Origin of the sequence: Methanobacterium formicicum (genome assembly GCF_029848115.1) — an archaeon.
Taxonomy (GTDB): Archaea; Methanobacteriota; Methanobacteria; order Methanobacteriales; family Methanobacteriaceae; genus Methanobacterium; species Methanobacterium formicicum.
This window is the reverse complement of record NZ_JARVXG010000055.1, coordinates 1-42,500: the sequence shown is the minus strand read 5'-3', so window position 1 is coordinate 42,500 and position 42,500 is coordinate 1. Positions and strand designations below refer to the sequence as shown.

Annotated in this window: 41 protein-coding genes and 2 tRNA genes (1 of these 43 running past the window's edge); 14 read left to right on the top strand and 29 right to left on the bottom strand. The window is 38.8% G+C overall.

Annotated elements, in window-relative coordinates; translation table 11 throughout:
- From QC759_RS09300 to QC759_RS09265, 8 genes are all read right to left on the bottom strand, one after another.
- Positions 1 to 771, bottom strand: partial view of a B12-binding domain-containing radical SAM protein gene (locus tag QC759_RS09300; RefSeq protein ID WP_048073513.1) — the 5' portion only. The gene continues 669 nt to the left of window position 1, outside the view; 771 of the gene's 1,440 nt are visible here — the first part of the coding sequence; the start codon lies at positions 769 to 771; the stop codon falls past the left edge of the window.
- 4 nt (positions 772 to 775) lie between these two features.
- Complete coding sequence (locus QC759_RS09295) at positions 776 to 2,320, bottom strand: radical SAM/SPASM domain-containing protein (protein ID WP_279845610.1); 1,545 nt, start codon at positions 2,318 to 2,320, stop codon at positions 776 to 778.
- A gap of 199 nt (positions 2,321 to 2,519) precedes the next feature.
- On the bottom strand, positions 2,520 to 2,837 hold the full coding sequence (locus QC759_RS09290) for a hypothetical protein (RefSeq protein WP_048073514.1): 318 nt from the start codon (positions 2,835 to 2,837) through the stop codon (positions 2,520 to 2,522).
- A gap of 45 nt (positions 2,838 to 2,882) precedes the next feature.
- Positions 2,883 to 3,494, bottom strand: a complete 612-nt coding sequence (locus tag QC759_RS09285) for a hypothetical protein (protein WP_048073515.1) — start codon at positions 3,492 to 3,494, stop codon at positions 2,883 to 2,885.
- A 102-nt stretch (positions 3,495 to 3,596) separates the two neighbouring features.
- The gene (locus QC759_RS09280) at positions 3,597 to 4,388 is read right to left on the bottom strand and encodes an EFR1 family ferrodoxin (protein ID WP_048073516.1); all 792 of its coding nucleotides are present in this window, start codon (positions 4,386 to 4,388) and stop codon (positions 3,597 to 3,599) included.
- Between the two features lie 118 nt (positions 4,389 to 4,506).
- On the bottom strand, positions 4,507 to 5,094 hold the full coding sequence (locus QC759_RS09275) for a TetR/AcrR family transcriptional regulator (RefSeq protein WP_048073517.1): 588 nt from the start codon (positions 5,092 to 5,094) through the stop codon (positions 4,507 to 4,509).
- Between the two features lie 228 nt (positions 5,095 to 5,322).
- Positions 5,323 to 5,658 (bottom strand): DUF2098 domain-containing protein, encoded by a 336-nt coding sequence (locus QC759_RS09270; RefSeq protein ID WP_048073518.1) that lies wholly within the window; start codon positions 5,656 to 5,658, stop codon positions 5,323 to 5,325.
- A 78-nt stretch (positions 5,659 to 5,736) separates the two neighbouring features.
- The gene (locus tag QC759_RS09265) at positions 5,737 to 6,018 is read right to left on the bottom strand and encodes a PRC-barrel domain-containing protein (RefSeq protein WP_048073519.1); all 282 of its coding nucleotides are present in this window, start codon (positions 6,016 to 6,018) and stop codon (positions 5,737 to 5,739) included.
- Positions 6,019 to 6,341: 323 nt separating this feature from the next.
- Between QC759_RS09265 and QC759_RS09260 the strand changes: the two genes are divergently transcribed.
- From QC759_RS09260 to QC759_RS09250, 3 genes are all read left to right on the top strand, one after another.
- Positions 6,342 to 7,967 carry a tRNA uridine(34) 5-carboxymethylaminomethyl modification radical SAM/GNAT enzyme Elp3 gene (locus tag QC759_RS09260; RefSeq protein ID WP_048073520.1) on the top strand — a complete coding sequence of 542 codons (1,626 nt, stop codon included), beginning with the start codon at positions 6,342 to 6,344 and terminating at the stop codon, positions 7,965 to 7,967.
- Positions 7,968 to 8,040: 73 nt separating this feature from the next.
- Positions 8,041 to 8,739: a deoxyribose-phosphate aldolase gene (gene deoC, locus QC759_RS09255; protein WP_048073521.1), complete on the top strand. Its 699-nt coding sequence runs from the start codon at positions 8,041 to 8,043 to the stop codon at positions 8,737 to 8,739.
- Positions 8,740 to 8,881: 142 nt separating this feature from the next.
- Positions 8,882 to 9,241: a cyclophilin-like fold protein gene (locus QC759_RS09250; protein WP_048073522.1), complete on the top strand. Its 360-nt coding sequence runs from the start codon at positions 8,882 to 8,884 to the stop codon at positions 9,239 to 9,241.
- A 48-nt stretch (positions 9,242 to 9,289) separates the two neighbouring features.
- On the opposite strand, the gene cofH is transcribed toward QC759_RS09250, so the two are convergent.
- Positions 9,290 to 10,405 carry a 5-amino-6-(D-ribitylamino)uracil--L-tyrosine 4-hydroxyphenyl transferase CofH gene (cofH, locus tag QC759_RS09245; RefSeq protein WP_048073523.1) on the bottom strand — a complete coding sequence of 372 codons (1,116 nt, stop codon included), beginning with the start codon at positions 10,403 to 10,405 and terminating at the stop codon, positions 9,290 to 9,292.
- Between the two features lie 153 nt (positions 10,406 to 10,558).
- Between cofH and hfoA2 the strand changes: the two genes are divergently transcribed.
- Together hfoA2 and QC759_RS09235 are read left to right on the top strand one after the other, a co-directional pair.
- The gene (gene hfoA2 / locus QC759_RS09240; protein ID WP_004031856.1) at positions 10,559 to 10,765 is read left to right on the top strand and encodes a histone HfoA2; all 207 of its coding nucleotides are present in this window, start codon (positions 10,559 to 10,561) and stop codon (positions 10,763 to 10,765) included.
- 210 nt (positions 10,766 to 10,975) lie between these two features.
- Positions 10,976 to 11,467, top strand: a complete 492-nt coding sequence (locus QC759_RS09235; RefSeq protein ID WP_048073524.1) for a rubrerythrin family protein — start codon at positions 10,976 to 10,978, stop codon at positions 11,465 to 11,467.
- A gap of 98 nt (positions 11,468 to 11,565) precedes the next feature.
- On the opposite strand, the gene QC759_RS09230 is transcribed toward QC759_RS09235, so the two are convergent.
- The 4 genes from QC759_RS09230 to QC759_RS09215 form a co-directional block, all read right to left on the bottom strand.
- A complete protein-coding gene (locus QC759_RS09230; protein WP_048073525.1) occupies positions 11,566 to 14,037 on the bottom strand; it encodes a PAS domain S-box protein in 2,472 nt (823 codons plus the stop codon).
- 189 nt (positions 14,038 to 14,226) lie between these two features.
- Positions 14,227 to 14,457, bottom strand: coding sequence for a hypothetical protein (locus QC759_RS09225; protein ID WP_048073526.1), 231 nt, complete (start codon positions 14,455 to 14,457; stop codon positions 14,227 to 14,229).
- A 5-nt stretch (positions 14,458 to 14,462) separates the two neighbouring features.
- A complete protein-coding gene (locus tag QC759_RS09220; protein ID WP_279845602.1) occupies positions 14,463 to 15,011 on the bottom strand; it encodes a DUF2953 domain-containing protein in 549 nt (182 codons plus the stop codon).
- A gap of 136 nt (positions 15,012 to 15,147) precedes the next feature.
- Positions 15,148 to 15,585, bottom strand: coding sequence for a GerW family sporulation protein (locus QC759_RS09215; RefSeq protein WP_279845600.1), 438 nt, complete (start codon positions 15,583 to 15,585; stop codon positions 15,148 to 15,150).
- A gap of 181 nt (positions 15,586 to 15,766) precedes the next feature.
- Between QC759_RS09215 and QC759_RS09210 the strand changes: the two genes are divergently transcribed.
- Positions 15,767 to 15,838, top strand: a tRNA-Val gene (locus tag QC759_RS09210).
- Positions 15,839 to 15,842: 4 nt separating this feature from the next.
- Positions 15,843 to 15,915 (top strand) — tRNA-Phe (locus QC759_RS09205).
- Between the two features lie 283 nt (positions 15,916 to 16,198).
- Here the strand turns inward: QC759_RS09205 and QC759_RS09200 are convergent.
- The 7 genes from QC759_RS09200 to tes all read right to left on the bottom strand — a co-directional run bounded on the left by QC759_RS09200 (position 16,199) and on the right by tes (position 23,079).
- Positions 16,199 to 16,531 carry a zinc-ribbon domain-containing protein gene (locus QC759_RS09200; protein ID WP_048073529.1) on the bottom strand — a complete coding sequence of 111 codons (333 nt, stop codon included), beginning with the start codon at positions 16,529 to 16,531 and terminating at the stop codon, positions 16,199 to 16,201.
- Positions 16,532 to 16,900: 369 nt separating this feature from the next.
- Positions 16,901 to 18,175: a tRNA (N(6)-L-threonylcarbamoyladenosine(37)-C(2))-methylthiotransferase gene (locus QC759_RS09195; RefSeq protein WP_048073530.1), complete on the bottom strand. Its 1,275-nt coding sequence runs from the start codon at positions 18,173 to 18,175 to the stop codon at positions 16,901 to 16,903.
- 226 nt (positions 18,176 to 18,401) lie between these two features.
- Complete coding sequence (locus QC759_RS09190) at positions 18,402 to 19,055, bottom strand: protein-L-isoaspartate O-methyltransferase (RefSeq protein WP_048073531.1); 654 nt, start codon at positions 19,053 to 19,055, stop codon at positions 18,402 to 18,404.
- 94 nt (positions 19,056 to 19,149) lie between these two features.
- Positions 19,150 to 19,776 (bottom strand): HVO_0476 family zinc finger protein, encoded by a 627-nt coding sequence (locus QC759_RS09185; RefSeq protein WP_048073532.1) that lies wholly within the window; start codon positions 19,774 to 19,776, stop codon positions 19,150 to 19,152.
- 180 nt (positions 19,777 to 19,956) lie between these two features.
- Positions 19,957 to 20,448: a homoaconitase small subunit gene (hacB, locus tag QC759_RS09180; RefSeq protein ID WP_048073533.1), complete on the bottom strand. Its 492-nt coding sequence runs from the start codon at positions 20,446 to 20,448 to the stop codon at positions 19,957 to 19,959.
- 76 nt (positions 20,449 to 20,524) lie between these two features.
- A complete protein-coding gene (locus QC759_RS09175) occupies positions 20,525 to 21,514 on the bottom strand; it encodes a beta-ribofuranosylaminobenzene 5'-phosphate synthase (protein WP_048073534.1) in 990 nt (329 codons plus the stop codon).
- An 89-nt stretch (positions 21,515 to 21,603) separates the two neighbouring features.
- Positions 21,604 to 23,079, bottom strand: coding sequence for a tetraether lipid synthase Tes (gene tes, locus QC759_RS09170; protein ID WP_048073535.1), 1,476 nt, complete (start codon positions 23,077 to 23,079; stop codon positions 21,604 to 21,606).
- 135 nt (positions 23,080 to 23,214) lie between these two features.
- Here tes and QC759_RS09165 point away from each other — a divergent pair, with 135 nt between their 5' ends.
- Positions 23,215 to 23,805, top strand: a complete 591-nt coding sequence (locus QC759_RS09165) for a CDP-2,3-bis-(O-geranylgeranyl)-sn-glycerol synthase (protein WP_048073536.1) — start codon at positions 23,215 to 23,217, stop codon at positions 23,803 to 23,805.
- A 213-nt stretch (positions 23,806 to 24,018) separates the two neighbouring features.
- Here the strand turns inward: QC759_RS09165 and QC759_RS09160 are convergent, their stop codons facing one another.
- The 7 genes from QC759_RS09160 to truA all read right to left on the bottom strand — a co-directional run bounded on the left by QC759_RS09160 (position 24,019) and on the right by truA (position 32,641).
- Complete coding sequence (locus tag QC759_RS09160; protein ID WP_048073537.1) at positions 24,019 to 24,702, bottom strand: hypothetical protein; 684 nt, start codon at positions 24,700 to 24,702, stop codon at positions 24,019 to 24,021.
- Positions 24,703 to 24,805: 103 nt separating this feature from the next.
- On the bottom strand, positions 24,806 to 25,834 hold the full coding sequence (locus QC759_RS09155) for a hydantoinase/oxoprolinase family protein (RefSeq protein WP_048073538.1): 1,029 nt from the start codon (positions 25,832 to 25,834) through the stop codon (positions 24,806 to 24,808).
- Complete coding sequence (locus tag QC759_RS09150; RefSeq protein WP_048073539.1) at positions 25,831 to 26,844, bottom strand: ATP-grasp domain-containing protein; 1,014 nt, start codon at positions 26,842 to 26,844, stop codon at positions 25,831 to 25,833. The genes QC759_RS09155 and QC759_RS09150 overlap by 4 nt, the downstream gene beginning before the upstream one ends.
- A complete protein-coding gene (locus tag QC759_RS09145; protein ID WP_048073540.1) occupies positions 26,841 to 28,142 on the bottom strand; it encodes a nucleotide sugar dehydrogenase in 1,302 nt (433 codons plus the stop codon). Before QC759_RS09145 ends, QC759_RS09150 begins: the two co-directional genes overlap by 4 nt.
- Before the next feature lie 429 nt (positions 28,143 to 28,571).
- Complete coding sequence (gene wecB, locus QC759_RS09140; RefSeq protein ID WP_048073541.1) at positions 28,572 to 29,894, bottom strand: non-hydrolyzing UDP-N-acetylglucosamine 2-epimerase; 1,323 nt, start codon at positions 29,892 to 29,894, stop codon at positions 28,572 to 28,574.
- Positions 29,895 to 30,223: 329 nt separating this feature from the next.
- Positions 30,224 to 31,597, bottom strand: a complete 1,374-nt coding sequence (locus QC759_RS09135) for a DUF460 domain-containing protein (RefSeq protein WP_082055731.1) — start codon at positions 31,595 to 31,597, stop codon at positions 30,224 to 30,226.
- A gap of 231 nt (positions 31,598 to 31,828) precedes the next feature.
- Positions 31,829 to 32,641, bottom strand: coding sequence for a tRNA pseudouridine(38-40) synthase TruA (gene truA, locus QC759_RS09130; RefSeq protein WP_048073543.1), 813 nt, complete (start codon positions 32,639 to 32,641; stop codon positions 31,829 to 31,831).
- 294 nt (positions 32,642 to 32,935) lie between these two features.
- Here truA and QC759_RS09125 point away from each other — a divergent pair, with 294 nt between their 5' ends.
- The 3 genes from QC759_RS09125 (at position 32,936) to QC759_RS09115 (ending at position 36,566) form a co-directional block, all read left to right on the top strand.
- Positions 32,936 to 34,213 carry a tyrosine-type recombinase/integrase gene (locus QC759_RS09125; protein WP_048073544.1) on the top strand — a complete coding sequence of 426 codons (1,278 nt, stop codon included), beginning with the start codon at positions 32,936 to 32,938 and terminating at the stop codon, positions 34,211 to 34,213.
- 909 nt (positions 34,214 to 35,122) lie between these two features.
- Positions 35,123 to 35,299: a ribbon-helix-helix domain-containing protein gene (locus QC759_RS09120; protein WP_082055732.1), complete on the top strand. Its 177-nt coding sequence runs from the start codon at positions 35,123 to 35,125 to the stop codon at positions 35,297 to 35,299.
- Positions 35,300 to 35,423: 124 nt separating this feature from the next.
- On the top strand, positions 35,424 to 36,566 hold the full coding sequence (locus QC759_RS09115) for a PDDEXK family nuclease (RefSeq protein ID WP_144405548.1): 1,143 nt from the start codon (positions 35,424 to 35,426) through the stop codon (positions 36,564 to 36,566).
- 681 nt (positions 36,567 to 37,247) lie between these two features.
- Here QC759_RS09115 and QC759_RS09110 read toward each other — a convergent pair.
- A complete protein-coding gene (locus QC759_RS09110) occupies positions 37,248 to 38,150 on the bottom strand; it encodes a hypothetical protein (RefSeq protein ID WP_048073546.1) in 903 nt (300 codons plus the stop codon).
- A 159-nt stretch (positions 38,151 to 38,309) separates the two neighbouring features.
- Between QC759_RS09110 and QC759_RS09105 the strand changes: the two genes are divergently transcribed.
- A complete protein-coding gene (locus tag QC759_RS09105) occupies positions 38,310 to 41,483 on the top strand; it encodes an Eco57I restriction-modification methylase domain-containing protein (RefSeq protein WP_052660017.1) in 3,174 nt (1,057 codons plus the stop codon).
- Here the strand turns inward: QC759_RS09105 and nikR are convergent.
- Positions 41,480 to 41,887, bottom strand: a complete 408-nt coding sequence (gene nikR / locus QC759_RS09100; RefSeq protein WP_048073547.1) for a nickel-responsive transcriptional regulator NikR — start codon at positions 41,885 to 41,887, stop codon at positions 41,480 to 41,482. The genes QC759_RS09105 and nikR overlap by 4 nt on opposite strands.
- An 86-nt stretch (positions 41,888 to 41,973) precedes the next feature.
- Between nikR and QC759_RS09095 the strand changes: the two genes are divergently transcribed.
- On the top strand, positions 41,974 to 42,237 hold the full coding sequence (locus QC759_RS09095; RefSeq protein WP_048073548.1) for a hypothetical protein: 264 nt from the start codon (positions 41,974 to 41,976) through the stop codon (positions 42,235 to 42,237).
- 78 nt (positions 42,238 to 42,315) lie between these two features.
- On the top strand, positions 42,316 to 42,500 hold a 185-nt coding region (locus QC759_RS09090; protein WP_279845588.1), incomplete at its 3' end, for a hypothetical protein.

Here is a 42,500-nt window from a genome sequence, read left to right as displayed (position 1 = left end):
TCTTTTTTTATTTAAGAGGAAAGTGTCATCCATGAAGGCTATGTCCCTGATTTTATAGTGGTAATAGAGTTCCTCAATCTCATCAACCACATTTTGGGGACTGCGTGATCTGAATTTTTTACCCATAATCAGGGAAGAAGAACAGTACCCGCACGAAAAAACACAACCTCTACTGGTGATCATTCCCCCAGACTGGTCTTTGGAGACCCCGTAGGAATCAAAGGGAACTAGATGTCGGGCTGGTAAGGGTAAAGAATCCAGGTCTTTTATAAGTGGTCGTGGTTGTGTAACTTTGATATTTCCCTGCTCTGGATCATTGTAGGCAATTCCCGGAATATTGGAGATATCCTGGCTTCCTTTATCAATGTAATTACGGGCCAGATGAACCATAGTTTCCTCACCTTCCCCCAGTACCACCACATCGACAAGTGGATCTTTTAAAACTTCATTTGGCATAAAAGTAGGGTGAGGACCACCTATTACTGATAATACATTGGGTAAAACCTTTTTAATTAATTTTATATATTTCATGGCCGTTTTTATGGTGGAGGTGGTGGCAGTGAGGGCTATTATTTGGGGGTTAAGTTTGGCTGCTATCTGGGAAACTTTATGGTATCCCATCTGCAGCAGGTCATCGTCAATTATTTTCACTGAAAAGGAAGCATGTTCCAGTGATGATGCCAGGTACATCAAATTTAGAGGAGGGGTAATGAACCCCAGACCATTTTTAACCGCATTTTCATCATAAGGGTTTATGAGGATAACATCCATATTATCAGCCCGCATATTTTAGATCAATTAAAATTCTTCCATCAGCTAGTTCTTGAGCACCCTTTGGAAGTCCTTTTTTAATCTCCAACCATTGGGTGAAATTGTTAACACAACCGGGATCCGGGGCCAGCACGTCACCAAAATAGTTATAGGCCCTGGCCCGGCACCCTCCACAGATATTCCTGGATTTGCACCCACCACAATGACCTTTGAGGATATTTTTATTCCTGAATTTATCCAGAAGTTCGTGGTGCTGCCACAGATCATTGAAATCATCAGAGAGAATGTTTCCCAGGCATACCTCCTCGTCATGAGGGAAGAACACACAGGGAAAGATATCTCCATTGGGTTCAATGCTCAGATAGAACCGTCCGGCACCACAACCCCCAATAAAATCAGCAAGTTTTTTTAAAGTGTTACTGGTATATTCCGGGTTGTAAAAATGGGTGGGAATTACTTTGGTTTGAGATGAGACCATAGATTCCGCAATAGTAGCATATTGAGGGGCTGTGGATAAAACCTGCATGTCCCCCCTGTTATTTTCATGATAAGCATTTTCTAACAATTCCTGCCTTTTTTCAGGAGAAATATCACTGTTTACAATTTTGCGGCCATTCCCCGTGGGTATAAAATTGTACAACATGAACCACTGCACACCTAAATCTCTTACAAAATCCATCATCTGAGGTATTTCCTGGTAGTTGTATTCAGTGACAGTGGTGGCAACCTCCACAAAAAAACCAGCATCAACACAGTGGGAAATAGCTTGAACTGCTTTATCCCAGGCACCACTAACTCCCCTAAATGAATCATGGGTTCGGGAGCTAAGACCATCCAGGCTAATCTGCACAAATTCCAGGCCAGAATCTTCAAATTTACGGGTAACATCCTGCCGGGAGAGCAGATATCCATTGGTGGCCATGGCAACAAACAATCCCTGATCCTTGGCATGCTTAATGAAATCATGGATATGAGGATGCAGGGTGGGTTCACCTCCAGATAAAGCAACGGAAGTTACTCCGGCTTCTGAAAGAATGTCTAAACCATTTAATACTTGGCCAGAGTTGAGTTCATCTTTACCGGGTTTGCCGGCATTTTCGTAACAGTGCTCACATTTCATATTGCACCGGCGGGTGATGTTCCACACCACCTGAAAGGGTGCCCCGGGTACAAAGGGTTTTTGAACACCGAATAGTGCTATGCCCTTAAGTACACTGCTTAAACCCTTTACCCAGTAGGGATCTTCCATTATCTGCTTGAACTCTGATTCTGAAACTCCGAAGTTTGCAATTCCTTTTTTTACCAGGTGAGATATGATCTTGGATAATATGGTGCATTTTAGGCAGGCATTTTCCCGTTGCCCCAGCATGAGCTGCAATCCCACCTCAATAGAATTTGCTTCGTCCTTTTGGCAGTAGTTCATGGTTTTTTCCAGAAGTATTCTGGAAAGGGGGTGGTTGGCAATGGTCTCGAAGGTACCAATCATACCTTCCATATCCGAATTAACCAATTCCCCATCTTCAAGCCTGATTTTTCTTTCATTGGTCACTGTATACCCCCAGTTTTAACAAATAACCTACAAAAGACTTAGGAGGTGTAATGAGAAATTAAGTGCAAAATAATACTAAAGAATCCCAAGTTACTCACTACAATTATCCTTCCATATAATTTGGACAACATTCTTTATAAATTTTTTTATCATCCTGATCCCGAGGATGGTTTTCAGCTACTTGAAAAAAGAGTTATAACTATAAAAAACCCGTGCTATAATTTTCTGAGGGCTTCAGGGCATTTTTCTTATGCCTAATTTTATCCATGAGTTTTACCTTTTCATTAAACTCATGCTGGTATTGTTTTTGAAAATTTTTCCACAGCTCAGGGTTATCAAAGGTTTGTTTATCTGGGGGGATGGTTCTAATAGTAGGTTTACTTAACAACATTCCCAGTTGATTTTCAGATTTAGGGAGCCTGTTTCCAGATTGATTCTGGGAACCTATCTGACCCACCATCTTTTTGAATTCATTCTTCCGCCGTGGGAATTCTAGAGCATTGATCATGTCCACCATGTAACCCCTAAATAATTGTAGGGGGTTCCTAATATATTAATTTATCTAATCACACCTCTCCAGAAAACACTGGGCCATGTTGCGGGTCTTGGGACTTTTACTATCCACCTGGGATTTTATGAAATTTTCAATTAGTTCTTTATCCTCTGCTTCGGGGTAGATCTTACCCAGGGCTTCGATGGCATAGGCCTTGATGAGTTCCTTCTGTTTGCCCTGGTGAATCTCATCAATTCGCATGAGAGTATCAACGATCCGGGATTGTAGTTCTGGCTTGTTATGGGCAATCACACTTGAGTTTAAAGCCACATGGGATGCCGTCATGGCTTTATCCCCGGCAAGTATTCCGTAGTAATCATCGAATATTTCTTCAAACCGTTTATCCTTATCCACACTGGTTAAACTGGCCAGAATGTATATGGCAATATATTTATGGAAGTTGTTTGAACTGTGAAGCATTTCCTGGAAGAGGTCCCATTCAGGGTATAAAAATTCAGGATCTTCTTCTGACAGGAACTGCAGGGCCTTGAAACTGTTTTGCCGTACGTTATTATTCTTGGATAGTACACCCTCCTTCAGTTCACTGAATAGATCATCATTATTCAATGCTTCTCTGGCCAGTGCTTCAAAATCCATATTTTTCTCATCTAGATTTACCATACCCTCACCCGCGAATTTTATTTACCGTTTGTATAATTATTTACTGTATTGTATAGTTTAAGAAACCGGTAGATTCCGGTATGTTATTTAAGAACCTGCCGGTTATTTAAGAAACTCTTTAGCTTTAACTGCATGATAAGTTTTCCCTTGATAGTTGAAAGGACAGCTTATTGCACCACGGGGGCACAGGGAGGTACATCTTAAACAGTACTCGCAGTTGAAACCGTGCTCCGGAGTTTTACCTTCATCCATGGTTATGTTATGCACCGGGCACAGTTTTACACATATACCACAACTTTTGCATTCTGCTTCATCTGTCTTCAGGTGCAGTAGTTTCTGATTCACACTGGATTCTGTTATCTTAAGACCGGCCAGGGAGGTGTAATAAACAGTCCGGGAAAATATAGATGATTTATCCCATTGTGAATTACCAGTGCATAGTTCACCGGCATATTGCTCTGCCCTGATGAGTCCCCTCTGGACCTTCTCCTTAGAGGTTTCCTCATCCTCAATGTAGAATATGTTAGGGGGCATGACTATTTTTCTGGCCCCTATTGGGTGGTAGCCCTTCTTCTTAACTATTTCATGCACCGGACCCACAATACCTCCGGATATTCCAGCCAGGGTGTCCACCATGAAGATCTCCGTGTTCTGGTCTGTTTCGGGCAGCCCCCGGATGAAGTTCCACACAAAATTGTAGGTGGACAGCTCGGCAATGGGGAATCCTAACCCAATGGTATGGTTCAAGTTGATATTATCCGGTTTTGATCTTTCCATGGGGTGTAAATTCACCGGAATTCCTTTTTCCGTGAAAACATCCCTCATTTTCTGCACCACTAGCAAAGTGTTTCCAGTTCCCGAGAAGTAGTAAAAGTCAATTACATCTTTAACCATTTTCAAACCCCCTAAACAATCCACTAATATTTAACATAAGGTCCATCTCCTCTTTAACAATTAATTATCAGATTTATGACTTAATAATCAAGAGTTGATATCAAATCAGATACTATTTTCACTTTTCAATGGGTTTAATGAATTTTTCTTCAAAATCCTGGAGTACTTCTTCCAGATTTAGGGTGTTGTCAAATATCATGTAACTTAGGATACCATCCAGGGCCGCCATCAGGGTCAGGGCACTGGTCCTTACTGGGTGTGGTTTGAATTCTCCCATCTCCACTCCCCGGGTGAATATGGCTTCCAGAAATGACCGGTAATCTGCGGTGTATTCCTGGTAGTAGGTCAATAGTTCTGGTTTTTCCAGTATCTTGGCAATGGAGAGAAATAGAAATGCAGTTTCCCGGGGGTGTTCCAGCCAGTAGCATATGTAGTTTTCAATGTAGTACAGAATTCCCTCTCGAACTGAATCGCATTCCAGAGCGGCCTTCATTAAGTCCTCTACCTTTTCACTGATCTTGTCATTGGCCGATATCAGTACCATATCTTTGCTGGAAAAGTAATGGTAAAGCCCTCCTTTACTCATCCCTGCCCGGCGGGCAATGGCATCCATTGTAGTATTCTCATAACCTTTTTCCAGGAAAACATCTATAGCTGCCTGGGTTATTTCATTTATCCTTTCTTCCCTGGGTTTTCGGGGGACCATGGTAACCTCCTACAAACCGACCGTCGGTTTGTAATTTTTTTTGGATTTCATACCATATAAACCTATTCCAGATAAACACTCATTGAAAAGGAAGTAAACTACATTAAACGGAATAAAATTATCGAAAAATGAAAAGTACTGCTATAAATTCAAACTCTCAAAAAATTCAAACTCTTATTATTTAAAAAAATAGAAATCAAAAAAAGAATAAAAAAAAAATGTAGGGTCTTAACCTCCACCATCACACAGTTCCGAGCTCATGTCAACGTCTTTCAGGTCCTGTTTAATGCTTTCCACCTTCTTCCGGGTGGTTTCCCGTTCAGAATCTTCACTGGATTTTTTGGTCTTTCTCCGGGATTCTCGTGATTTGAGGCGATGGTACTCTTCATCATCCATGAGTTCCAGATAGCGGCTGTTGTACCATAACTGGGTGGTGTCCACCTTAGCCCATAATCCTTCATCATCACTGCGAAGGCCCAGAACTTCCCCCGCACTGCCCGTGCCCGTGTATCTTACATGGGACCCCACGGATATTTCTTTGTTTTTACTGTTAGCTGCTTCCATATTTTCACCCCCATCTTTAGATTATGATTGATTTTCGTGAATTTAGGAGTATTTCGTGAGTCTAGAAGAATATTTAGTTTACTTCCTAATATCCAGCCTTACTTTCTCTTTTTCAGTGTTTGATTGTGCTCTAGTCTCCAGTTCCGCTTTTTCAACATTTAAAATTAAGTAATCCCCCACTTCTTCAATATCGGCAGTTACTATTTCCAGATCTTTCCGGGTCAGGCCAAAATCACTGGTGGATATGATCATGCTGGTAATAATACCTTCCTTTGGTTTTATAACCATGTCCACCACTTTACCTATTTCATTGGCCTTTTTATCCAGAACTCTTCTCCCAAAAAAGTCACTCACTTTCATTTAAACACCAGTTTATACTCTATTTTTTGATGTATATAATAATTCCCCCTTTAAAAGGCTCACCTAATTTCTGGATGGGTTTAAAGCACTAAAACCAGTTCCCTTCATCTACAGTAAAGCCCCTTGGTTGCCCTCTGCACCGGCAATTTAAACACTTCTAAAACCAAATAATAGAATGGGTGGAATTAAACTATACCTATACTTCAGAATATACGGTGACTGTATAACTTCATAATTATCTAAAGATATTACAGGAATATTAAGGATAAATACCAGATAACTATTAAAAAATTTATATTCATATGCAATTTGGAGAAAAAGAAATGGAAAAAGCCGGAAGATCCATAATCGAGGATATATTGGAAGGGAAAATAAAAAACCGGAAGGATCTGGAAAAGGCCAAATTCAGGGTGTGCCGGGAACACCAGCTGGACCGGTTTCCCCGCAACTCGGAAATACTGCAAACGGCCCGGGAAGATGAAAAAGAGATTGTTATCCCTATTTTAAAAAAGAAACCCACCAGGACCATTTCCGGTGTTGCGGTGGTGGCCGTGATGTGCCCTCCACATAAATGCCCCCATGGAAGGTGTCTCTACTGTCCGGAGAGCACCATAGCCCCTCCCAGTTACACTGGAGAAGAACCTGCTGCCCTGAGGGCCCGGATGTACGATTTCAACCCCTATAAACAGGTTTATAATCGCTTGCAGCAGTTGGAAAGTATTGGCCACCCCTTAGATAAGGTGGAGCTTATAATAATGGGAGGTACCTTCCCCTCCAGATTTTTATGCTTCCAGGAATGGTTCATTACCCGTTGCCTGCAGGCCCTGACTGATTTTGGAGTTAAAGAGTATAACCTGAACTCCAGTGATGAATACACTGGAGGTAATTGTGGAGGATTCCTTTATCTTAAGGATGCCCAGCTAGCCAATGAAAATTCCAGTGTGCGCTGTGTGGGCCTGACCTTCGAAACCCGGCCGGATTACTCCCAGAGGGAAGATGTGGACCGGATGCTGGACATGGGCGTTACCCGGGTGGAGCTAGGGGTGCAGACCCTTTATAACTTCATTTATCACCGAGTACGTCGTGGGCACCGGGTGCAGGACACGGTAGAAGCCACACGGATTTTAAAGGATTCTGGTATTAAAGTGGCTATGCACATGATGCCCGGCCTATTCAGTGGCCCTGAGAGGGATTTACGAATGTTCAAGAGGTTGTTTTCCGATGAACAGTTCAAACCAGATATGCTGAAGATCTATCCCTGCCTGGTAACCGAAGGCTCCCAACTCCACGAACTATGGAAAAAAGGAGAATACACTCCTTACTCCAGTGAGGAAGCAGTTCAGCTAATAGTGGAGGTTAAAAAGATACTGCCCAAGTGGGTGCGTACCATGCGTATCCAGAGGGATATTCCCTCCCAACTCATAGAAGCCGGGGTCCAGAAATCCAACCTGGGTGAACTGGTTTACAACCAACTTAAAAGGGAAAAAGTTCAGTGCCAGTGCATCCGTTGCCGGGAAGTGGGGCACCAGGCCGCCCAGGGAACCCACACCCAGAAAGAAAACATTAAACTGCTGGTGGAAAAGTACCGTGCCAGTCAGGGAGAAGAGTTGTTCCTGTCCCATGAGGATACCAAGGCCGACGTTCTTCTCGGGTTTTTAAGACTGCGCATGCCCTCTGAGCATGCCCACCGTCCCGAAATTAATGATAACAGTGCTTTAGTGCGTGAATTACATGTTTACGGCCCCATGATGCCATTGGGTGAAAGAACAGATGAACTATGGCAGCACCGTGGTTACGGTGAAGAGTTACTTAAAAAAGCTGAAGAGATCAGCCGGGAAGAATATGATAAAAGGGAAATACTCATTATCAGCGGGATTGGGGTTCGTAACTATTACCGCAAATTTGGTTATGAAAGGAAAGGCCCCTATATGGCTAAAAAATTGGCTTAAAGTATAATTGGAAGTTTGTGAATTGTTTGTAATTGAATTATTTAAAAAATAAAACATTTGGAGGGATTTGATTATGATATCCATTGAAGAACTGGCGGGAATGATTGACCATACCAATGTACAGCGTGATGCCACCGAGGCAGATATTGAACTGCTCTGTCAAGAAGCAGATTACTATGACTTCAGCTGTGCCTGTGTAACACCCACCCAGGCCTCACTGGCCAGTGAACTCCTGGAAATGTCAGATACTGGGGTTTGTGTGGTAATAGGATTCCCCTTCGGAGTTCAAACACCCCATGCCAAGGCTTTTGAAGCAGAAGAGGCAGTGGCCAATGGTGCCTCTGAACTGGACATGGTCCTGAACATTGGTGCCCTTAAATCAGGACAGTACCCCTTGGTACAGGCAGATATTGCTGCAGTGGTGGGGGCTGCCCGGGGACATGTGGTGAAGGTTATACTGGAAACTGGACTGTTAACCCGGGATGAGAAGATCACGGCCTGTCAACTGGCCCGGGAGGCTGGAGCCCACTACGTGAAAACTTCCACTGGATTTGGAGTGAGCGGGGCCACAGTAGAAGATGTTAGACTGATGCGTGAAGCAGTAGGTATGGAAATGGGAGTTAAAGCTGCGGGTGGTATCCGGGATCTGGAAACTGCCCTGGCCATGATCGATGCGGGGGCCAGTAAAATCGGGACCTCCACCGGTGTGCAGATCATGGAAGAACTGCTGAAACAGGGCGAAAGTGAGGAGGATGTTTTAGGCCCCATTTGATGATGAAAACCCTATTTGATGGAAAAAAGCCCATTAATAAGATAAACACCCTTTTTGATGGAAAAGGGCCCCTCTAATGGGAAAAACTTGAAAGATTTTTGGCATACTGACCGGGACATACTAAAATTAGTAGGTGAGTTCAATGGAGACTGGAATTGAAATTGAAATACTGAAAAAAGGAACCGTGAAAGTAGTTCTGGATGATCGAAACCCTTCAACTGCCCAAAAATTGTATGAAAACCTTCCCCTGGAGGGTGCAGCCCAGTTGTGGTTGGAAGAAATTTTCTTCCCCATACCCCTGGAACACGAATACGAAAATCCCTCACCCTCATCAGATAAAGGGGATGTGTCCTACTGGCCACCGGGCCAAGCCTTCTGCATATTCTTCGGTGATTCCCAGCCTGCTTCTGATGTGAATCATATTGGAAAAGTTGTTGAAGGTTTGGAGATAATGAAAAGTGTTGAAGAGGGTGATTGGGTGGTTATAAAACGTTTATTTTAACAAATCCCCTTATTTGGCATTTTTACTAGATTATAACTGTCTACTAGATTATAACTGCCGGATATTCTTATAAAGAGTATCCCTCTCGGCAGGAATACGATCCAAGTCCCTTATTATTCTCTGCAATTCCTCCGGGGGTGTGTAAACCCCGTGTTGTGCTCCGGCAGAACGTGAAATGTTTTCCTCACCCAGTGTTCCTCCTAGATCATTACACCCTGCAGTTAAACATACCTGGGCAAATTTGAATCCCAGTTTCACCCAGGAAACCTGGATATTTTTGAGTAAATCTCCGAACATCAATCGGGCTACGGCATAGAGTTTTAAATCTTCAGTACCGGTGGTTCCGGGGATGGATATTCCCTGTTTATAAAGGGGTGCATTGTAGTGCATGAAAGTTAGGGGCACGAATTCTGTGAACCCCTTAGTTTTTTTCTGGATGTTTCTGAGGATCTCCAGGTGTTCCACCCGGTGCTCGGTACTTTCCACATGGCCGTACATCATGGTGCAGGTGGTGGGCACACCAGTCTGGTGGGCGGTTTCAATGACCTCCACCCACTGGGAGGTGGTGAGTTTACCCGGGCAGATCACCTTCCGGACATCATCGTTGAGGATTTCCGCTGCAGTCCCGGGCATGGACCCCAATCCCGCGTCTTTTAACATCTTCAAAGTTTCTTCTAAAGTCAGTTCCGCCTGTGATGCTCCATAAAAGATTTCCATGGGGGAAAATGCGTGTATATGCATATCCGGGATTTCTTCCTTAATACCGAGGAGTATTTTTTCATAGAAATAGGCATCCACATCCGGGTGTAGTCCCCCCTGGATACAAACTTCTACTGCACCATCATCCCAGGCAGTTTTGGTCCTCTGTACTATTTCATCCACATCCAGGAAGTAAGCCCCTTCCTGTCCCGGGTCTTTACGGAAGGCACAGAACCCACAGGTACCAGTGCAAATATCGGTGAAGTTGATGTTCCAATTTTTAATATAGGTAACCTCATCACCAACTAATTCCTGTCTTCGCCGATCCGCTGCACGAATAAGTGCCTGATATTCATCACCAGTAGTTTCAATAAGCTTAAGTGCTTCCTCGCGGGAAATCGACTTCTCTAATGCCTTATTTAGTATCTCTTCTATGGTGGGTTCAATGTCCGGTGTCTTATTCATGGGAATTCCTATGGGTGTATGTACCCTTTAAAGTTTTGGTAGGTTGATGATCACACTTGGGGGGTGTGCATGTTAAGTACCATGGCTGATTATTGCATGAAAACCGATATCTTTAAATATTATAGAGTCATAGCTAAATTAGGAGGTGAAAATATGGCTGAATTACCAATTGCTCCAGTTGGAAGAATCATAAAAAACGCTGGTGCTCAAAGGATAAGCGATGATGCAAAGGAGGCTTTAGCCAAAGCTCTGGAAGAAAATGGCGAAGAGCTAGCTAAAAAAGCCGTAGAACTTGCAAAACACGCTGGAAGGAAGACTGTCAAAGCCGAAGACATCGAAATGGCCGTCAAATCCGCTTAAGTTTTTTTAATTCTTATTTTTCTTATTTTTTAAGATAGTATTAACTCGATACCCATCTACAATTTAGAATGATTTTATAATGGGACTTCCTGTTGCTGATTTTAAGTGAAACCTTTGTTCAATTTAAAATCTTGGAAAAATATAAACCATCTACTTCTTATAGAATCTCCACTTAATATAACCCATAATTAAGGATCTATAGGTGAAAAAATGAGTACCATAAATAATCTAAAGGAAGCATTTGCCGGTGAATCTCAAGCTAACCGTAAATACTTAGCTTATGCCAAAAAAGCTGATGAAGAAGGATATCCACAGGTGGCCAAACTCTTCCGAGCAGCTGCTGAAGCTGAAACTGTCCACGCCCATAACCATTTACTGGTAATGGAAGGGATTGGTAGCACTGCCCAGAACCTGGAAGATGCCATCAATGGTGAAAAGGAAGAATTCGAAGAAATGTATCCCGAGTTCATTGAAGAAGCCAAATCTAAAGATGATAAAAAAGCAGTTTGGACCTTTGATGTGGCTAACCAGGTGGAAGAGATCCACGCCGGACTCTACCAAAAGGCACTGGAAGCTCTGGGAGAAAATAAAGATGTGGACTACTATGTCTGCAGATACTGTGGTAACACTGTGGAAGATGATACACCGGATGTGTGCCCGGTCTGCGGAGCAAAGAAATCTGATTTCTTTAAGGTAGACTAATTTTTAAGAGTAAGTATAACTATTTTATCTAACTATTTTTCCTTTTTTAGAATAACTACCTTTTTCATCCCGTAAAAATCTTTAATCATCCCTTCTTTTTAATCATCTTCTTCCGGTTGTTGGAAGGTTATCTTAAAAGTGGTTCCCTGATCCTTTTCCAACTTCAGCTCACCACTTATTTGCTGGGTAAGGCTATTAATCAACTGTAACCCCAGAGAATCTGATTTTTCAAAGTCAAAGTCGGGAGGGAATCCCACACCAGTATCACTGACTTCCAGCACACACTGGTCGGCATGTTCCTTGAATTTAACCCCTATTTCACCACTATTGCCCTCGGGGAAGGCGTGTTTCATGGAATTGGAGATTAACTCATTTACCATCAAACCCAGGGGGATGGCGATGTTTATGTCGATCATCACATCCTCCACATCCATTTCCAGTTTGATCCGGGAAGGATCTGCCACGTAGGTCCTAAAGAGATCCCGGGCCAGTTTACGTATGTAATCCCCAAAATTGATATGTTTCAGATCCGCGGACCGGTACAGTCTTTCGTGGATCATGGCCATGGACTGGGCCCTTTCCTGGCTTTGCTTGAACATGGCCTTGGCTTCTTCATCCTTTATGTAACGTGATTGTAGATTAAGGAGACTTGAAATCACCATCAGGTTGTTTTTCACCCGGTGATATATCTCTTTCATTAGCATTTCCTTATCCTGGAGGGCCTGCTCCAGTTTAAGTTGGGTTTCTTTGATTTCAGTGATATCCCGGGATATAACCTGTACACTGTGAATCTGGTTATCTCTTCCGTAAATGGGCTGCAGGCTGGTACTGAACCATTGATCCTTATCACCGTAGGGGACAAACATCTCCATATCCACCCCCTCTTCGGTGTTTATTACCCTTCTTATTAAATCAATCTGTTTTTCAGCAATTTCCGGGGGGAAAAAATCTCTCAGTGAACGCCCCAGGAGATCAGCTGGTTCTTCGCCCATACTATGTGCTCCAGCCTTGTTGGCCATTAAGAAGATACCATTTTCATCATACAGGGAAATGGGATCACTGGCGGACTCCACCAGGGTTCGGTACTTCGCCTCACTTTCACGTAGGGCGTCTTCTGCATTTTTCTGGTTGGTTATATCCCGACTGTTACAAATAAATCCAGTTACCTGTCCCTCATCATCATAAATTGGGGTTCCCGTGGTGCCCAGCCACACATAACTACCGTCAGCCCTCAGGTAACGATATTGTACTGATTGTGTCATGCATTTACCCCGGGCATCCTGCATGCAGGAGGTGACCCGGGAACGATCATCAGGGTGCACTCCCTCTAACATTGATTTTCCAAGTAGATCCGGTGGTTGGTAACCAAGCACGGATTTGACCGAGGGACTGACATAGATGTAAACACCATCAATACTGGCCTGACATATGATATCCGCCATGTTGGCGGTGATCATGGATAGTTGGGCTTCACTCCGGGCAAGGGCTTCTTCAGATGCCTTTTCCCGAGTTATGTCCCGCGCTATGGCGGATAATCCTATTATATTTCCGGTTTTATCCTTTATGGGAGAAATAATTAGGGAGATATCGATTAATTGCCCGGCTTTGGTCACCCTTTTAGTTTCGTAGTGGTCAATTATTTCACCCTTAGCAATGGTATCCAGTATTTCCCGGTATTCACTGGAATCCTCAGGGAACAGTAGGGAATATGATTTTCCCATAGTTTCCTTTGCAGAATAACCATAGGTTTGCTCTGCTCCTTTATTCCAGCTTAAAATATTCCCTTCCAAATTAACGCCAATGATTGACTCTGCAGAACCTTCTACAATTGCAGAGAGAATAGAACGTGTTTTTTCTGCATTTTTACGATAGCTTATATCCCTAATAATGGAGGTGGTGAATAATTCACCTTCCCCTTCCCAGTTGGTGATTGATATTTCAAAGGGGAATTCTTTACCATCTTTCCTAAGACCCGCTGACTCAAAGGTCCCTACCTGGCGTTTACCGGTTTTATGGAATTCTTTCATTTTCTGGTCATAGCTGTCCCTCAGCCGGGGGGGAATGAACGTCTTAACGGATTTGCCAATAACTTCTTCCTCTGAATATTGAAACATTTTCTGGAAGCTCTCATTAACAAAAACCACGTTACCCTCCAGGTTAGTGGTGATAATTCCATCAATAGCGGATTCAACTACTGAACGGAAACTTTCTTCACTGGTCTTTAGCTTGATCTGTGATTTTTCTATTCTTTCACTTAAAATCACGGTTATTATACTAACTATGATAAAAATTACTGATCTGAAAATGTCGTCGTAAAAGTAATCAATTTGCAGTGGACTGATGTAACTAGTGAATATTAGCATCCCTGCCAGGAAAAATGTGACCCACAATCCCTTCCTTTTCCACCAGGCTGCCGCCAGTATTATGGGGATATAGAAGAAGTGGGTGAAAAGAACTCCTGATCTTAAAACAAAATGGAAATAATAGGTTAAAACGCAGGATAACAGGATTAAAGTTAAAATTACAAAGGTTTCATAGTAAGATTTGGGTTGATTCAAGTTCAATTTCAATTGCAGGCCCTCCGAAACTGAATCAATTGATTGATTATTTATTTTATAAAAAGAAGCATAAATGATTTTCTTAAAAAAGCAGGAATAATTCCCTTAAAATGGTATTGGCTTTTCTTAAGATTTTTATTCCTTCGGTGTTGAAATAGCGCCCTGATTGAACTTCCAGAACCCCCTTGAAATAAATTTTATTCACAGTGGTTTAACCATGGCCATATACGTTTCTAATTCTTCGGGTTCATCGTATTCTTCCAGGGGGAAAATGTACTTCATTTCTCCTTCAACCACTACCACTGCCACGGGAAATACTGAGTAGGACTCTGAATCCTGATGTTTCCAGTGAAAAATCTTGATGATGGGATAAAAAACCCTTTCATCTATTTTTAATGATTTTCCAACCTTTATTTCCTGATTTATTTTCATGTAAATCACTGGCGTACTTCTTTAATTAATTCCCGTACTGGTTTTTTGGTGTAAGCCCGTATTGCCTCCACCACTATCCCCATGAGTCTTATATTAACATCCATCTGGAAATTGCCATCCAGAACTCTTCTCTGGAAATCAGGATTTATATTAACATCAATCCGGGTAAGGGCGTTTAGTGGATAGGTGAATGACCAGATATACCCGGTGAAGAGGGCTGTGTCGGCGGGACTTTCCATTCCCAGGTTCATGTTTACAGAGAACTTCTCAATGGTCACCGCATTATAAATAGAGGTCATCAAACCATAAATATAAGGTAAAGATTCTTTGAATAATTTTAATATCTTTAAAATACGTTCTAAGGAAAATTTGTCTTTTTTTTCAGCCTTTTCTTCCTTTTCTTCCTTTTTTTCTTTTTCATCGGTTTTATCTTCCGGTATTTTCCTGGAAAAAAGAGGTATGCCCAAGAATCTTAGAGTGAACTTACCTTCAGTTTCATTTCCCTGTTTATTCAGATATAACGATAGTTTAAGGGGAATCAAAAGAAAAGACAATAAAATAAGCACCAGAATAAGTATTATGATGCTTATTATAGTGTATATCAAAATTTAACCTACTTTCAGGCTAATAAATTTCAGGGTCAATTGTGCAAATTATAATTTCTTTGAAATTTTTCATCAAAATTTTTTATCATACAGGAGGTTCACCCTTTTTTTCTTCAGTTTTTGCTTCTTCAGCTTTTTTAGTATGTTTTTTACCCATTCCCATTTTTCGGCCTTCAGCCATAACATCAACTATGGCATTGCTAACTTCACCAATTGCTCTGGTTAATGGATCTGGATTTTTTAAAGGCAACATTTTAACCCCTTCAGGTCCGCTCTGACCTTTGAAGACCACGACCATGGCCACTGGTTCTATGCCTGCACCACCGGCGGCAGCACCAAGGGAACCTCCTTCATTGGAAGTACCTTTTTGATCACCGATACCCGCTCCAAAGGCCATTCCCATTCGAGTGACGGGTATCATTACTTTGTCTTCACTTTCAATTACTTCGCCAATGACGTTTTCTATGTTTAGAACTTTCCGAATTTCTTCTACTGTAGTTTTTATAGGATCCTGAATATCCATTATTTCACCCCTACTCTATTTTAGTATATTTTGCTTGTTTTAGTGTATCTTATTTATTGCTCCTGAGGCATATACATTTTTCTTTAGTAATAAAATATTAATTTCCGCTGTAGACTTTTTTTAGAACTTTAAACCAAAGAGGGGAAAAGGTTAAATAGTAACACGACAAATGTTTGAATGCGGGCCCGTGGTCTAGGGGTATGATACCTCCCTGACACGGAGGTGATCACGAGTTCGAATCTCGTCGGGCCCATCATGCCGTGGTAGTTCAGTTGGGAGAACGCCAGACTGAAGATCTGGATGTCGCTGGTTCAAGTCCGGCCCACGGCACTCCCTTTAATTATCTATTTTTCGTTTCCAAAACAATATCAATTTTTTAATTTTAATTATAAATAAATTTATATTCCATGCTATTTTCATAAAATAATTGATTATAAGCCACTAATTAATCAGATAAGTTCCAATAGTTCAAAAAAAAATAGGGTAGATTCTCTCAAGAGCAGTGGTTGGTTTGTGTTTCCCGTTATTGGTTTGTGTTTCCCCATAGGGACGGTAAATATATTTAAAAATCAATCGATTCCAGAGGCTTTATCGATAAAAAAAAATCCCTTTATCAGATAAATAACCCCAAAAGGACTATTGAAACTAAAATAAAAGTTACACCGGCAAATATACCCACGGGTTTTAATTTTTCACGGGGACTGGTTCGGTATATATCCTTAGCAGAAGTTAATATCTGCCCACATTCACTACAAAATGCGCTGTTTATTGTATTTTCATTACCACAGTATTGACATGTTATATTAGGGTACTGGAGTTCAAGTAATGTTTCTTCCTCCATTAAATAGAGCTTACCACCACAGTGACATAATTCAAAGTCATCGAGGGGTTCATCTTCCTCCAGGGTGTAGTACCCTCCACAATTTTCACATACTAAATACTTCATAACTATCGAATTCTGTTTATTATAAGAATATAATATAATGGTTTGTTATGGGGTTAAAAACCACGTTTATTATAAATAAAAAGAATTAATGGACAAAAATGTAATTAATAGATAAAATCATCATTTAATTGAGAATAATGGACAATGCTAAGGATAATCTTTTAGTTAGACTAAATTTATAATCCAAAATAATAGTGGGCATTATGATAAATAACAGTACCCGGTAACAGCGAAGTTAAATGTTGTGGCCGTATTCCGGTTATGTTTTACGAAAAATCCTCCAAGATAATGGTAGAAGTGGAAGGTTATACTCCATTAAAATGGGGATTCCTTGCCCCTGAAAGGGGATCCCCATTTTTATCCTTTATTTTAATGTTCTTCCCCTCTCAGATAGGTACTCTTGTACTGGGTTATTTCCACATCCTGGAAAGTTCCTAGCTGGGCTTCTCCAACCACCACTGTTTTATAGGAATTGGAACGTCCCAGGTAGCCACCTTTACTTCCTTTATCAGTTATGAGTATTTTTTGCCGGGTTTTTAGTAGTTTCTTATTTTTTTCTAAGGCTATCTCTGATTTGAGATCATTTAAGGAACTGGAACGTTTTTTCATAGTGTGGTGGTCTATTTCCGGAAGTAAGGATGACTTGGTACCCGGCCGATGATGGTATTTGGAGATGTGCAGGAAATCGGGACGTATTTCCTGGATGAGGTTCAGGGTGTCCTGAAAATCATCCTCCTTCTCAGTAGGGTAGCCTACAATGATATCCGTTGCCAGGGACAGGGAGGGTATCTGTGATTTAAAATATCTTACCAGTTCCAGATATTCCTCTACAGTGTGTCCCCGGTTCATATCCGCGAGAACCTGATTACTACCACTCTGTACTGGAAGGTGTAGGAACTTGTAAACCTTCTCACTTCTTAAAGCTTGGGCAATATCCCCCAAGTGTTCCTGAATGTTCCCGGGATGCATCATTCCCACTCTTATGCGAAAATCACCTTTAATGGAGGCTATTTCATTAATTAAATCAGCTAAGGTTTCTCCGGTATCCTTACCAAAGGCGGCAGTGTCCTGGGCAGTGATCTGGATTTCCACACAACCTTCAGCTACAGCCTGTTCTGCGTCCTTCTTTAAAAGTGATATAGGATAGCTCTGCAGTTTACCCCGTGCAAATCTGGTGCAGCAGTAACTGCATTTACCCAGACATCCCTCACAAATCTGGAGTATGTGAACCCGGGGATTGGACCGTTTTCGGGGAAGGCCGGTTTTAATATCACATCCTTGACCTTTTTCCCTTAAGACATTCCCTTCCATAGCAGCTTCCACTATTTCCAGAGTTGAATTGATCCGGCGCGCTCCGATCCATCCTGCTTCGGGTGCCAGTTTTTCCAGCTTCCGGGGATGGATGTCCACCATACACCCCGCAATTAAAAGTTTCTTTTCCGGGAACTGGGACTGTATCTTTTTAATATGATTAGTTATTTTCTGTTCCGTGGGTTGTTTAACGTAACAGGTGTTTATAATAATTACATCCGCATTTTCAGGGGATTTTACAATTATTCCCCCGTTTTTCTCCAGTAAACCAGCCATTATCTCTGAATCTGCCTGGTTAAAGGTACAACCAAAGGTTTCCATATAGATTTTCATGTTAATCCTGATTAATTTTTATCTGTGGTGTGATCTGTCAATTTATCGGTGTGCGTGATCTGTCAAAATGTTAGTTTCCAGAAATTTAATTCTTTTATATTTTAGCTAAATTAACTTTACAGTATAATATTACCAAATTTATAGAAATTCCAAACGTATCTCCTGATAAATAGTAAAAACCAAAGTAAAGGCGTTAATATTCTAAAATATCCTATTTTCACGACTTCTAATCTTCAGGCCAGCCATGTTCCCCAATCATGGGGACAAAGACAACCCCTCCCAGGTTTTTGGTCTGGTATTCATCCTCTGAAACTCGGACCATTGATATCAAGTCCTGGAAGTAGTCAGAGCCCATGGGTACAATCAGTTTTCCCCCAATTTTAAGTTGTTCTTTAAGGGGTTCGGGGATTTTTGGTGCACTGGCCGTTCCATAAATCCTATCGTAGGGGGCTTTTTCAGGGTATCCACGGGTTCCATCCCCTTCGATGACCGTCACTACTCCTGAATAGCCCGTTTTTTCCAGGTTCTCCCTGGCCTTTGCTGCCAGTTCCGGGATCCTTTCCACGGTGTAGATGTGGCCTTTCCTGCCCACTACTTCCGCCACCACCGCTGCGTTGTATCCCCATCCCGTTCCAATCTCCAGGATGTTCATACCCCCCTCCAGATCCAATCTCTCGGCAATGATCGCTACCATATGGGGTGCAGATATGGTCTGGCCTTTCCCAATGGGAAAGGGGCGATCAGCATAGGCCTGATAAACAGTACCCTGTGGCATGAATTGCTCTCGAGGAACCTTAAGCATGGCATTTTTAACTTTTTGGCTTTTAATATATCCCTGATTAAAGAGTTTATCCACCAGTGTTTTTCTTTTATCCTTCAATTTACATCACCATTCCCTAATTTAAGTACTCAGGAAACAGTCGTATAATGCAAATATGATCTCCTCTAATTCTTAGAGGTTTATCTTTCTAAGTTTAGGGCACCTGCTCTTCTTCCACTACTTCCACAATTTTTGAGCTTAAATCATACTTGAATTTATCTTTACCATCGGCAGGTCTTCCGTAAATCCTTTTTATTTGGTCAGCGGTGGCTCCTCCCTTTCGAATCTTGGAAGTGATGGTTTTCATGGATTTTATACGGAAAACTGCCTTTCCCATTTTCACTACATCCCCCACATTAAACTGGAAATCCCTATCCACTTCCACCTTCTTGGACAGTATCCAGCCATGGTTATCAATGGATATTCCCACCCGGGCCGGGCCGGAAAGGGATGTGGCCCAGATAGTTACCAGTTCTGAGACCGGGCTTTTGGAAACTCGGCCTCCCCTGACGTTTTCCAGGGAGGTGATCTCCGCTTCCTCACCATCCACCACCAGCACTTCACCAACTTCCAGAACTTCATCCGGATAGATTTTAATGGTTTTTTTAAGGGATTCTTCAAATTTACTGATGATCACCCGGCATTCTACCATCTTAGGAATGATCACTGTTTCTCGGTAGGTGTTTCCACATTCATTACACTTTAAAAGAACTTCTTTGGTATTTTTACCCTTAGTTTTAAGTATTTCATAAGATTCAGAGTCACAAACTGGACATTTCATTTTTTTCATCCTCACTTTTAAAAAATAAGATCTAGTAAGATTGATTAGAATTTTTATGTTTTTTGAGCTTTATAAATATAAATTAGGATTATAGTTACTAAGAAGGTGAATTTTAATTAATTTTAATAATCAGGAAAAGTGGAATTTGATCCGGAAGTGAAATTTAGAAAAAAGAAATATTTAAATATTTTTCTTCTTCAGGTGGTGTTTCACCAGCCCCCCATTTTTGAGTATTCCCAGCATGAAATCATGGAAGGGCTGTATAGTATAACTTTTTCCCGTGCTTATATTCTGGATTGTTCCTTCTGCCAGGTTTATATTAAGTTCTTCCCCTTCTTCGGCTTCTATATCTGCCACTATTACCGGTAGACCTACATTTATAGCATTACGGTAGAATATGCGTGCAAAGGATTTGGCGACAATGGCATCAACACCGGCGTGTTTTAAGGCCACCGGAGCCTGTTCCCGTGATGAACCGCAACCGAAGTTCCAGCCGGCCACAATTACATCTCCCTTTTGCACATTTTTGGCAAATTCAGGGTTTTCACCTTCCATTACATGGCTGGCTAGCTCATCTAGACTGAAGGTTCTCAAATATCTTCCAGGTATTATAACATCAGTGTCTATACTGTCCCGGAACTTCCAAACTTTACCCTTTATCTCTGTTTTCATGGTACCAAAATAAATTTTGTTGTTTTACACAAAGTTGAACCTTCGATTAAACATGGAAATTCATATCATTAAATTACTAATACCTTTTAACCGCACCATTATTCTGAGCCCTAGTTTCAATTATATTACCACCCACCTCCGCCAGGGCCTCCCGAGCAACAGCCACTATATCTCGGGGACTGTCAGTAATGGCATAAATAGTGGGTCCAAAGGAGCTCATACCCACTCCCGGTGCACCGGCATCCCGGAGTAGCTGCATTATTTCCCCAATTACCGGGTTTTGCAGTTGATTCTCCACCTTCTTAAACCCAATACTCTGTATGCTGTTAATGGACTCCCCAAATCTATCCAGATCTTTTTCTAACACTGCCGGCATCATCTTCATCAAAAGAATATGTGAAAGTTGCTGCACCTCTTCTAAGGGTACCGGGCAATACTCCTGGAATATGTTAACTTCGGTTGGCCCGGAAACATTTTTTTCCACATGGGGGATGACCAGCACTACTTTCCAGTCCTGTGGAAAATCATACCTAGCCACAATAGGTGGGGGTGATGCAGTGGAGGCCGATGAAGGTAAAAAGCCTGGTTTTTCCCGTTGGTTGTGGCCAGCATCAACTATGAATCCACCTTTAGCAAATGATGCCACACCTATACCGGAGGTACCTCCTCTACCCACAATACGGGCAATCTGGGGTGCATCCAGTTGCTGTCCCGCTGAATCAGAGATGAGTTTACCTACAGCCAAGGATATTTGGGTGCCAGAACCCAATCCCGAATGAGATAGATAGGTTTCATGTACCGTGAAATCATATCCTCCCTCCAGATGGAGATGATCCATCATCCGACGTGCTGAAGTTTTTATTTTATCCTCATCATCAGCCCTAACTTTAGCTGATAAGTTTTCAGGGTTTTTAAATTCTACGGAAATTTCACCACTATTCTCCTTCATTTCCAGAACTAGTCCTGGTTTTTCCAGTGTAAGGCCTACACCACCATCGATCCGGCCCAGTGAGCCGTTTAGATCAATAAGGGTTAAGTGCAGCCGGGAGGGAGTTTCGATTATCAATTCTGCTACCACTTTATTTTATGCGTTTTTTGGGTAATCTATAGATTAACCGTTGTTTGTCGAATTTGGTTTTGGGTTGTTTTAATTAGTTATTGTTTCAGTGGTTTGGCAAATTTCTTCTCAATCTCTGAGCGATAAATTGCGTTCATGGAACAGAATGGGATTATACGTCCATCAGGAACTGCATAATGGATGACACACCTTTTAACCCTGTCCTGGTCAAAGTTCCATGGATCCATGAAGTGCATGCATGATATGAGTAAGGTTTTGTGGTGGAAATCTCCCAGAGCACTGTATGATCTTTCTTTGAAAACTTTGGTTAATATTCCTGTTAAATCCAGTGATTCTGGCTTTTTATCCCGGTCAATGGTTTTGGGAAGTTCCATGGTTGCTCGGCTCAAAACCTTGGCTTTGCCAATAATGCCTCCGTCTTTTATATCATCACTGCTGCGGGAGAGAAGATCGAAAAAGCGATCCACATCCACAAATCTGGTTATGGGTATGACTTCATCCCCATCAATGAAAACATAGGTGGCCGCACCACAGTGAGGGTGACAGGTAATGGCTATCTGTTCTTCACCTTCAATGGCTTCCACAAAGTCGGTGACTGGTATGACCGAAGATGCCGGGTAGAAATCATTACAGCCTATCTTACCCTCAGTCTGTTCTTCCACCAGTTTCTGGAATTTTGGTATGGTTATCCTCTGTTTTTCCACTTCATCGGCAGGTGTACGGCCGGCAAATGATACTGGCTGGAAATTGACTCCACGAATGATATCCAGGTTGTCAATGGCGAATTGTATTATATCCCCTACCTGGTCATCGTTGATTCCCTTAACCAGGGTGGGCACCAGGACAATTCCCAGATCTGCTTTACGGCAGTTTTCAATGGCTTCCAGTTTAGTGGGTAACAGGTTACGACCGCGGGCAGCAATGTATGGTTCTTCAGTTACTCCATCAAACTGGAGATAAACTGTGTTTAGGGAGGCATCCTTAAGTTTTTGAGCCAGTTCCGGATCTTTAGCCAGTTTAATTCCATTAGTGGCTATTTGAGTATGGCTGAATCCTTCTTCCTTGGCCAGTTTGACCAGTTCCACTAAATCCTTTCGTACCGTAGGTTCTCCACCCGCATACTGTATGGCGGGAGTGGAGACTGGTTGGTTGGCACGGAGATTCCGCAACATCTGCCTGATTTCTTCATAACTAGGTTCATATAAAGATTTAGAAACAGCTGCATTAGCAAAACAAATTGGACAACGAAGATTACAACGATTAGTAACATCAATAAGGCCTAGTATGGTTTGACTTTCATGTTCAGCGCAGAGACCGCAGTTCTGAGGGCATTCATCATCTATGGTGGTTCGGGGGTTTGAAATTCCTTCCCCGGGGTGATCATAGTTAGCGGCAAAACTGTACGCTTCTGAACCTTGCCAGTAAGTATTCTCAAATTCACCGTGCTCCGGGCACGTTTTCTTTATCATTATTTTTTCCTGGTCTTCAAAGACTTCTGCATCCACCACTCGAAGACATTCAGGACACAGGCTTTTCGTTTTCTTTATGACCATTATCTCACCTATTTAGTATTAATTTTCAGGTTATAAGTTAACTATTATCCTTAACAAACATCGGGTTTTGCCAACCAGCATAGTATTTATGGTTGAGCACATAACTATTATCCTGTTTTAAATCGGAGGTAAACTATGGACCCGAGTATTTTCAGTGTTTTGATTTTATCGGCTTATGCTATATATTTTATGTTGCCGGCTTATCTAGCCAACGCCAGCGCCCTTACCTTTGGGGGAGGAACACCTCTGGATCTGGGCCGATCCATGAATGACGGCCGCAGGATACTGGGAGATGGTGTCACCTGGAAGGGGACTATTATTGGTATCTTAATTGGGATGGCAGTGGGTCTTGTTCAGGGTGCTATTTCCGGTAATATAGTGCATGATCTGCTGATAATAGGAGATCCAGGTATAGCTAATCTTGTTCAAGGAACCATAACCAGCAACGCAGTACAGGGCATATTATTAGGCCTTGTATTGGGCAGTGGTGCCGTTATAGGGGACGCTTGTGGTAGTTTTATTAAGAGAAGATTTAAAGTGGAACGGGGCAGGCCAGTACCACTGATGGATCAGTTAGATTTTGTGGTAGGTGCCCTGGTATTCGCATCTTTAGTAGTAATGATTCCCTTAAGTTTAATCATCATAATAGTTGTGATAAGCGTCTTTTTACATTTAGGAACTAATATAATTGCTTATTTGCTGGGTTTAAAGAATGTTTGGTATTGATTACTGTCACACTGTTTGATAGAGATTCTAGTATTGATTAAATCCATTTTTATGAGGATATATTAGTTTAATATAATAATATACCGGCAAATAATTCTAACTCCACCATAAATCCCCCCCTTCTTTTTTTTAAAAGATTTTCTAGAATATGGATAATTCTGAAATATAAATCTTTCTCTTGGAGATTATAATTATTGGAATCTGGGATAAATATTAATTTGTGGCCTGGAGAACTTTGGAACTTGTACTGAACAGTTTATAGGTCATTATGCCTGCTTCCAGTTGGGTGTTCCATTCTGGAATTTCTAAGACAAACACCGGATATCCGGCATTGGTTAACGGCCGATCAATCTGGGATATGGAAGTGCTTTTCTCCCGAGTATTGGTTGATCCCGGGTAATAGTTGAATTCCGGGAGTAGCTGGTGTACTGCTTCGGCCAGGGACACGGATTTATCATCATGGGTGGGGGTGGCTAGGTAATATCCTTCACCATAACCCTGTTCATGATCATGACCAATGATCACCAGCTGGTAATCTGATTTTTTGATATCAGGGAGGGCATAACTCTCAACCAGGTCCTGCCCATTACTTCGGCCCTCATAGAAATCCTGTGGTTGGTCAGTTACGGTCACGTGATAATCTACTATTTCCACATTGTTTAGCAGGGCGAAGACCTTAATCACCTGGGGCACCAGATTAGTGGAAAGGTTTTCCCGGGGGTGCATACCAGTGATCACCGCAATTTTCACCGTAGAGTTACCATAATGGGAATAAACATCTTTGGTAACATATCCCTGTTCATCAGTCCCCAGGATAGAGTGTTGGCCAGAATTAAGGAAGAAATAACCGGCGGCTAATACCAATATTACAACCACAAGTAGTGAACTCTTCTTCATAGAATCATAATCCCCATAAATTTACAATTTCAAATCCAGTACCGATGGAACACAGTACTGATAATAATTATCTTTAATGACACTATTTACTTCTACAGTGACATTATTTACCAGATTCGGTAAATTGGTGCATGAGCAAGGCAGTTCCCACTGCGGGGGCAACCACACAATCTTCTGTGGTGAGTATATCCTCCATGGTACGGACGGGTAATCCCAGTAGTTCCGCAGCTTTGCGTCCAATAACATTCATTCCCAGACCAGTGGTAATTACCATTTCCAGGTTTTCTCTTTGGTGGACCTGTTCCAGTGCTTCCGCCACTTGTTCCACCTGTTTCTGGTGGATGTACCGGGCCATCTGGATCACATCATCCTCACTCAAAAGATCCAGATCTCCACAAACCACCCGGGATAACCTTAACAGTGAATCTTCCCGGGAGTTACCACTCCCATCGGGTGTTTCGGAAGTGTAATCCTCTCTGGTGATATTTCCCAGGACCAGATGCACATCAGCGGTCACGGCGAAGAGTTCTGAGGCGGTGCGTACCCATTCATCCTTTAATGGAACTTTATCCACAATGGTGGCCACGTTGGTACGGAGGGTTCCGGTGTATACCAATTCCCCGGTGGCCAGCCTCTGGAGGTCGGTTCTTCCCTTAGCACATTCAGTTCCATTTTTAATGGGAATTATGTCCGTAGTTGTACTCCCGGTGTCGATAAAAATGCAATCTGGTGCCATGTAAGCGGCCAGTGGGGCGGTGGCAATCCAGTTAGCTGCGGCCAGTTCTAAAGGTTCCTTTAAAACTGTTTCATAATTCACCATACCCTGCAAACTCACAAAAGCAACTGGAAGGTTAAATGTGTCCATTACCATCCTGCTGATGTCCCGGACTCCTTCACTCTTGTTCTGATAGCTATCCGCAAGTTCAGCCGTCATGGAAACACCAACTGCATCAATATCATCAATATCATCGCCTAAAAGCTCCAGGAGGGTTAGAGAAAGTTCATCCTTCCGGGACCACATGGGCAGATAGCGAAAATCCGTTTTAATACCGGTAATATTGCCTTTTTCATCAAAGTCAACCACGGCCAAATCAGTATTGGCGCCTCCAATATCAAATCCCGCAATCTTCAATTAATCACCTTTAAATGGAGACGGTTATCTTTTTTCTGAATTTCTATCTCTCTTTCCAGTACGAATTTGCCGGGTAGTTCCCCGTGGACTACGGCATTTACTACGGCTTCTCCCAGATTGAAGTTCAGCATGTTGCGCAGGGCAACGTAGGGGGTGGTTATTCTGGAGTTAATTTCCACCAGATGCACTTCCTCTTCACCCAGGATCAGGTCCACACCTATGTAGCCCTTCAAACCATTTATCGATTCCACTGCAGTTTTAGCAACAGATATAGCTTCATTCTCCATTGGGTGAGATAGGGGAACTTTTCCCCCATTATAATCCATTATACCATCCTGGTGACTTATGTTCTGCTGGTTCAAGCTGAGTGGTAGGGCTTCTTTGCCATTGCTGATAAGGCTCACACTGGCACTGGTTCCTTCCACATAATCCTGCATCAGGAAGTAAGGGAGACTGCTTACTGCCCTTACCCTGGTTGCAGCATCCTTAAATGATGTTTCTGAATCCACTACCTGCACTGCTGAACAGGAAACTCCGTCGGCGGGTTTAACCACTTTGTTGTGGGAAATATTTCGGGCATGAAGTTCAACCTCATCCCAGGGGATTCTATAGGTGGGTATGGTGGGAACCTTGTCTTTAAGGAGGTTATAGGTAAGATATTTATCTGAACAGATACGGACTGCATCAGAATCGGAGCCTATAACTCGAACACCGTTTTTTTCAATTAGCCGTGTTAATCCGCACAGGATGAAATCTTCTTCAGGTGCTACCGGTAGGCAGTAATCAAAATTTGAGATATTAGACGATATCCAATCCTCAACAGTTTCTCCGATTATTATTGGTTGGCATTCGCTGCCTTCAATGGCATCAATGTGTTTAGAGATCAGATAACTGGCCGGAATACATTCCAGGTCACAGGTAAGACCGCGAAGCATTGCCTTGCCTTCTGCAGTTAAAGCCGGGTCCTTAATACCCATTGCACTGGCATACTCGAATACTAGGAGGTTCAAGATCTTCCCACTCCTTTAAATATCACACCGTTCTCCTGGAAGGTATCTTTATCTAGAATAGGTCGTGTGCATATTATTAAACCGTTTTTAATCATTTCGGGTTTAATATCCCGGTAAAGGTCATGGTCAGTTACCAGGATCACACAATCAGTATCCAGGGCAGTGTCCATATCCACCGGTTGCACCCCCCATGGTTTGATTATTTCAGGAGATACATAAGGGTCGTTAACAACCACTTCTGCGCCCTGGTTCAACAATTGCTCAATTAAAGGTTTGGCCGGTGTTTCTCGGGCATCGGCAACATTCCCCTTGTAAGCAACACCCAAAACTCCGATTTTAGATCCCTGAATAGTTTTACCCATATCTTCCAGGGCTTGCTGGGCGATTCTAACGACTTCACGGGGCATTTCCTCATTAACCTGTCGGGACGTCTTTATGAGAGGTGTTTCCCTCCCTCTTTGCCGGGCAATTTCCACCAGGAAGTAGGGGTCTATGGATAGGCAGTGCCCTCCCACACCTGGTCCCGGGGTGTGTATGTTCACCCGGGGGTGGTGGTTGGCGGCCCGGATAGCTTCAATAACATCCACCCCTAAAGTATCACAAATTAAGGCCAATTCATTAGCCAGGGCTATATTGGTATCCCGGTAGGTATTTTCCATAAGTTTAACCATTTCAGCCGTCACCAGGTCCTGTACCATTATGATCTCTCCCTCAGTGATTCTTTGGTAGAGTGAAGCTGCCCTTCGGGTACTCTCAGAGTCTATTCCCCCTATTACCCTGGCATTATGGGTCATTTCAAATATTGTATTGTTGGGGAGGGCCCTTTCTGGAGTGTAAGCTACTTTAAAATCTTTCCCGGCTTTAAGGCCACTTTTTTCCAGTATAGGAATAACCATATTCTCACAGGTACCAGGAGGTACTGTGCTTTCAATTATGACCAGATCTCCTTCCTTTAAACCTTCCATAATTGATTGGGATGCAGATATGACTGCCGAGAGATCAGATTCTTTATGTTCATCCACGGGGGTGGGAACGATGATCATTATGGTGCGAACCTCTTGCACTGCGCTCAGAGAGTCCGTGGTGGCAGACAAACAGTTATTTTCCACTGTTTCCTTTACCATTTCCTCCAGACCAGGTTCCATAATTGGAGATTGGCCGGAATTAACCATTTCGACGGTTTTGTTGTTAATATCGATTCCCACCACTTTAAGGCCACTTTTCGCCAGTAATGCAGCGGTGGGAAGTCCCATGTGACCTAAACCGAATATTGCTATGGGTGAATTTTCTTCAATCATTGATTCTAATCCCCTGTAAATGGTTTTTTTTATCTGTTAGATTAAGGTGATAAGTTATATTTTAACTGGCCAGTTACTACCAGTCTCTACTTTTTTAAATGGAATTTTAGGTATTTCACTTCCATCGTTATAGTTTCCACAGGTATTAACTAATTAATGAAGCACGACCAGAGTTTAAACTTTTAATAAGGATATACTGGTTGTATAATTCTTCGAGCCTTCATGACTCGCTTAGAAGTCCCAATAAATCAATTAAATTTATTTAATTAATGGAAAACTACTTTGCCATGAAAAATTCATGCAAATTCTAATATCCTTACAGATCATTGATGATCTTCTTATATTAGGGTAATGGTGATCTTCTTATATATTCGGGGTAATTATATGTATTGTTTTCCCTGAAATAGTTAAAAAAAGTGGAAAAGATAATTAAAACTCATCCGACGAAAAACGGGTGACCACCAATGTTTTACCATTTAACTGGAGGTTTGAAGAAGGGAACACTGGTTTATCTTTATCAAACACCATGTTTATTACATAATTGGAGTTTTTTTCTTCAAACTCAGCCACAGTTATCTCTTCCGTTACCAGGAGTAACTCCTTAACTCGAGTGCTGGCAACTTGTTCCGGGGGTTTAATTTCCAGTTTACCCTGAGTATAGGCGTTCAGAATAGCATCAACGATCTGTTTTGAGGCTGTACCATCTCCATAGGGGTTGGGTGCTTCTTTCATGCCCCGGTACAGATCTTCATCTTCCAATATTTTAGACACACTTTCCAGTATCTTTTCTGTACGGGAACCCACCAGGATGTTACCTCCTGCTTCCACAGTTTCGGGACGTTCGGTGTTGTACCGGAGGGTGAGGCAGGGCACATCCAGGGTGATGGCTTCCTCTTGAATTCCACCGGAATCAGTCATCAGTAATTTAGAATTGGATTCCAGGATCAGGAAGTCCAGATAACCAATAGGCTTGATCATCTTAATGTGGGGGGCCTCTTCCAGTAGGGAGTACATTCCAAAGTTTTTTAAGGTTTTCACTGTACGGGGGTGTACGGGGAAAACAATGGTAAGACCTTTAATTTTGAGTAGAGCTTCCACTATGTTCTCCAACCTTTGCCGGTCATCAACGTTCTCCGCACGGTGTAAGGTTAAGGAAAGGAGGTCTCCTTCCAGTTCCAGTTGGGACATGATCCGGGAGTTCTTTGCCGCGATTTTGAGGTTTCGGTAACAGGCATCCACCACAGTGTTGCCGGTGATGAATATGTCTTCCCGGTTTATTCCCTCGAATAAGAGATTCAGGGCAGTTTCTTCGGTGGGTACAAAGAAAAGGCTGGTGCAGACATCGGCCACCATACGATTTATCTCTTCGGGCATGGTTTTATCATAGGAACGTAAGCCTGCTTCCACATGCCCCACTGGTATGTGTAATTTAGCTGCTACCAGGGCTCCGGCTAAAACTGCATTGGTATCACCCTGAACCAGGACTATATCTGGTTTTTCATTAACCAGAACTTCTTCAATGCCCTCCATCATGACTGCAGTCTGTTTTCCATGGGAATCTGAACCAACTCCAATGTTGTAATCTGGTTCCCGGAGTTCCAGGTCCAGGAAAAACTGCTGGGACATCTCATAGTCGTAGTGTTGACCAGTGTGTATGAGAATATAATCTATGCCCCTTTTATCCACTTCGTCAATTAGCGGGGACATTTTAATAATTTCAGGCCGGGTGCCTATTATAAATGCTATCTTCATCTAAATCCACCAATCATCAGGCAATTAACATATTTATCCAGTTCTATTAAGTTTATTCAGTTTTATCAGTTTAATGAATATAGATGAGATTTAATTCATTAATAAAGATTCCACCGAATTTCATGAAAAATATCAGTGATTAACCAAAAAAATCAACGAATCCCTGACATAGCCAATTGCGTATCCTGTGGTTTTACATGGTTACATTCTTAAAAAAATGTCGGAAAATAGGGATAAATGAGATAAAAAAAATTATAAGGATAAAATAAGGATTCTTGAATTAATTCTTGACTTTCCTCTAAAAAAAAGTTTATATCCTTCCAAATTACCTAAAAATTGTTGGTTGATCGTTTTCTCTGGGCACGGTAGTCATCCATTATCTTTAAAAGTTTATTCCGGTCTTCTCTTTTCTTTTCTTCTTCCTGGTTCTTTTTCCACTTGGAAATTTGCCTTTCCAGATCCCGCGAACGAATCACCGCAAAATCATCAGCCATTTCCAGGTGCACTGCATCACGTTCTATCAGGGGAACCATGTTCCTTTCGAATTCTTCCCGGGCCTGATGTGACATTTTATCTGTGGTTAAAACTGCCTTTACCCCTATATCAACCAGTAATGATGCAGTTTGAGAACCTCCCCCTTCTGAACTTTTTAAGAACACCACATCGTCCTTTTTAATGTTCCAAGAAGTGGTGGCTTCTCTTATGGAATCTTTGGAGAATGATTTTATGATTTTAACCGGTGTTGCTTCCTGGGAAAGTTCCATGGCCCTTATACGCTTTATGGATCCCAGTTGATTCTCTAATTCTTCCCTCAACCCTTTTTCCCTGTTGTATTTCTCCTGGATACCCTTGATAATGGAGTTTTTAGTGGTAATTTCCCTCTGTTGCATTATGTTCTGGGAGTACTGGTACTGTAATCTTTCAATTTTATTTTCCAGCTGGGACAGTTCTTGCTGGTACTTGTGGATATCCTGACTTAACCGGTTATTTTTCTTTTTTAAATTCATTATCTGTTTTTTTTGAAATTTTATCTTGTTTCGTAACTCCATAACCAGGTTAGGAATATGGGCAGTTTCAGAATCTAAGGAAATTCCTGGAACCTCCTCTTTATTTTCCATCCCTGATATTGTCGATTCTTTTCCGGGCTCCAGGTCACCGGGTTTCAATTTTTCCAGGGTGGCATTGATGGCTTTGGTAATGGGAACTTCATTTATAACCATGATTTTAACATTATCAACCAGTTCTAAGGGTAATCCTAGATCTATTGCTTTTTTTTCTATTTGTTCCAGTTTTTTCTGGTAATTTTTGTATCCCTGGATTGCCGCAGCCAGTGCATCCCTTTCATGAGCATTTTGAGGTGCCAGAACCGGTGCTGTGTCCCGGGATCGGCGTGATCTATCCCCGTAAACATAGTCATCCAACATCTCGTTTTTGGCATTAACCGCCAGATCCCGGTATGGTGCGTATATCCTCGAATTAAGAGCTGTTGCCATCTTTTTAACCAGTTTAGGTGGTTGATGAACATCAGTGGCAATTAAAACTGCTCTACCAAAACTAATGATGTGTTTGGTTATTTCTGCACGGGAAACTTCCTTAAAACTGTCCACACCCAGTATATGTCCCTGCAGATCAAGAATAGCCACACCAACGGTCATTCCGGGATCAAGGCCTACAATGATCCCCCTTTGACTTTTCGGGTTGATGGGGTGACCATTAGCGTCTAAAATAAGTTTTTGTTTAAAATTATGAGGGTATCGGTGAACCAGAAGATTTCCTCCTTTCCATTCATTAGTCTGGAAAATTCACTCCCAATTGCTATAGTTTATATCTTTTGTTACTATTTATTGTTTCCCTTGCCCTTCACTCAGATTAGGTAGGGGCGTGTTAAATTTAGTTATGATTTAAAAAAAAATATAATCAATGCATAAAACTTTTTATTTTCTATCTAAAGTAAGTATCATCTCTTTTGTGGCAGCAACCATCTTTTGATGGTTAAAACATTCCTTATTCAGGGTCTGAATAAAGCGGAACCTGGCATAGTTATCCTCTTTAAAGTCCACACCCTGGTAGGAAACATCCATTAAAATAAGGCTTTCCGGGGCCAGAGGTGTTATTGCTGCCGGTTGACTGGGATCAAGGAACCTTTGAACATCTTCCACTTCCAGTTCTCCTTTTCCCACACTCAGGAGGACAGCCACCATCTTGCGGACCATGTTCCACAGGAAACTCTCACCCACCACATCCACCAGGTAAACCTGGCCATGGGGTGTTATCTGAACGCTGTCCACGGTTCGCAAGGGGTTTCGTTCGCTTCTCCTTGAAAAATTACCATAATTATGGGTTCCTTCCATTAAATAGGCTGCTTCCTGCATTTTTCCCACAGCCCAAGCATCCTTCACTTCCCGGCACAGGACATAGCGGTAGTGGCGTTTATAGGCGTATCGCGCCTTGAAACCAGGAGGAACCCGGCTGGATCCTAAAATACGTATGTCCTGAGGGAGGAGATCGTTTATTTGATTTATTATAGGGTCATTTTCCGTGTTAAAAGACACCACATTCCCCAGGGCATGAACCCCACGGTCTGTGCGCCCGGCCAGGGAGTAATTAGATTGTCCGAAATTTTTTATGACTCCCGATTCCTCCAGGGCACTTAGAAGTTCGCCTTCCACTGTACGCAGGTTTGGTTGTCTCTGGAATCCATAAAAATCCGTTCCAAGATAAGCAATTTTTAAGGCCACCCTAATCATAGCATCTTACTCCCCATTACTGGTTGGAAATCATCCCCTGTGAATATAAAAAAAATTTTATTTGGAATATTTCTAGCTTTTGAATATTTTTAAGAGAGTTCATTATAAAGGATAATTAATTTTAAGGATAATTAATTATTCTTCCATCACTATATTGTTTACATTGGTATTCATCCCATTAACGTATATACCCTGTAAAGACGATGGATAATACAATTAATAACTAACTAAAAAGGTGATTTTCATGATATCAAAACGTACCATTTATATAATTTAATTTTTATACAATTTTACATGAACGTGGAAGAAGAAACTATATTCAAGGAATTTTGTCGTGATAGAAGTCTAGCAGTTGGTTCTGTTAAATTATACAGATTGGCATTAGATAAATACACAGATTTCCATGGGATGTCTTTAGAACAGTTAGTTAATGAAGCTGAAGATGAAGAAGATAATATCCCACGTTTGAGAAAGAGAACATTAATTAAACGTTTATCCGAATTTAAAGAACATTTAGATAATGGAAAATTATCACAAAATTACGTTAATCATCAATTATCATTAGTTAGATCTTTTTATGGTGAATTTGATATCCAATTACCTAAAACCCGCAGGAGAAAAACACGTAGCGATAGAAAAGAAGAAACCATTGAAGATCTACCAACAATGGAAGAGATAAATAAATGTCTTGATAAATCAAACACTGCATACAAAGCTATTATTTTATTGATGCTCTCCTCTGGTATGTCAAGATCTGAAGTAGCTTCCTTAACATTTAAACATTTTTATGATGGCATTCCATTGAAAAGATTACCTAAAAATTTAGGAGAACTGATTGATAAATTAGAAAATGAGGAAAATCTAATTGTTTACTGGAGAATAAATAGAGTTAAAACCGGTAAACGTTATTTTACATTTAGTAGTCCAGAAGCTTCAGATCGGATTTTAGACTACTTAACAGAACTTCATAGAGAATATCCTGATTATAATCCTCAACCTGAGGACACCTTTTTTAGACCATTTAATATTCCTATAAATCCAGAATCTGTTTCACAATATTTCAAACGGATTAATAAAAGGGCAGGGTTAATTAAAGGTAAACATGGTCTAACTGTAAGACCTCATGCACTTAGGAAACTTTTCGCAACTATCCTTGAAAAAAACAAATTTCCCCATTTGTATACCCGGTGGTTAATGGGTCATAGTGTAGATGGTACAACTGCTTCCTATTTCAAAGCAGACCCTGAAGCTGTTAAACAGGAGTATATAACTATTTTAGATCACATAACGACGAATAAAGTGGAAATTAAAATAGTAAACCAATATGAAGATCTTAAACAGGATGTTGCTGAAATTAAGAATGAAAGTGCATTCAGTATAGATTTAGTTAGTAAATTACTTAATATGACTAATATTGAAGTATTTAAGCAGGAATATCCTGATTTAAGTCCAGAAGAATTAGAAATAAAGTACAATGAAGAAAGGGCAGAATTAATTAAACAAACACAAAAACTAAAGGAAAAAATGGATAAGATGGAGAATAATATCAAGATAAAAGATAAAATACAATAAATAATCTTAAGTGTAACTGTTAGTTATCTTATTCTTCTTCCCTTCTTTAGTATATCATGTTTAGTTCTATGATTCATCTAAAAAATTTTAGAAAATGATGTCAGAAAAAAACCAAAACCTAAATGAACAAACATACAATTTAGTGTAAAAATTCACGTTTCTACCCCTGTGTGGGAAAAGTTTTCGAGTAAACTTTTTTACCCCCTTTTAGTAAAGTACTAAGTAAAGTATTTTAAAGGAGTTCAAGAGCTTATTTTTTAAAAAGTCAATTTTTTAATCAAACTAATCGAGTAAATGAGCGATAAGTTAGATGGTTATAGGGAAAAGAAGGATAAATAAGAAGTTATAAGCGATAAAAGGTCTAACTTGGGGGTCAGAATTTTTTTTAAGTAAAGTCCTAAGCACGTAGAAGTCTTATTTTTAAAAAATAATCCATTAAAACAATATTCTTATCAAGATTTTGTTACGTTTTAACCCTAGAAATCACTAGAATAATAACAACAAGGTAAAAAAGTATTATATTTCAATTGTAAAAAATTGCTTGAACAAAATATTAAATATATGCCAAATATCTAAATAATGTTTACAAATATTAAAGATATACTAAATTTTATACTAATTCTAAAATGTGTATTTGATAACAGCAGAGGCGACATTGAAATCAAAATATAAACAATAATCTATAACCTCTTAGATTATAGCTATTTTAGGTAGGGGTAATTGGGATTTTTTCGGTGGTGGTGGGGGTTTTTCCTATGATAAAGCCAGAATGTCAAAAAAATTATAAACCATTTTTCCCATTATGGACTTCGTAATATATAGATATGACGAAGTTTAATAAATCTATATAAAATATTTAAAAAACTTTTATAAAGTACCAAAAATAGATCTAATGGTACAGGTGAAACAATGGCAGAACCTAAGAAAAGAGGAAGACCTAAAGTAAAAGAACCAATGGAACAGATAACTATCAAATTACCTCCTAAGATGTTAGAAGAATTAAGGGAACTATCCGGAGAAAGTTATAATCCTATGAGTTTCCTTATACGCCAAGCCATAGCAGAATATTTAAAAAAAAGTCGATAAAATGATCAGCTTTTATAATATTTGAATACTAAAGATAGTGATATAAAGTTTTATCTGCTAAAATGGGGTGTTTAATATTATACATGATAATATTGAATCTTTGCCTCCTCTTAGAATTAAAAAAATGAGATATCACAAAAATTCAGAAGAGGACTTTAAGGTCAAAAAATTGATTGACTCCAAATTACTTCTAGATCGGGAATTTTATGATTTATATTCTAAAATAAGTCAAAAATCTAAAGAATTATCAATCTGTTTTGATCATCTACCTGATCTTAAGGATGCTCCTGATAAAAAATTAATGTCCTTTTTTTCTCCTGAAAATATAATATTTCAAAAATTTATGAAGCTTTCTCTTGATAAAATATCAAATGAAAAACTAATCGACTCAATGGAAAAAGAACTTAAAAGAAGTTATGCCAAAGAACGAAGACTTAAAAATGAAATTCAAGAATGTGAAAAATTAATTAATACTTCTAATCCTCCGGTTCGCATCCCAGAACACTTAGATTCAATAAAAAAAAATTACAAAACTCTAAAAAATGAAATTAAAGATAAAAATGAAAAAATAAATGAAATGATTGATTCTCAAGAAGAAATAAATAACTCCTTAAAAAGAATAGTTCAAATCGTTTTTAAAGGAATTTATAAGGATATGGAAAGTATTTCTGATGAAATCCAAAATGAAATAACTCATTTTGACAAAAACAAAGATTTCATCGAACTTTTATCAAATACTACGCTTTTTTATTGTTCTAAATGTTATAGACCCGTTTCTTTCAGGAAATTCCATATAATTTCATGTAACTGCGGTGAAGAAATAAATGATGTTTCAAAAACTAAGAGAATGATCTTTTATCATTTCAATGAAAATCTTGTTAATTTTATTGAGGGAAATAAGTGGCTAGAATTTGGTGTCGATCATCTCTTAAAAAGAAAAAATTACCAAACGTTAGTTGGATACCATGTGTTAGGTCATTCAGGTGTAGAACATGAGATTGATAATATTGCAGAATCTAGTAAAACACGCTTTTTTTGCGAATGTAAAAATAAATCAAAATTAACTCCAAACGACATTTTTATTTTTAGTGGTAAGATGCTTGATGTTGGATGTACTAAAGGCTATATATTCACAACAGCAAAAGAGGAGAAGGTAAATATTAACACAAAGAATCTTGCGAGATCAAGAAACATAAAAATAATTACAGATGTGTTAAACAAACAGACAGATACGCTCCTTAAAGAAATCCAAGAACCCGATGCATAATAAAATATAAAGTCGGTTAAATTATCAAATTTAAGTTGCTGTTTATACATCATCTTTGATATTGTGGTAAATAGAATTATGGATTTTTTGTTATTTAGATTTCCATTTTTATTTTTACAATTAAATTTTTATTTCCAATTTAGAAATACTGAACAATTAGGGAATACAATTTTGTACTTCAGAACATTAAAAAACAGATAGTGAGTTATAGAGATATTCGGAATTATTTAATGATCTATTAGAAAAAAAGATTCATTAGAAGATGAATAGGAAAAAAATTATCCAGTAACATTTAATTAAGTCGGTAAGAAATGAAAAAAATTTACCTATTTAATTCGTCATTCAAACTAAGAATATCATAGATATGGAACTATTAATGTTGTTTTCATTATGTTAAGTTCTCTAGAATGATTTAACATCATTTTTTTCCATTGCAAGAGTTACATAAATTTTTTAATTATCTTTTATTTTAGTTATTTCCTGATTTAATCAAATTTATCTATTAAGATTAGTTTTGAACATCCTTTATCTATTAATCATTAAGTATGTGGATGAAGTAGTTCAAATTCTAACTTTTTTTTAAATACCTATTGTTTAATTACAATAACCATTAAAAAAAATAGAATGATACCATCATACCTATATTTTAATGACACCTTTGTTTAATTTAATTGAAGTTATTCAGATGATCATCTCCCCATCATAATTAAACTGAATATGATCTGTAAGATATTTATCAGGTATTCTAAGTATTATGTCCTTTTTATATCGGGGTTTAAATAAGTCCATAGGTGGTTTGAGTATTTCAGGTTTAACTAATTCAGGTGATTCTTGACATATCTTTAATGCACGTGTTATCTTGTGATTTAAAAATGTACCATCTTTTCTCAAGTTTATTTGATGAGTATATCCCCCTTTTTTTAGTATTTCGTTTAATATACCTATTACTTGATGTCTAAGTTGTTCTGCCGGAACTAAATAAGCTTTATCCAGTATATACTTTGATTCTAATTCATCATCATATTGCAAGTAGAGAAAATAATCTGTTCTATTATTATCACCCAATAATTGGTTATTCCCATAAAATTTTTCCATGTAACTTTTAGGAACTTTCTTATTCTTCAAACGTGCCTTATTATATTTTTTAAAGTCAAGCCTCGAATAATAATCCATTTTATCTTGATCAGTATCCCTGTGTTTATGTTCATAAGCTTTATATCCTCGATATGGCATTAATTTGACATAAACTGAATCTGACCCCCCATCAAAATTATTGGATTTATAATCAATAGTATAACATATATCATCCCATCTACCTTTCTTTAGTTGTTTGAGTTTAAATGGATCATCTTTGGGTATTTTGCTTAGATAAATAACATCATCTACCCCATTATCTGTTCCATCAAGTAAGTATTCTAATCCTCCTGAAAACAAATCATCATTGTTATTTAAGGTTTTAATAGGATTATAACCGTATTTCCAAAATATTTGTTTACCTAAACTATTAGCTTTAGTTTCTTGGTTACCAAAATCATCTTGTATTCCCTGGGTAGGCTCGTTAAGATCTATATTATAAATTGCCATTTTTTTCCTCCAACATAAGGTTTTATGAAAAAAATGAAACGTTTCGTAAATGTCTAAAAGAAATTGAACCTGAATTAGTAATCAATTTTTAATGATGCATAGGATTAAAATAATAGAATCAATAACAAAATATCATACTTAATTTGTGGTTTGATTCTTATGGTGGAAAATAGTCTTTTCAATCAGCCTTTAATGAACCGTTATCTTAAGAAATACAAAAAAGAACTTAAATTAACTCATACAAAGAAAACCGATGTTATAAAGTGGATAAAAAAGTTAGAAAACGGTGAATTAAAGGATGAAGTATCTAATTATGGTCTTTTTTCACGTTTGATCCTGGAATCATTATTAGGTTATGACTATGAAGAAAACATTGAAGAAAATGTAAAAGAAGACTATGGAAGGGGATTTAGTGAATTTGCCATGAAAAAAGATGGTAAAAAATTCATGGTCATAGAGTTAAAAGGATCTGATACTGATTTAGACAAACCACAACAACGTAAAAATGATAAGAGAACACCAGTAGATCAAGCTTTTGATTATGCTAAACGTTCCGGAGATATAAACTGGATACTAGTATCCAACTACGATGAATTTAGGCTATACAATTGGCATAAAAAACAACATCAGTATATATCTTTCAAAGCTGAAGAACTAAAAGACCCTGAAACATTCAAATCATTCATGCTAGTTCTATCTAAGTTCTCCACCATAGAGAACAATTTAATAGAAAAATTGGTATCTAAAACTATTTTTGTAGAAAGAGATTTGGAAGCTGAATTTTACAAACTCTTCAATGAAACCAGATTAATGTTAATAGCTGAAATAGAGCATATACATCCAGAATTCACAAGAGATCAATCTGTTCATTATTCACAACTAATACTTAACCGATATATTTTCATTTGTTTTGCTGAAGACCTGGGGTTACTACCTGAAGAAATATCAGTTGGAACAATAGAAACACCTATAAAAAATGAAAATTTAGGGCGTTCAGAGATATGGCATAGGCTAAACGGTCTTTTTTTGGATGTAAATGAAGGTAGTGATCTTAAAAAAGAAAAGATCTATGGATATAACGGTGGGCTTTTCAAAAAGGATCTGGAATTTTTAAATATAAGAGATGTTATTGACGATCATAGTATTTTCCAAGATGCTTATCAAAAATGGAAATTTGAAGAATACTCTTTAATCGTAGAAGCGAAACTAGGTCGATATAGTGGGAAAATAAATCCCATTTACAAAAATTTAATGACCATATCCACCTTTAATTTTTCATCTGAAGTAGATGTAAACATACTAGGACACATATTTGAAAACTCCATAGGAGATATAGAAGAACTAAAAGCAGATGAAAAGGGCAGAAGGAAAAAAGATGGAATCTTCTATACTCCCGAATACATTACTGATTATATCTGCCGTAACACTATAATTCCTTATCTCAGTAAGTCGGGAAAATCTAACACAGTAAAAAGCTTAATGGATGAATACTGGGGATCAGAAATCGAAGAACTATATGAGAAAGTAAAAAATATTAAAATAGTGGATCCTGCCTGTGGAAGTGGAGCATTCCTAAACAAAGCAAGTGATATACTCCTAGAAATTCATCAAGCCATCCATAAAGAACAGTATAAAGAAGATAAAACATTAATGCCCTATTTTGATAACATCAAAGAAAGAAGAAAGATTCTTTTAAACAACATCTACGGAGTAGACCTAAACGAAGAATCTGTAGAAATAACAAAACTATCACTATTTTTAAAAGTATGTAGGAAGGGTTTAAAGCTCCCTAACCTAGATAACAATATTAAATGTGGAAATTCATTAATAGATGACCCTAAATATACTGATAAACCATTTAGATGGGAAAAAGAATACACAGAAATCTGTTCATCCGGTGGGTTTGATATAGTAATAGGAAACCCTCCTTATGTTAGACAGGAGAAAATTAAAGAGATAAAACCCTATCTTAAAAAAAATTATAAAGTTTATACTGGTGTAGCAGATCTTTTTGTTTATTTTTTTGAAAAAGGTCTTAATCTACTTAAAGATAGTGGGATGTTTGCTTTTATCTGTTCTGATAGATTTACTAACACCAACTATGGCCAAAAAACTCGTAAATTAATTCTTGACAATGAATTTAAAGAATATATCTACCATTCTGAAAATACATTTGAATCTGCTGTTGTTCTTTCATGCACTACGATCATAAAAAAAGGTAAACCTTCTAACGATAACAAAATCCGCATTAACAACGAATTTGAAATCCAACAAAATAAGTTAGATGATGGGTTCTGGAGTTTTGAAAAACCTGAAATAATGAGATTAAGAGAAAAAATTGAAAAACAGAGCATAGAACTACAAAATATCCCTAATTTAAAGATTTATTCAGGAATTAAAACTGGTTTGAATAAAGCATTTATGATTGATCTAAATACGAGAAATAAACTAATTCAACAAGATTTTAAAAATAACGAAATTATTAAACCATTACTCCGTGGGATAGATATTCAACGATGGAAGATGGAATACAGTGATAGGTATATAATTTTATCAAAAAGTGGTATGGAATTAGAAAATTCATATCCTTCATTATTTGATTTCATGAAAAATAATGAAATTAAATTAAAAGATAGGTCGGATCAAGGAGAATTTTGGTATAATTTGAGAGATTGTGCATATTATGATAAATTTGAGAAAGAAAAAATCATTTGGACTGAAATGACTCCGAAACCATCCTTTTTAATAGATAAAGAAAAATATTTCTTGTTAAATACAAGTTATATGTTAATAATTGATAATGAAAACTTTAATTTAAATTATGTTACTGCTTTATTAAATTCTAATTTGCTTTTTTGGATATTTTTAAAGATGAGCCCAAAGTTATATGGGCAAAGGTTAAGATTTATTCATCAATATGTCAAAAAACTCCCAATATACCCTGCTAATCCTGAAAAACAACAGCCCCTAATTAATGCTACTGAAAAAATATTAAATAAAAATAATGAACTTCAAAAAGAGATTAATAGTTTTAAACATTGGATTCAAAAGGAGTTCAATGTCGAAAAATTATCTAAAAAACTTAACAAATACTATGAATTATCTAAGGATGAATTTATTGATGAATTACATAAAAAAAAGGTTGATACTAAATCGAGAAAGAACAGAGAATATTTAGAACGTGAATTTGATGATAGTTTAAACATAATTAATCCTTTATTAGATACGATTAAAAAAATTGATAATGAGATTGATCTAATGGTTTATGAATTATATGGTTTAAATAAAGATGAAATCCAGATAATAGAGGATAGTTTGAAAAAAATGGATTAATCTGCTTCAATTGTACTGCTAATTAATTTGGTATGTTCTATACCTTTCAGTTTCATTATTTTCTCAGTAAGATCCCTTAGGTATTCAATATCTCCTTTAACTACTATTACTTCTAAACACTGATTTACATTTAAATAAATGTTTAAAACTGAATTAATGTATTTCCTAAAGTTATGTTGGATGTCTGTTAAATTTTCCAGGGCATTTGGAGAATTTTGATTATAAATTACTGATATAACTCCTATTTTTTCCCCTTCCATTTCTTTCATCCATTTGTACCTGATGATGTAATCTTTTAGGGCATCTCTTATTCCTTTAGATCTTGATGGATATTTCCTATCCTCTAGGACTTCATCAAGTTCTCCTAGGAGTTTTTTAGTTAATGACATGCTAATCCTAATCATATTCTTCACCATTATAATAATTTAATTAATATATTTATTATAATATTGTATGTTAGGATTTAATGAAGTTGAATAGGTGATAAATTATGGAAACTAAAAAAGATGACTTCCTTGCTAAATTTGATAGAATGCTAGAAACTGGAGAAATAATGAGATTTAGAGATGTTAAGCGTTATTTTGGTAAGTTTACAGGTAAAATGGTTAAACCATTAGAAGATGATCTAAATTATAAAAAATTCAGGAAGGGAGATATTGTAGTAATTTTTAATGCTGAAGAATATTTAAAGTACAGAAAGGGGTATGAGTTTCTTAGCAGAGATATTAAGGATTCTTTAAAGGAATTTAAATAGATTATATTTCTTTTATTATAGTGTCCATAAACTGTTTAAATGTAATATTATAAGATATACAGATAGGAAGTGTATTAGTTGTGGAGAGAAGAATTAACAGAAATCCTATTTTCTAGTGATCCTTCTAAATTAAACATTAAAAAAGCTATAAATTTGAAATATGAAAATACTCCGTCTTCTTTGTATAAGTATAAGGATTTTGATGATAAAGGATATTCATTAAAGTTATTAAAAAATGGCTTTGTAGAAACCCTTTTTTTTAG

Bases quoted from the DNA above. Each gene is read 5' to 3' on its own strand.
- deoC (WP_048073521.1), top strand. From the start codon at position 8,041: ATGATATCCATTGAAGAACTGGCGGGAATGATTGACCATACCAATGTA.
- QC759_RS09270 (WP_048073518.1), bottom strand. From the start codon at position 5,658: ATGGAAGCAGCTAACAGTAAAAACAAAGAAATATCCGTGGGGTCCCAT.
- QC759_RS09290 (WP_048073514.1), bottom strand. From the start codon at position 2,837: ATGGTGGACATGATCAATGCTCTAGAATTCCCACGGCGGAAGAATGAA.
- QC759_RS09160 (WP_048073537.1), bottom strand. From the start codon at position 24,702: ATGAAGAAGAGTTCACTACTTGTGGTTGTAATATTGGTATTAGCCGCC.
- QC759_RS09145 (WP_048073540.1), bottom strand. From the start codon at position 28,142: ATGATTGAAGAAAATTCACCCATAGCAATATTCGGTTTAGGTCACATG.
- QC759_RS09095 (WP_048073548.1), top strand. From the start codon at position 41,974: ATGGAAACTAAAAAAGATGACTTCCTTGCTAAATTTGATAGAATGCTA.
- QC759_RS09260 (WP_048073520.1), top strand. From the start codon at position 6,342: ATGGAAAAAGCCGGAAGATCCATAATCGAGGATATATTGGAAGGGAAA.
- cofH (WP_048073523.1), bottom strand. From the start codon at position 10,405: ATGAATAAGACACCGGACATTGAACCCACCATAGAAGAGATACTAAAT.
- QC759_RS09125 (WP_048073544.1), top strand. From the start codon at position 32,936: ATGAACGTGGAAGAAGAAACTATATTCAAGGAATTTTGTCGTGATAGA.
- QC759_RS09195 (WP_048073530.1), bottom strand. From the start codon at position 18,175: ATGAAAATCTATATGGAAACCTTTGGTTGTACCTTTAACCAGGCAGAT.
- QC759_RS09200 (WP_048073529.1), bottom strand. From the start codon at position 16,531: ATGAAGTATTTAGTATGTGAAAATTGTGGAGGGTACTACACCCTGGAG.
- QC759_RS09185 (WP_048073532.1), bottom strand. From the start codon at position 19,776: ATGAAATGTCCAGTTTGTGACTCTGAATCTTATGAAATACTTAAAACT.
- QC759_RS09120 (WP_082055732.1), top strand. From the start codon at position 35,123: ATGGCAGAACCTAAGAAAAGAGGAAGACCTAAAGTAAAAGAACCAATG.
- QC759_RS09265 (WP_048073519.1), bottom strand. From the start codon at position 6,018: ATGAAAGTGAGTGACTTTTTTGGGAGAAGAGTTCTGGATAAAAAGGCC.
- QC759_RS09235 (WP_048073524.1), top strand. From the start codon at position 10,976: ATGAGTACCATAAATAATCTAAAGGAAGCATTTGCCGGTGAATCTCAA.
- tes (WP_048073535.1), bottom strand. From the start codon at position 23,079: ATGGTCATAAAGAAAACGAAAAGCCTGTGTCCTGAATGTCTTCGAGTG.
- QC759_RS09115 (WP_144405548.1), top strand. From the start codon at position 35,424: ATGAGATATCACAAAAATTCAGAAGAGGACTTTAAGGTCAAAAAATTG.
- QC759_RS09280 (WP_048073516.1), bottom strand. From the start codon at position 4,388: ATGGTTAAAGATGTAATTGACTTTTACTACTTCTCGGGAACTGGAAAC.
- QC759_RS09105 (WP_052660017.1), top strand. From the start codon at position 38,310: ATGGTGGAAAATAGTCTTTTCAATCAGCCTTTAATGAACCGTTATCTT.
- QC759_RS09110 (WP_048073546.1), bottom strand. From the start codon at position 38,150: ATGGCAATTTATAATATAGATCTTAACGAGCCTACCCAGGGAATACAA.
- QC759_RS09215 (WP_279845600.1), bottom strand. From the start codon at position 15,585: ATGGATATTCAGGATCCTATAAAAACTACAGTAGAAGAAATTCGGAAA.
- QC759_RS09275 (WP_048073517.1), bottom strand. From the start codon at position 5,094: ATGGTCCCCCGAAAACCCAGGGAAGAAAGGATAAATGAAATAACCCAG.
- QC759_RS09165 (WP_048073536.1), top strand. From the start codon at position 23,215: ATGGACCCGAGTATTTTCAGTGTTTTGATTTTATCGGCTTATGCTATA.
- hacB (WP_048073533.1), bottom strand. From the start codon at position 20,448: ATGAAAACAGAGATAAAGGGTAAAGTTTGGAAGTTCCGGGACAGTATA.
- truA (WP_048073543.1), bottom strand. From the start codon at position 32,641: ATGATTAGGGTGGCCTTAAAAATTGCTTATCTTGGAACGGATTTTTAT.
- nikR (WP_048073547.1), bottom strand. From the start codon at position 41,887: ATGATTAGGATTAGCATGTCATTAACTAAAAAACTCCTAGGAGAACTT.
- QC759_RS09250 (WP_048073522.1), top strand. From the start codon at position 8,882: ATGGAGACTGGAATTGAAATTGAAATACTGAAAAAAGGAACCGTGAAA.
- QC759_RS09225 (WP_048073526.1), bottom strand. From the start codon at position 14,457: ATGAAAATAAATCAGGAAATAAAGGTTGGAAAATCATTAAAAATAGAT.
- hfoA2 (WP_004031856.1), top strand. From the start codon at position 10,559: ATGGCTGAATTACCAATTGCTCCAGTTGGAAGAATCATAAAAAACGCT.
- QC759_RS09285 (WP_048073515.1), bottom strand. From the start codon at position 3,494: ATGGTAAATCTAGATGAGAAAAATATGGATTTTGAAGCACTGGCCAGA.
- wecB (WP_048073541.1), bottom strand. From the start codon at position 29,894: ATGAAGATAGCATTTATAATAGGCACCCGGCCTGAAATTATTAAAATG.